This is a genomic window from Photobacterium satsumensis, assembly GCF_050336935.1.
In the GTDB taxonomy this organism is placed as follows: domain Bacteria; phylum Pseudomonadota; class Gammaproteobacteria; order Enterobacterales; family Vibrionaceae; genus Photobacterium; species Photobacterium satsumensis.
On record NZ_JAKJSK010000007.1, the window covers coordinates 749,729 to 807,170 of the forward strand.

The window sequence follows — 57,442 nt, forward strand, 5'->3', positions numbered from 1 at the left end:
ATAAATACATATAGATGAAAGCGTCAGTTGTCTTGACTTTATTGATTGATCTATCTGTAAAACAATGTTGTTTTCAGCAGGAATAGGAATTTAAAAGTTGTCAGTTTGGTTTTAGATCATGCGAAAGAGCATATTTAGAAAATGTAATTATAAATGATGGCAAATTTAAGTGGTTTATGTGTTTTTTGGGGTGAAAAGATTGCAGTCATCCGCGGCTGTATAAAGGACACATTCTGTTTTTGCTATCGCGCAGTTTATCTATGGGATGTGGCTTTGCAGAAGGGGCTGCGAGAAGGACAATTGGATAAGGGGGAAGGATTCCCCCTATAAAGATGAAGTGCGAAAAATGGCTTATGGAAATCTGCGGGTGGCGATATCGCTATTTCCCACTCCAGACTTGCTGGCCACTACGACTGAAGTTATAGCCACCTAGCTGATCGCCTTTACCTTGGATATGACTATCGCCTAAGGCATGTAATAGCTTTTGTTGGAGATCCCTGAAGTAGATATTTTTTGGGATCACCAGTTCGAACGCTTCGGTACACAGAGGAATGAAACCGAGGCCGAATTCACCTGCGGTACTTTGGCTCGCACACCCGACATCGGCATCTCCACGGGCAATATAGGATGCAAGCTCACGTTCGCTATTACAGGTATCAACGCTGGTTAGCATGTCGATAGTAAAGGCGTGGGTATGAAGCCACTCCGACAGCGCACGCATACTGCCTGCACCTTCTTGCCTCAACGCCCACCGCCAACGTGAGGACAGTAACTCTTGAGGCTGAATTGAACGGTTATTGACGCAGTCAGCAATTTCCTGCGAGACGACCAGCCCCTGCTGGCGTTCAAAAGCATGGATCAGAACCCAGTTACGATGGCCACTGTACTGTTGCAGTAACGCAGGATGACGAAGGGCCGCTTCTTCCGCATGTCCCCAATGGATTGCGCACATATCGACATGTCCCTTGCTTAACATCGCAAGACCCTGGCGGGTGCCGGTGGAGGTATAACCAATAAGGGCGGTACTCCCCAGTTTGTTTGCCATGTCACCCACAATCATTTGCAATAATGGGTCATCGGAGCCGGCAATTAACAGTCGGTCGCTCAGAACACCGTTATGGCAGGACTCCAGTAGCCACTTATCTAGTAACGCCTTAGGGAATAACCATTTGCCGGTTACTTTTGTTGCAGGAAGAAGCCCATCATTGGCCAATGCATAGACTTTCTTTTCATTTAAATCGAGATACTCAGCAACTTGCTTGGCATTCATAAACTCCGGGTAAGCGCTCTCCATTATTTATCACCCTTGATATCAAGAATGAGGTTCTCCATCCCGTTATACACTTGGAAGCGGTGTCCCTTGGCGCGGGCAATCATGGTAATACCGAGTTTCTGGGCAAGTTCATAACCCATCTGGGTAGCTCCGGAGCGGGAAAGTAGGACAGGGATCCCCATTTGCGCGACTTTGATCACCATCTCGGAGGTTAGTCGGCCTGTGGTATAGAAAATCTTATCGGCACCGATTTCGCCTTTGAGCCACATTTCACCAGCAAGGGTATCGACTGCGTTATGCCGACCGACATCTTCCACAAATGAAAGGATCTCGGTGTCTTTACATACCGCACAACCGTGAACCGCGCCTGCTGCTTTGTATGTTTCGTTATGGTGAGTAAGCGCCTCAAGCAATTCGTATAGTTTGGATTGGGGGATAGTCGGTGTTGGCAGCTGTATACCTTCGAGCTTTTTCATCACATTGCCGAACATGGTGCCTTGGCCGCAACCGGAGGTGACAGTTTTCTTTCCTAATTTCTTTTCGAGCCCGTCGGTGCTTTCTTTGGTGATAACGGCTGCAGAATTGGTTTCCCAGTCAATGATCAACGATTCGATAGCATCGATATCTTCAATAAAGCCTTGGTTTTTGAGGTAACCCAACACTAGCGCAGAAGGGCGTTCACCCAGGGTCATCAGGGTTACAATTTCAACCCAGTTCAAATACACGGTAAGCGGATGTTCGCAGGCAATTTCTTTTTCCATCATATCGCCATATTCGTCCATTACCTGAACGGTCATCGTCTGATTAACCGATGAATTTGTTTTAATTATTTTTGGCAATTGGCTCATCAAATTATCCTGCTGTTGATGTGGATGTGTTCATGTATACGCAACACTGTCTGAAGCGTCTACTTTTAAAACATAGATTAAGTCGTTGTCAGATGTGTAAGCAAACATCATTCCAACTTATTTGTATCGGGAAATTTCATTGCTTTGGGATACCGTTATTAAAGTTGGTCTGATACTTGCTTTATTAGGGGGGATAGACCTCAAAGGTTAATCATATCCAATAAGCCATAACAATTAGCTAGGGAGCGAATGTGCCGGAACAATATAAGAATGAGTCATTGTGGCCTATAGCGTTTCGCTTGGTGTCTCAAGAAAAGCAAATAGGGCGTTGGACAACACTTTCTTGGTCTATTGAGGACGTTTGTTTGTACAACGATGACGACAAGGCGTCATTGGCCAGTGAGCAAGATGGTTATTTGATGCCACTGGAGTTACACCGCCATGAACGCTCAGATTACCGTTTTAATCTGAGTTCTCGTGACCCTCACTTATTTATTGTTTGTGAAGAAGAAAACGAACAACTATCTCCTTTATTGATCACTGCCGCCCAAGGGCTCGCAAGTAGTTATATGGATGGTGATTATCAAATTCTTCATATTAAAGCACCTTTGCAGATCCAAGCGTGGATGGAGGCCTTCATAGGCCGTCATGGCGAGCAAATCGAATACCGACGCAAACGCTGTAAGAACAAAGAACAGAAAGGGCGTTCTAGTGGCAACTAACTTCTTCCAGCGTTGGTCTCAGCGCAAATTAAAGACGAGGGATGAAGACGCCGTTGAATTAGATCAGGACGTTACGGTTTCATCGTCGGACGCTGTTGATCCAATGCTTGATGTTGGTACTCAACCTACTCAAGAGCATGAAATTGATCCGTCATTGAATACGCAAGTCATTGATGAACAGGCGCCAGCTGTTACGGAAACAGCAGAACCTCACTCAACACATGCAGATTTAAAACTACCTGATCTGACTTTGGCTGATGCTGCCAAGGTGACTTTTGATTCTGGCGTATCGACCTTTATGAAAGAAGGTGTTGAAAAATCAGTGAAAAAAGCGGCACTGCGTAAGCTGTTTCATTCTGATGAGTTCAACTATGTCAGTGACATGGATGATCATACCGAGGACTTTTCCAATATCCCTGTACTTGATACCAAAGTGACTCAGCAACTTCGCCAATGGGTAAACCAGGTCGCTGAGACCGCAGAAGATGTGATCAAAGCGTCCACTTCTGATGGTTCAGTCGCATCTGTGGAGAGTGCTCAAGCGCCAGAAGGTCTAATTAAAGACGAAGAGGCCAACACTGAGGGCTATGTGCAAGAGGGGCATGTTGAAGAAACTGCTCAAGAGGGTGATCTTCAGGCAAGTATTGAAACCACTCAAACAGAATCAAACACGATTCATAAGGATAACAGCGACTTGCTAAAGGGCTAGGAATACTTTGCCCTTGTCACTCGAAGAGCGACAACAAACGAACTGGGACAAAAAGGGATTAATACCCTTAAAAAAGATCGGGACATTTTGGCGCAACAGTCGTCAAGGGGTGGGACAAATTGTCGCTTTCTGGTTTGGTCAATCTGTCCTTAAGAGATTTTGGCTCCCTATAAGTCATTTTATTCCGTGAAAAGTTGGATCGGTTATTGCTCTAGTAATGAGTATGAAGCGAAGCGTTCAGAAAATCCTTTTCTAAACAAAGCGTTTCAATCGCCACTGACTAACGGTGACGAGTAGACAGGAATAATAATGTTAAATAGTACACTTGAAGCACTTTCTGCGTTCGATGAGCAAAATGGTAAAGCAAGGCTGGCGGCGATAAATGGTACCGTTGAGCTTTCTAACCTTATTCCACCAACGGTTTCTTATGAAAGCCGTGGGAATGTTTTGCTGGTGGGTGCAGAAGACGTTATCACAACGCTTGAAGCACAGTTTACTTCGCTGAATTCGGTAACCCTACTTGCCACAGCGAAAGCGCAATCCCTAGAGGACGCCAAGAACCGTGCTAAGCGTAACAACCTTTACTATGCGAGTAAGGCAACCCTGAAAGGTTACCTCGGCGCATTTGAAGTGTCTTGTGAAGTTGAGAATATGCTGACAACAGTGAATCTGGCAAAAGTGGCTATTGGTCATGATTGCTTTGATTTAGTTGTTGATATGACGGACAACGGTTTATCAGAGGTTGAGATTTCTGCTCCTGGCTATTATGCGGTTGGGGCAGGGAAAGCGAAATTGGCGAATGTGATTGAAGATCTTCCTGCGATGATCGGCACATTTGATAAACCAAAATATTTCCGTTTGGATCCCGACCTTTGCGCTCACTCATCTCGGGGAGTAACAGGCTGTGATCGCTGTGTTGATGCGTGTCCTGCTGGTGCACTGTCAAGTACGGGCGATCATATAGAAATTAATCCATACCTTTGCCAAGGCGTGGGAACCTGTGCGACGGCGTGTCCAACAGAAGCGATTTCATATGCGTTACCCGATCCCGCCAATACGCAAAACTTTGTTTATCGATTGCTAGAGAACTACAAAAAAGCGGGCGGTGAAACACCAACACTGCTTTTTTATGGTAATCGGGATGAAGCCAGCGTTAATGCGATTCTTGCTGATCTTCCTGAAACAGTCATTCCTGTTGCGTTGGAAGAGCTGGCAACAGTCGGTATTGATACTTGGTTTAGTGCTTTGGCATACGGTGCACATCAAGTGCTTTTGGCAACAAATACCTCTTATATTCCTGACACTATCGATCGTGTACTTCGTGATGAGTTAGCGACTGCTCAGTCCTTTTTGGCTGAAATGGGTTATGACATTGAACGTATTGCGCTGTTTGATTTTGCACAAGCCAAGTCTTTTACAGGCTTTGATTCTGCATTATTGACTATTGCTGACCCTGTTGAAGGGACGAAACGTGAAAAGTTATTTGCTGTTCTTGATGCTCTGTATGCGCAGGCACCAGTTAAACCTGAACGTTCAATTGTTGCGGCAAAAGCTCCTTATGGTTCAGTAGATTGTCGAACAGAGGATTGCACCTTGTGTATGGGATGTGTGTCTGTGTGTCCAACACGGGCATTGCATGCTATTGGCGATCGTCCAGGCTTGCTATTTATTGAGCAAGATTGTGTGCAATGTGGCATGTGTGAAAAAGCGTGTCCTGAAAAAGTGATCTCTCTTAATCCGGGAGTGACTTGGGATGCGCAAGCCCGTCAAGCAGCCCATGTACTTCATGAAGAAGAAGCAGCGTGTTGTACCAGTTGCGGTAAAGCTTTTGCACCGGCTTCCATGGTGAAAATGCTGACTGAAAAGTTACAAAACCATTCACAGTTTCAGGGAGAGGCCATTCGACGTCTGAATATGTGTGAAGACTGTCGTGTTCGCGATATTTTCTCGACGATCGTCGATGATCCTGAAAGTCAGCTAAAGGTGTAGGAATAGCAAATGGAATCAGTACTTCAAACCTCTCAAGAAGAAAGTGCACTGCGTGTTGAAATTTATGGCTTGTTAGCTCATCTGTTTCGTAAGGCACCGGATCAAACCGTTCTAGATTGGCTTTCCTCACTTGATGTTGAGGCGAATCAAAATGTGTCTAACACCATGGCAGCATCTTGGCCTGTTCTAAAGTTGGCAGCTCAAACAACATCGGTTTTGGCTGTTGAGGAAGAGTATCAAGATTTGTTCATTGGGATCGGCCGCGGAGAAATTGTTCCTTTTGGATCATGGTATTTGACCGGTTCACTAATGGAAATGCCGCTTGCGCACCTTCGTCGTGATCTTATGCAGCTGGGTTTTCAGCGTGACGAGAGTGTGAAAGAGCCGGAAGACCATATTGCTGCCTTATTGGAAGTGATGGCGATGCTGGTGGAAGGCGGAGATAGGCATCTCCAGCAAGTCTTCTTTAATCGCCATATCGCAACCTGGTTCGAGCGACTATGCAATGATCTCAAAGCGGCAAACAGTGCTGTGTTTTATAGCGCAGTGGCTGAATTGGCGTTGCAGTTCTTGCTGGTCGAAAAAACACGATTGGTAGAGGTGAACTAGACTTTACCTAATTTTTGATTTTGTGACGACGTAACCGCTACCAAGCTATGTCATGAGGGTGCTCAGGATATTGCCGAGAAATAGTCGAAAGTCGTTATTTATTTTACGAAAAACTTAGCAGAAAAATTGATTTCCGAAGCGAGTGACTCGGATTCGGAAACACGATAAAGGAGCAAGCTTTTATGAGTGAGCAAAACAAAGCTAGTAAAGATGAAGCGATTCATAATGAAACTAGTCAAAGCCGCCGCCAGTTATTGAAAAATATTGGTTTGAGTGTGGCTGTTGGTGCGGTTGCCGCAGGAGCAGCTACCGCCGCTCAGGCGAAGGTCGAGCAGCCTAAAGGCGATATCAAAAACCAAGATGACAATACAACTGGCTATCGCGAAACTCAGCATGTTCGCGATTACTACGAAACCTTGTAAGGCGGAGCCATAAATGAAACTGACAAAACGTTCCGACAACGTAAGCAAGGACGAAAACCAGCTCGGTATTTCGCGTCGTTCCTTTATTCGTAACTCATCACTAGCGGCTGCTGGTGGTATGGCTGGTGCAAGTTTGTTTGCTCCGGGCATGATGAAAAAAGCCGAAGCTAAAGAGGTTGATCCTAAAGCGCCGGTAGAAGTGAAACGTACCATTTGTTCACACTGTTCAGTAGGTTGCGGTATCTACGCTGAAGTTCAGGAAGGGGTGTGGACTGGTCAGGAGCCTGCTTTTGACCACCCATTTAACGCGGGTGGCCACTGTGCCAAAGGTGCAGCATTGCGTGAGCACGGCCATGGTGAGCGCCGTATTAAATACCCAATGAAGCTGGTCGATGGCAAGTGGAAAAAACTGAGCTGGGAGCAAGCGCTGGATGAAGTTAGCCAGCAAGTGAAGAAGATCCGCGAAGAGTCTGGCCCAGATTCGGTTTACTGGCTAGGTTCAGCAAAACATAACAACGAACAGGCGTACCTGTTCCGTAAAATGGTCTCTCTATGGGGCTCTAACAACGTCGACCACCAGGCACGTATCTGTCACTCAACAACGGTTGCCGGTGTAGCAAATACCTGGGGTTACGGGGCGATGACTAACTCGCTCAATGACATGCACAACTGTAAGTCGATTCTATTTATCGGCTCTAACCCTGCAGAAGCGCACCCAGTTGCAATGCAGCACATCTTGATCGCCAAAGAGCGTAATAGCTGTAAGATTGTGGTGGCCGATCCTCGTCGTACTCGTACGGCAGCAAAATCGGATCACTATGTTTCTCTTCGTCCGGGCTCAGATGTTGCCTTCGTCTGGGGTGTGCTTTACCACATCTTCAAAAACGGCTGGGAAGATAAAGAGTTTATTCGCCAGCGTGTTTGGGGAATGGATGAAGTGCAAGCAGAAGTGGCTAAATGGACACCCGCAGAGGTGGAGCGCGTTAGTGGTGTACCTGAAGCTGATGTGTACCAAACGGCTAAGCTACTGTCTGAAAACCGTCCAGGCTGTGTAGTTTGGTGTATGGGTGGTACCCAGCATACAACTGGTAATAACAACACCCGTGCTTACTGTATCCTTGAGCTAGCCCTTGGCAATATGGGTAAATCAGGTGGCGGTGCTAATATTTTCCGTGGTCACGATAACGTACAGGGTGCGACCGACTTCGGCGTACTGTCTGACAACCTACCTGGTTACTACGGCCTATCAGAAGGTGCTTGGAAGCACTGGGCGAAAGTATGGGATGTGGATTACGAATGGCTGAAAGGCCGATTTGACCAGAATGAATACCGTGGCAAGAAGCCAATGAACAATGCCGGTATTCCTGTATCACGCTGGATTGATGGTGTGCTTGAAGACAAGGCAAACATCGAGCAGAACGATAACATCCGTGCCATGTTCTACTGGGGCCATGCGGTAAACTCGCAAACCCGTGGTACTGAAATGCGCAAGGCGATGGAAAAACTGGACATGATGGTGATTGTCGACCCATATCCAGGCGTTGCTGCGGTTATGAACAACCGCAAAGACAATGTTTACCTGCTTCCAGCAACCACGCAGTTTGAAACCACTGGTTCTGTGACAGCGACGAACCGTTCCATTCAATGGCGCGATCAGGTTATTGAGCCGCTATTCGAGTCGAAGCCTGACCACGAAATTATGTACCTGCTTTCTCAGAAGTTAGGCCTTTCCGAGCAGCTGTTCAAACACATCCGTGTTGAGAACAACCAGCCAGTGATTGAAGACATCACCCGCGAATACAACAAGGGTATGTGGACTATCGGTTACACCGGCCAGAGCCCTGAACGCCTGAAAGAGCACCAGCAGAACTGGCATACGTTCCACAAAACCTCTTTGGAAGCGGAAGGTGGACCTGCCAATGGTGAAACCTACGGTCTGCCTTGGCCTTGTTGGGGTACACCTGAGATGAAACACCCGGGTACCCATATTCTGTACGATACATCGAAAACCGTAGCCCAAGGTGGCGGTAACTTCCGTGCACGTTTCGGGGTAGAACGTAACGGTGAAAGCCTATTAGCAGATGACAGCTTCTCGCTAGGCTGTGAACTGGAAGATGGTTACCCAGAATTTACCGACAAGATGCTTAAGCAGCTTGGTTGGTGGAATGACCTAACCGCAGAAGAGAAAGCGCAAGCCGAAGGAAAAAACTGGAAAACTGACCTGTCTGGCGGTATCCAGCGTGTTGCCATCAAGCATGGCTGTATCCCGTTTGGTAATGCCAAAGCTCGTGCCGTGGTATGGACTTTCCCTGATGCTGTTCCACTTCACCGTGAGCCGCTATATACACCTCGCCGTGATTTGGTTACTGATTATCCAACATGGGATGACAGCGAAGCGATGTTCCGACTACCGACGCTGTACAAATCTATTCAGGACAAAGACATGTCTGGTGAATACCCAATCGTACTGACCTCTGGTCGTCTGGTTGAGTATGAGGGAGGCGGTGATGAAACCCGTTCTAACCCGTGGCTAGCAGAATTGCAGCAAGAGATGTTTGTTGAGGTTAACCCGAAAGATGCCAATGACATTGGCTTCAGAGACGGTGACATGGTGTGGGTAGAGGGTGCTGAGAAAGGCCGCATTCACGTTAAAGCGATGGTAACACCACGAGTGAAACCGGGACTGGCATTTATTCCGTTCCACTTCGGCGGTAAGTTCCAGGGTGAAGACCTTCGTGACCGTTACCCTGATGGCAGTGCACCGTTTGTTTCTGGCGAAGCGGCCAACACGGCAACGACATACGGTTATGACCCTGTGACTCAGATGCAGGAAACCAAAGTCACCCTTTGTAAAATCTCTAAAGCGTAAGGAGTCATTCTGATGGCACGTATGAAATTTCTTTGTGACTCTAAGCGTTGTATCGAGTGCAACGGTTGTGTGACAGCTTGTAAAAACGAAAACGATGATGCGCTTGAGTGGGGTATTCAGCGCCGCCGTGTCGTTACCCTTAATGACGGCCTGCCGAATGAGAACTCTATTTCGGTTGCATGTATGCATTGTAGCGATGCACCTTGTATGGCGGTATGTCCGGCTGACTGCTTTGTCCAGACAGAAGATGGCATCGTTCTGCATGACAAAGATCTCTGCATTGGTTGTGGTTACTGCTTGTTTGCCTGTCCGTTTGGTGCGCCGCAGTTCCCACAACAAACGGCCTTTGCCGAGCGTGGCAAGATGGACAAATGTACTTTCTGTGCGGGTGGTCCGAATGTCGAGACTGGGTCGATTGAAGAGAAGCAGAAGTACGGTGCTAACCGTATTGCTGAAGGTAAGCTACCTATGTGTGCTTCTTTGTGCTCGACCAAGGCTCTGTTGGCCGGTGACGCAGCGAAAATCTCAGATATTTACCGCGAGCGTGTTGTCGCCCGAGGTGCCAAAGAAGCGGGTTGGGCAAGCACTGATGATCTTGCTTATGATGCCTCTGAGGTCCGCAAGGCTTAAAACGAGCTAATGAATAAGTGGCGATCACGTCGTGGTGTTCTTTTATAACAACGCTTGCTGATGTGATTGCCTCTGAGTAAAAGTTTGAACATAACTGTTGAATGAACAGTCGGGAGTAATATGACTAAGCGAATTCAACACTGGTTTTTCTTGCTGACAACTGCCTTGGTATTGATGTTTTCATTATCAGCGGCCGCAAGCAATGAATCCGGTGCTAACTCTGAATCTGAGCGCTTGGGCGAGTCTGTTGTAAGGCATGAAGTCATTGGTTTTGCCGGAGCTGACTATTGGCGAGCGGTTAAGGATGGCCAAGAAGGCTACACCACGTCACGGTCGCCTGAGCATGGGGTGCTGATCAGTGTTCCAGGGCAAACCTGGTTCATCATGAAAGAAAAGTGGATGTCACCACTGGGTGCCCTGGCTATTTTTGGTAGCTTGGTAATGGTAGCGCTGGCGTATGTCGTCGTCGGTCCGCTTAAACTGAGTAAACCGAAGACGGGGCGTAAAATTAAACGCTGGAGCCGTCTTGATAGGGCGCTGCATTGGAGTTTGGCTTTCACCTTCTTGACGTTGGCATTCAGTGGCCTGACGTTGGTTTATGGTAAGCACTTTATCAAGCCAATTGTGCCAACAGAGTTGTGGGGTTGGGTGGTTTACGCGGCTAAGCAATATCACAACTACATTGGTCCGTTGTTTGCAATATTCTTGATTGCTGTACTCGTGAAGTGGTGGCGCAAGAGTATTTTCAACAAAGTTGATATACAGTGGTTCATGAAAATGGGCGGCATGATTGGCAAGCACAAAGGCAGCCATCCATCGGCTGGGTTCTCGAATGCTGGTGAGAAAGTCATCTTTTGGATGTTGATCTTCTTTGGTGCTTTCATTGTCATGAGTGGCTTTGTTCTCGATTTCCCAATTTTTGACCAAACCCGTCGTGATATGGAGTTGTCGCACCTTGTCCATATGCTATCGGCACTCGTATTGATCTGTGGCTTTATCTTCCATATCTATATCGGTTTGTTTGGGATGGAAGCGGGCCTTGATGGCATGATCACTGGTGAAGTCGATGAGACTTGGGCGAAAGAGCATCACGATCTCTGGTATGAAGAAGTCAAAGACTTGCCAGAAAATCAGCCTGGATATGACGATAAGGTCGAAGCGGATAAGAAAGGCAACGCTGCACAGGATAATACATAGTAACCGCCTTGGAAATGCTAAAACCGGTAGTTAATCCTACCGGTTTTTTTATGCCTGCATTTTCTGTTATGAATACCGTGCTGTAGATAATATATAAGTTAATTAATGACTTAAGAGTAAGTGTCAGTGATATAATGGCAGCTGATACTTGGCAGAGGTTGTAAATAAACATTGGAGGCCAAATAACGTTTCAAACGAAGCCATGAGAACTTGATACTATTCCTTTTACAACCTAATGCACTATAACTTTTTATTTGTTGTCTATAATTAGACTAATGTCGTAGACGTTTCACTTATAACCACATGAAAACAATGGTATAAAGCTTATAAGCGAACTGAAGGAAGGACACGGCTATGCTTTTCCCTTATCGAAATATTGTTGTACTAACCGGCGCGGGAATTTCTGCCGAATCAGGCATTCGAACGTTCCGTGACCAAGACGGACTGTGGGAGAACCATCGCATAGAGGATGTGGCAACACCTGAAGGGTATTTCCGTGATCCTGCATTGGTGCAGAACTTTTATAATTTACGCCGTCAGCAGCTAGAGAGCGGCACCGTTTTTCCCAATGAAGCACACCGTGCCCTGGCAAGGCTTGAGCAAGAACTCGAAGGTAAGGTCACGATAGTGACGCAGAATATCGATAATTTGCATGAAGCTGCGGGCAGCAAGAATGTTATTCATATGCACGGGGAGTTATTGAAAGCCCAATGCAGTGAAACAGGTCAATCGATCGACTGGAAAGGGGATATTTCCCTTGAAGATCATTGCCACTGCTGTCAAATGCCAGCTCCAATGCGACCTAATGTGGTTTGGTTTGGTGAAATGCCGATTGGTATGGATAGAATTCATGATGCATTGCTAGAAGCCGATCTGTTCATTTCGATAGGTACATCAGGAGCAGTGTATCCTGCCGCTGGCTTTGTTCACGAAGCTGCCATGCATGGTGCTCATACTATTGAACTCAACTTGGAGCCGAGTGAGGTTGAAAGCGAATTTGCCGAGAAGCGCTATGGCCCAGCTTCGATGCTCGTTCCTAATTTTGTCGATGAGATTCTTGGTTAGCTGACTTTAAATGAAAGCGTTTCTATCAAAAACGCCCGCAATCAGCGGGCGTTATTCTAATAAGGTTGTTTGTTAGAGCCTGTTACAGGGGCGCTTTTATGATGTGCTGACGGGCATCGCTGTCGGTTTAGTAAAAAACTTCGCTTTGGCGTGATCGTATGCCCAGTTATAGATAATCGCGTAAGCCAAAAAGAAGAGCACGATACCTATATCAAGAACAAGCACAGTCCAGAAATCCAACTGTAATACCCACATCAATACTGGGATAGTGACGAAAATAAGTCCACCTTCAAATCCTAAGCCGTGCAAAATACGTGTTTTAACCGTTCTGCTTAAACGGTCTTCACCTACGAACTTGTCGAATAACACGTTATAGATGTAGTTCCATGCCATCGCGATGAGTGACATCACAATACTGAGTCCCCCGACAACGGCAGGGTTATGCCTGGTAAACAGGGTCGCAGCTCCCATCAAAATTACAAGTGCAAACACTTCAAACAGCACTGTGTGCAAAATACGTTCTTTAATTGTCATCATTATATATCCGAGCTAATGGAAGTTGTTTTGTGCGTGCACTATATCTCTATTTATGATTCAATCTAGTTAGTTATCATCACTTTTACTGATAGTATGTACAATCTTGATCACCTTCAGATGTTTGTTACCGCAGCAAAGCTAGGTTCATTTTCGGCCTGTGCCAAACACTTGGGTAAAGTTCAGTCGGCAGTGAGTCAGGGCATTTCAAATCTTGAAATTGACTTAAATGTTGAGTTGTTTGATCGTTCAACCCGCAAACCAACCCTCACTGAGCAAGGGCAGCATTTGTTGCGATTTGCTGAAGCGACATTGCAGCAGAACTTTGAATTGCAAAGTGCAGCCAAAGCATTAAGTGATTTACAGGAAGCGGAAGTGACCGTGCTTATCGATGACAATTTGCTGCTCGATAAGCTGTGTGAAGTTGCCGGTGAGTTTGGACAACGCTTTCCATCAACGATCTTGAGTACCATGTTGGCCAGTAGCACTGACATCCCAAGCCTTTTGCTAAACGGAAAAGGGGATATGGGCGTTATGCTGTCTGATATGACGTATTTTAAAGAACTGGATGTTCGCTACATTGGTAGTGTTCAATTTGTACCGGTTGCCTGTCCTGATCACCCATTAACCCAGCTAGACAGTATAGCGCCCGCTGATCTGATCCCTCATCGGCAGTTGATGGTGAGAGGGGAAAGTGGTAAATCGATGGCTTATATGCCACCAATATCTTCAAGCCATTGGTGGACGAATGACCTCCATGTGCTGATTCAATATGTTGAAAAAGGCCTAGGTTGGACGTATCTGCCGAGCCATGAAGCAAAGCAAAGGGTAGAATTGGGTAAAATGAAAATACTGCCTGTGACCTTCGATCACAAGGAGTGGCAGGCACCGGTTGAATGCGTCGCTCCAAAGGGACGAGCAGTCGGTCCGGCAGTAAAGTGGCTGAATACTGCGTTCAATCGCTTGTTGGATGCTTCTTAATCATCTTTTCAAGAGATAAAAAAACTCGGGCTTCGGCCCGAGTTTTTCATGAAAGATAAAGAGTCGGGTGAGATTACTGACCCGCTTTTAGCTTCTGGTAGTACTCTTCGTAAAGAGTGTTTGCACCGTTTACACTGTCTTGCCATTCACCGGCATCCATCACTTCTTGAGGCGGGTAGATGCTTGGGTCGTTTACAAACTCAGCTGGAAGCTTGCTTTTCGCCGTTGCCACAGGTGTTGGGTAACCAATCTCTAGTGCAATCTTCGCTGCGTTCTCTGGGCGAAGTAGGAAATCGATCATCTTGTGAGCGGCATCGGTGTTCTTCGCATTGGCTGGGATAGAAATGCTATCCATCCAGAAAATTGCGCCTTCTTTTGGCCATACGATGTCGATAGGTGCGCCTTCTTGGCGAGCCATATAAGCAGAGCCGTTCCACAGCATACCTAGCGAGGTTTCGCCAGCCATGTAAGGGTTAGCAGGGTAATCAGAGTTGAATACCAATACGTTTGGCATTAGTTTCTTAAGCTCTTCGTACGCGGCTTTGATCTCTTCAGGATTTTTGGTGTTCGCAGAGTAGCCAAGTTTACGCAGGGCGATGTGGAAGAACTCACGGGCATCATCCATCATCATTAGTTGGCCTTCCCATTTAGGGTCCCATAGGTCAGCCCAGCTGCTGACTTCTTCTTTGTCCATCATATCAGTATTCACACCGATACCGGTCGCACCCCAAATGTATGGGATAGAGTAGTCATTTTCAGGGTCAAATGGCTTATGCAGGAAGTTAGGGTCGATCTCGTCAAAGTGGCTTAGCTTTGACTTGTCGATTTTTTGTAGCATATTTTCTTCACGCATTTTTGATACATAGTAGGTTGAAGGAACCACTAGATCATAGCCGTCACCGTGGGTTTTCAGCTTTGCGTACATGGTTTCATTCGACTCATAGGTCGAATAAATCACTTTAATGCCAGTCTCTTTCGTGAACTGTTCCAGAACTTCTGATGGGATGTATTCAGACCAGTTGTAGAAATAAAGCTCTTTGTCTGCGGCTGTTGCCATGTTCGAAAACATTGCCATAGCGCAAACACCACCGGCCATTAAAGAAGACCATTTTTTCATTGTTATATGCTCCAAACTAAATGGGATTTTGAGAGTGTTCTCTAGCGAATGTACTAATTATGGATGAAAATCATCTCGGTGAAGTACTAACCGCTTCTCCTGCAAAGTGTCGTTATGTCCAGCCCAAGAGCCAAACGTCGAATATTTACCCTTATACTTCGGGTAGTAAGGTTCATTAAAAAAGTACTGAGAATACAGCGCTTTTAAAAGCATATTATAACAGGGAATTGAATGGCTACGATATGGAATATCAGGCTCTAATAACTGTCTGAACTATTAATAGTCAAGTTTGTCTGTTTTCGATATAAAAAAGGCAGCCATTTGGCTGCCTTAAGCTAATTTATAGAGATTACTGACCAGCTTTTAGCTCGAGGAAGTAATTCTCGTAGCGGATATTCATATCGCCAACGGAATCCTGCCACTCACCACGATCAAGATCTTCTTGTGGTGGGAACAGAGTAGGGTTGTCTTTGTATTTAGCGTTTGAGGCTTCAACTGCGGTTAGGTAACCTGTCTCTTCTGAGATTTTTGCTGCTACATCTGGGCGCAACAAGAAATCAATCATCTTGTGTGCAGCTTCAACGTTCTTCGCATTTTTGGCAATTGCTAGGCTATCAACCCAGAAGATACCGCCTTCTTTTGGCCAAATAAGCTCAATCGGCAAGCCTTCTTTCTGAGCGGCAGCAGCAGAGCCATTCCAAAGCATACCCAAGCCAACTTCACCTGCTAGATATGGAGCGGCAGGGTTGTCTGAGTTAAACACCAATACGTTTGGCATCAATTTTTTCAGTTCTTCGTGGGCTTCATCGATCTGTTTTGGATCGGTGGTGTTACCAGAATAACCTAATTTACGAAGAGCAATGTGGAACACTTCGCGCGTGTCATCCATAAGCATGAGTTGGCCTTCAAGCTCAGGATTCCAAAGGTCCGCCCAGCTATCGAAATCAGCAGGATCATACATGTCAGTGTTAACTGCCAAGCCTGTCATTGCGATAACATGTGGGATCGAGTAGTCGTTGTTTGGGTCAAAAGGCTTATCCAGATAATTCTTATCAAGCTCTTTGAAGTTGGTTAGCTTTGATTTATCGATTTTCTGTAACATGCCTTCATCGCGCATTTTTGCAACGAAGTAAGTTGACGGCACAACCAGGTCGTAACCTTGAGGGTGGGCTTTTAACTTAGCGTACATAGTCTCGTTCGACTCGTAAGTCGAATAAATCACTTTAATACCAGTTTCTTTAGTGAACTGCTCACGAAGCTCCGTAGAAATGTACGGACCCCAGTTCATAAAGACTAATTCCTTGTCTGCGGCATTGGCAACGTTAGTAAACATCGCAGCAGCGCATGCAGTACCGGCTAGAAAAGCGGACCATTTTTTCATTAGATTATCATCTCCAAAACCCTTTTAGGGTGTTAATACAAAACAAGTGGCCCGAAGGCCACTTGCTCGTTCTTTGGCTAAAGCCAAATTTAAAGCGGTGTTACAAGCCTTATTTGATTTTCTCTCGCGCCAGTAGCTGAGAGGCGACAACCAGAATCAAAGATACAATCAGCATAATTGTAGCCAATGCATTCACTTCTGGTGAAATACCCACTTTTACCATGGAGTAAATCTTCAAAGGCAGAATTTCATAACTTGGGCCTGTCACGAATGAACTGACAATTACGTCATCCAAAGACAGGGTAAAGCTCAACAACCAGCCTGCGGCTACCGCAGGTTTGGCAAGCGGTAGGATAATTTGCTTTAGAATTACCCATTCGCTAGCACCTAAATCACGGGCAGCTTCCAGCATTTTCACATCAAAGCCTTTTAAGCGGCTGTATACCGTTACGACCACGAAGGGTAGACAGAATGTGATATGAGAAAGCAGCAAAGTTAGGAAACCCATCTCTGCGCCAACCAAAATAAACAACGCAAGAAGCGAGATTGCCATAACAATGTCTGGTGACATCATCACGACAAACAGCATACCGTTGACAAAATGCTTACCGCGGAATTGGTAGCGGAAGAGGGCAACGGCCGTCAAACTACCAATAATCGCTGCAGCGGTTGCTGAGAACACGGCAATGTTCAGCGAGTGCCATGCTGCCTGCATCAAGCTGTCGTTGTTTACCAACTGGTGATACCACTTGGTCGTGAATCCACCCCATTTCATGCCAAATTTGCTGGCATTAAATGAGTTCACAATAAGGATAATGATCGGTGTATATAGGAAGGCATACACCACAGTCATAAAACTGTATTTAAATACGCGTCCCATTATTCAAGCTCCACTTTACGGTTTAGCAGCTTGCCTGCGCGGTAGTAAGCGTACAGCATGACTGCCATTGCGATGGTCAATGCGATGCTGGTTGCCGCACCAAATGGCCAATCACGGGCGTTCAAGACCTGGCTCTTAATCACGTTACCAATAAGCAGGTTCTTCGCGCCGCCAAGTAGGTCAGACACATAGAACATGCCAAGGGCAGGCAACAGAACCAGTAGACAGCCAGCGATAATGCCAGGCATTGTCAGCGGAAAAATCACTTTCACGAACGTTTGGAACTTGTTCGCACCCAAATCACGCGCAGCTTCAATGTAGTTGTGGTCCAGCTTCTCAATGGCCGAGTACAGCGGTAGCACCATAAACGGCAGCAGAATATATACTAGGCCAATCATTACCGCGTATTCGGTGTACATGATCCGAATAGGCTTATCGATAATATCGAGATAAAGCAGGGCATTATTAAGAATACCGCGAGTACCCAGCATGATCTTAAGGCCGTAAGTACGGATCAGTGAATTGGTCCAGAACGGTACAATCACCAAAAACAGCATGAATGGACGCCACTTTTCAGGCATCTTTGCAATCGCATAAGCAAATGGATAGCCAATCACCAAGCAGAGCAGGGTGGCCACCAGCGCCATGTAAAACGAATGCATCATGACCTTTGCATACAGCGGGTCAAACAACCGGATATAGTTGTCCAACGTAAAGGTCATTTCAATCAGGTTTGCATCATCTCGGGTCAGGAAACTGGTTCCGATGATCATCAAGTTGGGTATAAAGACAAATAGCAATAGCCAACTAACAATGATGGTTATGATGATGTTTTGAAGATTAAGCTTCTTGTTCATCTGCCAGCACCACTTCCCAGCTTTCTACCCAAGTAACAGCAACTTTTTGATCCAAAGAGTGGTCAACATCAGGATCATCTTCGTTGAAGAATTCACTTACCATGACAGACGTGCCCGTCTCCAGTTCAACGACTGAGTCAAGCGTCATACCCTTGTAGGTACGCTCACGAATATAGCCAATGATGCCTTGTGCTTCGTCACCATTGTTGATTTCTTCAAGGCGAATATCTTCAGGTCGTAGCAATACCTTAACCTTGTCACCCGCGCTAACCGGTAGCTTGCAATGGATCATTGAAGGGCGGCCTTCAACATTTGCCAATACACGGGTTTCGTCTAGGCGTTCTTTGACAACGGCATCAAACACGTTGATTTCGCCAATGAAACGCGCAACAAATAGGTTTTCTGGCTCTTCGTAAATTTCACGAGGAGAGCCGTCTTGCTCAACGTTACCAGAGCGCATAACAATGATACGATCTGACATTGATAGGGCTTCTTCTTGATCGTGCGTAACGAAAATAAAAGTAATACCCAGTTTACGCTGCAGCTGCTTTAGCTCGATCTGCATCTGTTTGCGAAGTTTATAGTCCAGCGCCGACAGAGATTCATCCAACAACAATACTTTTGGCTTATTTACAACAGCACGTGCGATAGCAACACGCTGCTGCTGACCACCAGAAAGTTGGTGAGGCTTACGTGGGGCAAATTGTTCTAATTGCACCATACGCAGCGCGTCCATAACGCGCGGTTCAATCTCACGTTCAGCCACTTTCTGCATGCGCAGGCCAAAGGCAACATTTTCAAATACCGTCATGTGCGGGAAAAGCGCATAACTTTGAAAGACAGTATTTACATTTCGTTGTTCGGCTGGAATACCGGTTACGTCTTTACCAGCAATAACAACTTGCCCCGCATCGGCATTTTCAAAGCCGGCGATAAGTCGGAGTACTGTTGTTTTACCACAGCCAGAAGGGCCGAGAATGGTAAGGAATTCACCATCGTTCACATTCAAATCGAGACCAGTGATGATTTGCTTGCCATCGAAGCTCTTACTCAGCCCTTTAAGCTGAATCACCGGTGCTTTAGTTGTTTCTGCAGCGTTCAATTCTACGAGATCTCCACCTAGGGGTTTCATAGGTAATCCCCCCAACTATTAGGTTGAATTTAGGGGGCGCATAATAGTCCCCTAAACGCGTAATTCAAAGCGTTTTTTTCCAATTTTTTAGACTATTTTCATACTCGTATATCACTGTTTTCTGACAACCAAGATGTAAGGCCCACGCTTTGATATAATTACCTTTAAAATCAAAGCCAAAACTGTTACTTGCCGTAGGCATAACCTATTAATCATAGTGTATTGAGGCCGGCTGGCTAATTCGCCAGCAAAATCTGAACCTGAATAGAAAAACTGCTTTTTGTCTCAATGTTTCTCTATCGTGCTTAACTAGCGTACAATCACGGGCCAAGTGTGTAATAGTTAGTGAAATACAAATGAATAACAAAACAATCCAAGTTGGCGGTTCAATCGAAAGAGCATTGAAAGGTGAGAGTGAACTTCAATCACTTTCCGTGCTTCAAGAAGCCTGGAAAATCACAGCCAAGAATTTTCTGACTTTCTTGCCAGCGGTTATTGGTTTGTTTCTGGCGCAGGTTGCGCTGCTTTTAGTTGGCCTACAAGTACAACTGGGCAGTGCAATGGTGTTTTTTGATGCAGTGATTACTGGCGGCGAAATGGCAGCCTCTGTGATTGAAGCGGGATACATGGCTAACTTTTGGTCTGATGTATTAAGTGCGCCTTTATTGGCTGGCGTAAGCTTGATGGCACTCAATCATGCGGTTGGTCTACCGAGTAAGCCAAGTTATTTGGTGAAAGGTTTTCCTTTTGCTATTGCTTCTGTCATTACTGTCTTGCTGAGTGCTTCCCTGCAGGGTATTGCCAACGCGATATTCCCTATTCTGGGAATGCTACTTTCCATGGGATTTAGCCTTGCGATTATGCTGGTTTGTGAAAAACGTTTATCGCCATTAAAAGCAATACAGTTTTCACTTGTGGCAACTTTACGTAAACTACTGCCGATGACAGCGATTTTCATTGTCATCCTAACGATGTTTATTATTTCATTTGCCACTGCTGGTATTGGCTTAATTTGGACAATTCCATTCTTCTTCAATGTGAAAGCCATTATCTACCGTAACCTTTTTGGTGTTTCTCTACACGTTTCGACTGTTCAAAAAGGCCAGAATGATAACGACCAAGATCAGCAGGGGGACTCAAAGGTTTTTGACGCGTGATAAAAAATATAACTACCCGTAAAGTTGCCATTCTTGCGCTAGTCAGTGGATTGACAGCATGTGGTGAAATGCCTTCCCAAAGCGCTAACGATGAGGCCTTCCCGGCCTCACCTCAAAGCACCAAGCCAGACTTCTCTAAAATAACGGATGTTGGCCAGAAGAAAACGGCTTTCTTTGAATTTCTGCGCCCAGCCGTTGAACATGAAAACCAACGAGTTGAAAAAGAGCGCCAGTTCCTAGAATCAATTACACCTCTAGTTGATGCCGGAAAATCACTCTCAGCCGATCAAAAAACCTATGCTGAGAAGCTATCTGACGCTTACAAGGTACCGCTGAGTGATACTGGCGTGACATCAGAGTGGCTAGCGGCAATGCTGAATCGTGTTGATGTGATCCCAGAATCCCTAGTTCTGAGCCAAGCGGCTAATGAATCAGGGTGGGGAACATCACGCTTTGCTGTGGAAGGAAACAACTATTTTGGCCAATGGTGTTATCGTAAGGGTTGCGGTTTGGTCCCCAATGCACGAAATGATGACGCAAGCCATGAAGTGGCGGTTTTTGCATCACCTTATTTATCGGTGCAAGCCTACTTCATGAATGTGAATACTAACCGGGCTTATCAAGACTTACGTGATATCCGCTCTGCTCAACGTATGGCTGGTAACATCATTGAAGGTACCAAATTAGCAGAAGGACTAAGCCGTTACTCAGAACGTGGTCAGGCTTATGTTGATGAAATACAAGCAATGATCAGGCACAACAATCAATATTGGCGCCAAGGATAAAGGATGAAGTTGACCTATTGGCTATTAGCCGGCTTATTTGCCAGCAGTTCGCTCTATGCTCAGGATGCAGCAGCACAGAACATAGAAATGCGTTACAGCACACTTTATAGCAAGCTCAAGCAAAACGTTAAAGAGGGGCATGATGATGTAAAAATCGCCCTGTTTTTACTGAACCAGCAAGACGGCAGTGTCTGCAATATCCATAAAGGTTCAATGCGAAAAGACAAGCACTTTGAAGAGCTAGTGATTCCGGAAAACAATGAACTGAGTGTTCCGGTTGATAGCAACTTGCGTCAGGCTAATCCCGATGTGACTTTCGTGATTGATGATGGCATTACGTGTGATGTGTCTATGCAGGTCATTGCCAAGAAAGATTACGGCACGGCTATCAAGCAAACAGACGTTGCTGAATTGGTACCACAGATGAATCAATTACTGTCTGCTCTTGGCGGTATGTTCTCTGGTTGGTTTATGCCTGATGTTGAGGGGGTTGTCGTTCACTTCGGTAGTGGTGAAACACAGATCATTGAACTGTCATCATTGACTGAAGGGGAAGCTCTTCACTTTAACCAGCCCATGGTTAAGGTAACACCTTGGGTTCCGCGAGACTAATTTTAAATGATTGAAACCCGAGTTAATCTCAACTCGGGTTTTGCTGTATTGCCAGAGAGTTGGGCAAAGTCACTCTTTAGTGAGTTGCTTACTTAAGAGTGCAGTATTCCAAACTACACAGTTGATGTTTTTGTAAATCGCCATACGTTGACTTATCCCATTTATAGATATTTTCAAATTCAGCACTCTCTAGAGGTGGGATATAACCTAGGTCATATTGGCTTAAATAGTACTTTTTGAATAAATCCAACTTATAGTCTTTGTCATACCAATAAGATATTTTAGATATTGCATCATGCGGCAACCTTGCCTTGATCGAGTTTAACTCATCTTCAGCTTTATCAGGATTTGCGCCTGTATACGGCTGGTCCTCTCCAAAATAAATCTGACACTGGGCGTCATTACCTAAATCATGGGCTGCTTTCATAACGGCTTCACGAACAATGAAGTGATCAATATGTGAGCCGTTGGCAAGAAGAACAAATGCAGCACAATCTTGTTGTTTCAGAATTGGTGTAATATCAGCGGCTATTCTGTTGTATACGTCAATTTCTGCTTGTCTGAAATCGGCAAACGATCCAGCCGGCCCTCCACCAGCCGTCGGTGAACCCTCATATAGGCGCAAAGGTGCATCGTAGAAGCCAGCGGTTTTATAACGGAAATTATCCCAGCTACCAAACATTTCAGTGTGGGCGCTAAAGTCTTCGTTAAAGCGCATTTTCGTGATATCAAGTACGCGCTTATTGGTTAAAATATCTAGATGATTCGTCGAATAATTAGATAGGCTGAAAAATACTTCTGTCACATTTGTCTTGTGCTCAATACTTCCTTCATTGGCCAGTTTACTGATGAGACCGCCGAATGTAAGCAGTATGTCATCAGGGTGTGGACTCAGAAAATAAATATTCTGCTCTGGTATAGTTGAATAAGATTGTGCGCTGACAATACTTGGGGCAATAGCGAGTGTAAGTACAGCAGCAGCTGTTTTGATTGAGTTCATTCCTATCTCCATATGTCATATCTAAATTGATATCAAAAGGTTGAATCAAGTTTCTTTTTCCTAACACTACATTCAAATAATCTATTTCGTATTGTTTTGCTGACAACTCTAGCAATATATTTCCACTAATAAGTAATTTATGGTTGTTTGTTTGTAAGAGAACTCTTACAAACCGATAAAACAATACGTAGATCTAATTAATCAATAAATGCCTTGCCCTGTTTGTTGATTAAACATATAACTATTGCGCTAATGTTTTATAAGGTATCTTATGGAAAAGAAAAACATACTCGTCGTCGATGATAGTGAAGAAATTAGAGATGCGCTCAGCGAATATTTAACCCGTTCTGGGTTTAATGTTGTTACCGCTTCTGATGGCGAAGAAATGTGGCAACAAATGGCCATTCAGGAACCCCATCTTATTGTGTTAGACATAATGCTTCCTGGTGAAGATGGTTTTACACTTTGCAGTAAAATACGATTAAAATCACATGTCCCAATTATTATGTTGACCGCAGTATGTGAAGAAGTGGACCGCATTACAGGCTTAGAAGTTGGCGCTGATGATTATATAACAAAAACATTTAGCCCGAGAGAACTGCTGGCAAGAATAAAAGCCTTATTACGTCGCAGCGAATTCAATAGCAGCACCCTGTTTAGCAAAAGGGTTGGCTTTTTAAGTTGGACCTTTGATACGGTAAAAAGGCGTCTGGTGCATGCTGATGGCGAAACTATTCAGCTTTCTGGTGCTGACTTCTCCTTGTTGAGCTTGTTCGTTCAGAACCCCAATAAAATTTTCAGTAGAGACGAAATTGCACAATGGGTGTGGGGGCGGGAAGTCGAACCAATGGAAAGAGGGATTGATGTACAGATGAGTCGGCTTCGAAAACATCTGAACGATCATGACCGTTCAATAATCATAACGGTCAGAAACAAAGGCTATATGTTTGCTGTTGATACTTTCTTTGAATCGTAAATACTAATGACTAAAATTGATGCTTTTTTTAAGTCAATCACCTTTCGAGTTGGAGCGACGTTACTGGTTGTTATTATCCTGGCTGAGCTAATTGCTGGACTTATTTGGTATCAGGCCAATGAAGATGATAAGAAAGAAAACATAAAGCAGACAGCACTGAGTATCGCCGAAGGGGCGTTAGATACTTACAGTTATTTTCAGTCACTTCCGGTCAATTATCGCCATTTAATACTTAACCAATTGAGAGAGTCGGGGGGGACTCGATTCTTCATATCTATAAATGACAAGTTCATTCCTAATCATACGCTTTCCAGTTATCGTTACACACCGTGGTTGGTAGAACAACTCGAGCAAGAAATGTTACTTGAGCTGACTGACGTGGAAGATATTCGTGTTGCGATAACCAAAAGAGCCGATATTCGGGTTTTTAATTCAGGTATTCGATTGAACGAACTGCCGGAGATTTGGACAAAGTACAGCCTTGTTCTTGGTGAGCTAAACCTTCCGATTTTGGTTATGCAGATAAAAATGTCCGAGCAGGAGTGGTTTTACATAGCATCCGTCTTGCCAATGACATTTTCTAGCTTATCGACATCGTACATAGAGCAACGCCAGTTATTATTCCTAGGTATTACCTCTGTTCTTTTGATGCTATGCACAGCGTGGATCGTACAGAAAGAACTGCGTCCCATTAAATCATTAGCAAAAGCGGCAACTCTGATGGGCTCTCAACTCGTTGTTAAGGAAATTAAAGAGGAAGGCAGTACCGAGATGCAAGCAACGGTTCATGCATTCAACAAAATGAACAGGAGAGTGCGTTCCTATATTCGTGATCGCGAAATGTTGTTTAGTACAATATCCCATGATTTGAAAACACCGCTGGCATGCCTCAAACTTCGGACAGAAATGTTAGATGATGAGCAAACAAGGCTGCGTTTTGAAAAGTTATTAAATGAATTCGATCTCCTTCTTAAGGGGGCTTTGCAGTGTATCCGCGAAACCGATATTCATGAAGAGCCAGAGAGAGTCGATATCAATATGCTACTCATCCAATGCGCTGCATATTACAACCGAAACAAACCTACCGTGTCTTTTGCCCATAATACTGACGCTGACTATACCGGCAAGCCTGTGGCGATAAAGCGTTGTGTCTATAACTTAATTGACAATGCCGTTTTGTATGGCGGCAAAGTTGATGTCTCTATCTTAAATTCAGAGTCTTACCTTGTGATAACCATAAGAGACTACGGCCCCGGAATTGAGAATAAGCTGCTTGAAAAGGTTTTTGAACCTTATTTTAGGAGCGGTAAGCAGGATATTGATGGCTCCGGTCTTGGGTTGACGATCTCTAGAAGTATAGCGCGCTCTCATGGTGGGGACCTGATACTGAATAACCATCCAGAGCAGGGGTTGGTTGCGGAATTATTTTTATCGAGAGACGTATGAAAAAGCTTTTAATTGTTGGGTTCATCACGGCTATCTTTTCAGCCCACGCCGCTCAGGATGTGCAGTTTCTCCATTGGTGGACTTCCGAAGGTGAAGTCAATTCTGTTGAGGTCATAAAAGAAGAGTTAGTAAAAGCCGGTTTTAACCTCGTCAGCGTACCGGTTGAAGGCGGTGGAGGGAAGATTGCCAAATCGATACTCCAGGCACGTGCTATTGCGGGGAATCCACCGGATGTTGCGCAATTGGAAGGGCCCTCGATAAAGTCTTGGGCGGCACTTGGCTTTTTGCATAACATTAATGATACAGCCGAGCAGCACGACTGGGATAAGAACCTGTTCAAGGTGGCCAAGAAGATCCATCGCCACGACGGCGAATATGTGGCGGTTCCTGTAACCCTTCATCGTCTAAATTGGATGTGGGTAAACTATGAAGTATTGCAGCGATACCAGCTTGCTGTTCCAGAAACTTGGCAGCAGATGATTGAGGTCTTTGCCGAACTCCAACAGCGTGGTATTGCACCATTAGCTATAGGTAATGAGCCATGGCAGATTGTTCAGCTATTCGAAAATATTGCCTTTGGTTTGGGCGGGGCAAAATACTACAAAAAAGCCTATATTGACCTTGATCCTGAAGCACTTGCTAGCCAGACGACCTTGGAGGCTCTGCAACTGTTTCGGCAGATTAGTGCAATTGTTTTGCCCTATCTGACTAAGCAAACTTGGGATTCAGCAACCCAGCAACTGCTTGATGGTAGTCGAGCTTTTCAAATTACTGGAGATTGGGTGGCAGGAGATCTGATGGCATTTGATGGCGTATTTCCTGACAAGATAGGTTGTTATCCAACGCCTGCACATGAGCCAGGCTTTATCTACAATATGGACAGTCTCGTACTGTTCAAAAGTCCACATCTAGATGCTGAGTTGGCAAATAAAATAGCGAAATCACTGGCAGACCCTCGACTTATATCGGCATTTAACAAGCAGAAAGGGTCCGTCCCGCCGTATCGTAATATTGCTTTGTCTGGTTTTAATTCATGTACTATCGATGCATATCAGGACTTTCAGTTGGCTGAAAAGCAGGGCAACCTCGTGCCGAGTATGATTGATTCTATGGCTGTTAGCCCTGTCATTGAAAAAGCGGCAACCAACGAACTATTCCGCTTCTTCAATGATCCCTCCATACAGCCCGAGGATGTTATTTTGCATATGCAGAGTATGGGGGCGAGTAATATAAGCTTATGATGCAGATTTTGATAAAGCCCGGTTTTATACCGGGCTTTATCGTTTGATAGCAAAGCAGCTTGTTAAATGCTGGTTGTTATACTGTCTCAGTTTGGCATTAAATCACGATTAGTGGCTTTGATTCTGATACCTCCTTTCTGATGCTCGGTCACTTTAAGACCGTTAGGGGTTTCATAAGAGATATATAGCTTGGCGTTGTCATTGCACCATTTCGACACTTGAGAAGTTAAAAGAGAGTTGGGTAAGTAACGAGAGTGACAACATTGAGAAAAGTTAAGTTGCGCCTGGCGCTTGAACTCTGAAGCAATTCGAGGATAAAACAGATCGAGCTTTTCATTTCCGTCTTTATTACAAAAGTGTAAATTTGCTTTTAATTGGCCTTTTTTATACCTCAACTTTAATTTGGCGGGAATATTGTCATTAATGACGGGGATTTGAACATCCACAGTTTTTTCAATGGGTTCATGCGGTAAAAATAGATTAGTAAGCATAAGACCTCCTTGGTTTGAATTCATCTTATGCACTATTTAAGAAAAAATTTTCTACCAATGTCACACATACTGAATGGCAGCTAAATAAGATATGAGTTCTATAGTGGACGATCAACCTTTTACATTTTCACACACTTTATCTTCGGCTACGCCGAGGTAACTATCAGGCCTAAACGAAACATACATATACCTAAGTAACTTGGGTGTGAAATATGGCAACACAAAGTTAACCAATAAAGCAGATTTTTGCAGCGCACAAGCATGTCAATTATTGAGTTGTTAATCAAAAATGCTGTGTTTGATGTGATTCTCGTTAAAAAAATTGGTCAGCTCAGCAACCAATCTCCATTTAATGCACAAAAAACTGATTCATCGCAATTCATTTAACTGCTCCTATCGGGATACTTGCTCGGTGTATTAATCTAATTAAATGAAATGAGTGGGACATGGATAACTTAATTGAGCGTTTTCTACGATACGTGAGCTTTGAAACTCAATCTAACCCTGCCAATGCCCACTGCCCAAGTACTGAGGGGCAGCGTGTATTAGCTCAGCAACTGAAAGATGAACTGGTTGAACTTGGTCTCTCAGACGTCACTTTGGATGACAATGGCTATCTGACTGCTCGCCTGCCTGCCAATGTCAGCCATGAAGTACCAGCCATTGGTTTTATTGCCCATATGGATACGGCACCTGACGCTTCCGGTAAAGATGTAAAGCCACAGATCGTTGAAAATTATCAAGGTGGCGATATTGCACTAGGTATTGGCGATGAAGTGCTATCGCCAATTCACTACCCAGATCTTAACAAGCTTCATGGTCACAACCTGATCACCACCGATGGTACAACTTTGCTGGGTGCCGACAACAAAGCAGGTATTGCCGAAATCATTACTGCTGTCGCATACCTAAAAGCCAACCCTGAAATCAAGCATGGTGAAATTTGTATTGGCTTTACGCCGGATGAAGAAATTGGCCGAGGCGCAAACCTGTTTGATGTTGAGAACTTTGGTGCTAAATGGGCATACACGATTGATGGTGGCCCAGTTGGTGAATTGGAATATGAGAACTTCAATGCGACTTCTGCGGATGTTATCTGTCACGGTGTGAACGTTCACCCAGGTACAGCCAAGAACAAGATGGTTAATGCCATGAACATCGCGGCACAGTTCCAGTTGATGATGCCTGCAGACGAAACCCCAGAATGCACTGAAGGTTATGAAGGGTTCTATCATCTAAAATCCATGGAGCCTGCGGTTGCACGTACCGAACTTGGTTACATTATCAGAGACTTTGACCGTGAAGGTTTGGAGCGCCGTAAGGCCTTTATGCAGGCTAAAGTGGATGAACTTAATAGCCAATTGAAGAAAGGGCGTGTTGAGCTGGTATTAACTGACTGCTACAACAATATGCGTGAAATGGTTGAGCCTCATCCACACATTATCGAGATAGCGAAACAAGCGATGATTGAATGTGATGTAAAACCTGATATCAAACCAATCCGTGGTGGTACTGATGGTGCTCGTTTGTCATTCATGGGTCTACCGTGCCCGAATATCTTCACTGGCGGCTACAATTTTCATGGTATCCATGAATTCATTTCGATTGAAGGCATGGAGCAAGCCGTTAAAGTGATCGTGAAGATTGCTGAAAACACGGCAAAGAGTACTCAGAAGTAAGCTTTTAATGGTAAAAGCCTAATTCAGTATTTCACCAGATACCCAGCATTGGCTGGGTATTTTTTTGCCGCATATTTCCCGCGACCATTTATGGTTATTTTCAACCTAACGTGCTAACTTTGTCTATATATGTACAGGTGGAGTAGCAAGATGAATGCAGCCCAAGCCAATCAATCTCAACAACAGGCCCAGGCAGGAAATACCGTATTGCCTGTGATCTTCAATATCCTTGATAAATGGTCATGCAGCCAGAGCCAGCAAATGGCGCTGCTTGGCTTGAGTAGCCGCTCGACGCTTAACAAGTACCGCTCTCATCCTGAGTCGGCCAAGGTCTCGAAAGATCTTTTGGAAAGAATGAGTTACATTCTGAATATCCATAAGTGCCTGCGTATTATGTTCACTGCAGATGAGAGTGTTTATAACTGGGTACAAAAGCCAAACAGCCATCCTTTTTTCGCTGGCCGCTCGGCGATGGATATTATGTGTGAGGGCAAAGTGGTTGATTTATATCAAGTCGCGACTCGACTCAATGCATGGCGCGGCGGGCAATCATAAATGGACGTAAAACTAGAGAGCCTGAGCATTGCGTCTTTTTCTGAACAGCTTTGTTATCGATTGATCCCTTCCAAATATCCGCCAATCAACTTATATGAAGATGTGGCGGAGCCAGACCAACTTGAAGCGATCTTCGCCATTGAGGCGATCACAAACCCGAGATTGGCTGAGGAAACCGGTGACTTTGGTCGTATTCCACCTGAAGAAAGGTTAGTCGGCATCCCTCACTGCAGTTATGTAATGGCAGCGTTTACCCACGTGAACCCTGATGGGGCGAGGTTCAACCCTTCAGATTTCGGTGGCTATTATGCTTCGCCTGAAGTGAATACCGCAATCAAAGAGACTGTACATCATATTGAGCGGGTAATGGGCTATACCAATGAACCTGCACAAGATATCCAGATGCGGTGTATTGATGCCTGGTTCAATGCCGAGTTGGTCGATTTACGCGAGCAGCATCTACTCGATTCTACGCTGTATCACCCGACCAATTATACTCACTCACAAGCACTGGCGGCTGATGTCAAAATGGCAAAAGGGGATGGCATTGTTTACCAGTCCGTTCGCCATCAGGGCCATGACTGTTATGTATTATACAAGCCTGTGTCGGTGAGTAAGGTTTGTCAAAGCCGCCATTTCACCTATAAATGGAATGGCGATTCAATCAACTCAGTGCTGGAACTGAATTTGGTGTAATACCTTCTAGGCACTGGAGTATTACCAGTGCCTATATGGAATCTTGCCGTATTGAGTGCTATAGCTTGGGCTGATTTTTTACTTCAGGGTGTTTGTCTATTTCATCGACCATCCAGTCATTAAGGTGCTTCAAGATCGCCATTACGGCATGATCTTTGGTGCCTTTTTCATTTTCAGCGACTTCCAGTTGTTGCTTGGCATGCAGACCTGTTTGGTCTTCTGCAATGTGAAGCCAATCTGGATGCCAATAAAAGCTCTTACCTTGCTCGGTGATCCAATTGTGGACACCAGACTCTTCGCCTTTGTAATTCAAATCTCCAGCGGTGTATTTCATGATATGCCTCCGCAACTGATAATGCTTTGAGTATATACCCAAGCCACTGGAAGAATATACCCAAGTTACGTCAAGGCGAAGGTTTGCAGGAGTGGCGGAAAATGGTAAATGGTGTTTTTTTGTACTGTTAACCTATGGCCATCAGTTAGCGATGAGAAATAGTTATGTACATTATGAGTAGCATGTCAGCAGCATCATCGAGCGGTATACACGGTACTTTGCAGCACCTTAAACTGGAGGCTAACGAGTGGAAACTGCAAGTTGAAGAATTAAGAGTATGCTTGAAAGTGGCAGAGTATAAGATCGTTAAGAGTACTTCACTTTATCGTGAGGCCAAGTCGCTTGATAGGTTGCAAGGAATAAAGCACGCCAAGATTGAATCCGATAGGCTAGAAGCGCGATTGAAGTACGCATTATCGCAGCTTACTACTACAAGAGCCCAAATTACATTTTTGAAGAAAGCCGCTAATATTTAGCGGCTTTCTTGCTTTAAGGCTGAAATTACTTCAAATAGCGCTGTTCAAGGTGCTGCTTAAAGAACTGGGCATTAAGCCTTTCGCCAGTGGCATCGATCAATAGCTGATCGGTGGATACCGTTGAAGCGCGCTTCCAAACATGACGATCTAACCAGTTGAAAATAGGCTGTAAGTTACGCTCACGGACTAGGTTATCAACGTTCATTTCTTTATTTATCGCCGCCATAAACTGGGCTGCATACATTGCACCTAAGGTGTAGGATGGGAAATAACCAAAGGCACCGAAGGTCCAGTGAATGTCCTGCATGCAACCATCGGTGAAGTTCCCTTTGGTTGATATACCCAAGTACTCAGACATTTTCTTGTCCCATAACTCAGGGATATCTTCGACTTCAATTTTGCCCTCAACCAAATCCCGTTCGATTTCATAACGCAGAATAACGTGTGCTGGATACGTTGCTTCATCGGCATCGACACGAATATGTCCTGGTTTAACTCGGGTATTTAGCAAAGTAAGGTTTTCAGCCGATAAGGCAGGGTCATCACTACGCTGGAATGTTTCCGCTGCAAGCGGTGCCAATATATCGATGAACAATTCGTTTCTTGATAGCTGCATTTCAAAAAACAGGCTTTGTGATTCGTGGATGCCCATTGAACGCGCTTTACCTACAGGTAATCCCGCCCATTTTTCTGGTAAGCTCTGCTCATAACGAGCATGGCCAGTCTCATGGATCACCCCCATTAATGCCGATGTAAAGTCAGCTTCATCGTAGCGAGTGGTTATGCGCACGTCAGTCGGCACACCGCCACAAAAAGGGTGTACGCTCTTATCAAGTCGGCCGTGGTTGAAATCAAATCCAAGCTTAGTCATTAATTCACGACTTAAATCTTGCTGTTGCTCTACGGGAAACGGACCGACAGGCTGGATGGTAATATCCTGACTTTGGCGATCCATGATCTGATGAATCAGCTCAGGCAACCAGCTTTTGACATCACTGAATAATTCATCAAGCTCACGGGTTGTCATTCCTGGCTCGTACAAATCAAGCAAGGCGTCATAGCGGCTTAAACCTGTTGCTTCTGCACGGATTTTCGCTTCTTTCCTCGTTAGCTCAACCACTTCTTTTAGATTTTGGCTAAACCCTTGCCAGTCGTTTTTATCACGCTGCGTTCGCCAGGCGTGCTCACATTTAGAGCACGCCAGGGACTTTTTCTCTACGAGTTCAGCGGGTACAACATTGGCTTGTTGCCAGCTGCGTTTCATTTCATGAAGGCTTGTCATATCCTCAGCGTCTAACTGTTCGTCGTCCGCCTGCTCAAACCAATCAGAAAGGAACGGGGCAGTTGATAGTTCATGCTTAATAACGGCAAGTTCGGCCAGAGCTTCTGAACGGGCAGTGTTACCGCCTTCTGGCATCACTGCTGCCTGATCCCAACCACAAATAGCTTCAAGGTGTTCAAGCCGAGAAATCTTTTTATGATGGTGTACTAATTTTTGATAGAAAGTCATTATCATTCCTTTACGTTGACTCGTCTCTGCCTGAGAAAATGTTATTTTACTTTATCTTAACGGCATTTTTATACATCCGCTATGCATTGATACGGGAATACAGTGGTGAGGAGAAGCGATCAGCATCGAAATACGAGACGTTGAGCAGGAAATGTTGCTTGAAATTTTATATCTTGGGTTAAAAATACACCAACTTAAATACCCAGTTGTAACGGATTTTACAATAACGTAAGACTTCGTAAAGCTTACAAGATTTCATTCTTGGGTTAGATATACTGCCCCCAACAACACCATCGATGGCGAGAAAAATGACTATACAACTGAAACACACTTTTCGCACTTTAGCTGCAGGAACACTTTGTCTTTCGGCCTCTGCCTTTGCTGCACCTACAGTTATCCCCGACGCACCGGTTCTTGGTGCCAATGGTTATGTCTTGATGGATTACCATACAGGTCAAATTCTGGTTGAGAAAAATGCTCACGAGCAACTCAACCCTGCAAGTTTAACGAAATTGATGACCAGTTATGTTGCCGGCCAAGAAATGAAAAGTGGCAACATCAGCGAAGATGATCTTGTGGTGATCAGTCGAAATGCTTGGGCCCGTAATTTTCCTGATTCATCAAAAATGTTCATTGAGGTGAATACCGAAGTGAACATGATGGATTTGTACCGGGGCTTGATTGTTCAATCAGGTAACGATGCCAGTGTGGCGATTGCAGAGCATGTTGCAGGTTCAGAAGGGGCGTTTGTTAGCCTTATGAACTCATGGGCTAAAAAGCTTAATATGAACAACAGCTCGTTCTCTAATCCTCATGGCCTAGATAGTGATCAACTCTACTCGACGCCTTACGATATCGCGCTGTTAGGTCGTGCGTTAATTAAAGATTTACCGAACATCTATTCCCTTTACAGCGAGCGTTCGTTTACCTACAACAACATCACACAGCGAAACCGTAATGGTCTGCTTGCAGATCGCAGCATTAACGTTGACGGCATGAAAACCGGCTATACAAGTGGTGCAGGGTATAGCTTGGCAAGCTCTGCAACAGAAGGCGATATGCGCTTGATCTCAGTTGTTATGGGGTCAAGTAGTCCTAAAGCCCGTGAGGCAGAAAGCAAGCAACTGCTGAATTACGGTTTCAGGTTTTTCCAAACCGTATCACCACATAAACAAGGTGATGAACTGATTAACGAAAAAGTATGGATGGGTAACATCGATACCATTTCACTGGGTACTTTGGAAGATACTTATGTGACCCTGTCACGCGGTGATGTGAGTAAGATGAAAGCGACGGTAGAGTTAACGTCTGAGCTAACAGCGCCGATTAACGAAGGTGAGATTGTTGGTAAAATTTTCTATCAGGTAGATGGTAAGGATGTCTCTGAAGTACCACTTGTTGCGTTAGAGTCAGTTGAAGAAGGTGGTTTATTTAGCCGCTTGATTGACTACATTAAACTGTTCTTTATAGGTTTATTTAAGTAATTGAATATCTTAAGAACGGAAAGCTAAGCAGAGAAAGCCGCATCATTTGGTGTGGCTTTCTTTTGTCAGAGAGAAATATTTCAACTGGCTTAAAAAATCCGTATAATCCTCGCCTTACGAAAATCCAATCAGGAAATCAACAGTCGATACTATCGGCAGTGTGAGAAATCGCAATGAATCAAACAGATACTAGAAAAGAAACACTTGAATTCAACAAACTTCATAAGCGCCTTAGAAGGAATGTTGGTAATGCCATTATCGATTACAACATGATTGAAGAAAATGATGTTGTGATGGCATGTATAAGTGGTGGCAAAGATTCATTTGCGATGTTAGATATCCTATTGAATCTTCAAAAAGCAGCGCCAATCAAGTTTGATGTTGTCGCTGTTAACCTTGATCAGAAACAACCTGGCTTCCCAGATCATATCCTGCCGGATTACTTTGAGACACTCAATATCCCTTACTACATCGTAGATAAAGATACTTATTCTGTCGTTAAAGAGAAGATCCCAGAAGGCAAAACGACTTGCGGCCTATGTTCTCGCTTGCGTCGTGGTACGTTGTACTCTTTTGCTGAAAAAATTGGCGCGACTAAACTAGCTCTTGGCCATCACATGGATGACATCGTTGAGACAATGTTCTTGAACATGTTCCATGGTTCACGCTTAAAGGCAATGCCACCAAAACTGCGTTCTGATGATGGTCGTAATGTTGTTATTCGTCCACTGACTTACTGTCGTGAAAAAGATCTGATCAAATACGCAGAGCACAAAGAGTTCCCAATCATTCCTTGTAACCTATGTGGTTCACAAGAGAACTTACAGCGTCAAAGTATCAAGGCAATGCTGGTTGATTGGGATAAGAAGGCGCCAGGCCGAGTTGAAAGCATTTTCAAATCAATTCAAAATATTAGCCCAAGTCAACTGGCCGATAAAAACCTGTTTGATTTCGTTAATCTTCCACTGGATCGTGAAGGCGAAAGGGAAGAATACGCGTTTAGTGAGGCAACAGTTTCATCAAGTAATATCGATGAATCAATGTTTATCGATGTGACTAACGTTTAACGTTGCTCATAAAATATTTATAAAAAAGGCGACCAATTGGTCGCCTTTTTTGAATTCATTTTCAAGCTTAAAAAGCTATCTCATTATATAAAGTAGATAATTCATGCGCGTTTAATGATGTAGAAAAGTATTCATCAAAGGAAATGGCTTCATCAATTGATTGGAAGTTTTTTGACTCTAACTGCGATAAAATTTCGATGATTTTCAGAATCTCTCGCCAGTTAGGATCTATCCAATTGATGTCTTGGCAATTGCTTTCTGTACAAACTTCAACCATGTGTCTTACGCTAGCATTAATATATAAATAATTGCTATTTAGTGGATTGTTACTTAACAGCTTTATATTTGCATCTAAATTATCCAAATCAAAATCAGATGAGATAATCAGAGCATTTATATCTTGGGATGTACCATTTTCTTTTGATAAGCCAACCGTGTAAAAGGCATCGTCAAAATCAGAGATTAAAAACGGCGCATCGTAGACGAGGGTAGCTTCACCATCATCTGATTCTATTTTATTAAAAACATACTTATTATAGTTATCACAATACTCATCAGCTAGGGGCAAGTTCTCTCTATGATAGTCAGACTTTATTTTATCTATTTTGTATTGATTATCAGATAGCTTAACAGAAGCACAATATCTCTCGTTAGCTTGAGGATCGACATCATCACTGTTACAACCACTTAATGCAAAAATGGCCATACCTAAAAATATTGCTTTTTTCATTACTCACCTAAAGTCACACATTTGATGCATGATAAATTTTATGTATATTTACAAAACGCTGTATTTTAATCGGGATATAGTGATTTTTGAACAAAGAACGCAGGTTTTTCTATCAACTTTCAGCTTAGGTTTAGATTTGTCTCGCTGAAAAAGAAGACAATCAGTAAGAATATACATACCGCTTAGTATAAATTAAGCTGAAGTTATGATTTATACCCAAGTATGTTGCGCTAAAAACATTCTGGAAGTCAGAGGATTAGTGAGTAGGGTGCAAAAAATGAGGGGTGACTATTATTAATATTCTCAAGCTAGACTTAAATTTACTCAAAGTGCTCGTTGTTCTATTAGAGGAACCTAATACTCATCGAGCTGCTGACAAGTTAGATACCAGCCAGCCAGCTGTTAGCCGCTCATTAGCAAAGCTGCGTGAAGCACTGGATGACCAGTTGTTTGTTCGTAGTAATCGTGGCTTGAAGCTAACCCCTAGAGCAGAAGAACTGGCAGGGATACTCCCGCACCTTTTCAGCGATCTGCAAACGACACTTGATAGGAAACAATTTATTCCAGCTGAGATGGAAGGGCGGTTTCGTATTGCACTTAACGGCTTTTTAATTGAGAGCTATGGTACTGAAATCTATCGTTTGTTCAATCGTGCCTGCCCGAATGTAGAGTTAGAGCTATACAGTTTTGGCGCAAGTACGGTATCGCAATTGGAAGATGGCCGCTGTGATTTAGCCATTACTTATCAGCCACTTTCGACACCGAAAGCTATTTATCAGAAGAATATAGCCAAAAGCCAATTTGGCTTTATCTGCCGTCGCGGTTTACTGGATGAGCAGAAAACTATCTCTATTGAGGATCTGGATAATTATCGCTGGGCCGGCATGGTGGTCCCTGGCTTTAATGAGCAAATGGAGTTGGTGAAGAAGTATGTTCATCTGAATGCTAAGCCTGCATTCCGTAGCCAGCACGCTATACCGATCCTTCAAGCCCTTAGAAGTGAAGACATGCTGTTCATAGCGCCACGTGAGCTCTACCAAATTATTGATCATAATAAATTTCAATTTGTCGAAATGGATGAGGAAGGGAGCACAATTCGACGTGATGTTATGGATATTGTTATTGCCTACAATCAGCGGCACTGGAACACTGATAAGTATCGATGGCTCGAACAAGAGATAAAGCAACTTAAGATTTCTCGGCTAAACGACTAATGATGAAATAGCAAATTTGCATTAAGCATTCATTCAGAGATACGTTTTTGGTATTACTTAAATCCACTTCTGCCATGGGTTTTAGGCATTCATAATCTTACAATGTGTACATCAAGTGAGGGAGCTCAAACCTTACTGAAATTTTTCTCAACACTCTCAAGGACCGAGGGTACTGGTAATACACATAGAGGTAGATTATGAAAAAATCAGCTTTCGTTATCATCGGCGCTTTGGTTCTGTCTTCACAGGTAATGGCAAACGATGTTTTGGATTACCACTTGTCTACTACAGGTGAGCGTACGGCACCAACAGCCCATTTAATTCAGCAGGCAAATACACCAACAATGAGTGTGCTTGAGGCCCAGTTAACCACTTCAGGTGATGCTTCCATGCCAGCAGGACACATTGGTGATGCCAGAGTGAATGATTCAAGCAATTCAGTGTTTGAATACCACTACAATACTGCTGACTAAGTTCAAAAATCGAATCCTTTAAGGGCTGATAGTGCTAATCAGCCCTTTTTACGTTCTGTGATTAATGTTGTGTATCGAGCTCACAGTTAATTATTGAGAAACTCTGAGGCTGAATTTAGATTGGATGTAAGTGGTAATCAGTTATAATGGCGAAAGACAACAAATCATTATAAATCAATATTATGCTTATACCTTCCATGATTCGCCGTTCCAAGCCGCTAAAAACAGCGCTTATTGCACTTTGCTTATCAACCTTGGCAGGCTGCTCATCTTCGCAATCACAGCAGTTAGGTATGCGTAGTAGTGCAGTCACCAAAACGCCGCAGCAAATGAGCAACCTCGAAATCTGTGAAACTTACGCCTTTGGGCGAAGAGCGACCCATACACGTGTTGCCATTGCCAGTGAATGGAACCGTCGCAATATTAGCCATGATTATTGCAATAAGATTCGCAACGAACTCTACCTAACCGCATTTCTTAAAAAACTGGCTGATGCAGAAGAAAAGCCTGGAAGTAACCAGGTACAACCGGTTCAGCCTATCGAATTACGCTAAGAATCCATTCCAAAAAAAAGCCTCGAAAGAGGCTTTTTTTTGTTGGAGCCCGTTAAATGTTTGGGCTTAGCGGGCTGACATAGCCATCAGGCTTCAAAGCCAGTAAATCACAGTTCAGGCTATCTATTGTGTGCTCTGCCGTATTGCCAATGAATACCGCGGATAACCCTGTACGGCCCGTAGTACCCAAGATAACTAACTCCGCATCGATATCTTCGGCAACCTGGGGAATGATATCCTCCGGTAACCCTTCAAGCACATGAGTTTGCTCTTCAGGTAAGCCATGCTTATGACGCAGTGCTTTCATTGATTTCAAGTGATGACCCCTTACCGCATCCGTATATGAAGCAGGGTCGAACTCCGGAAGCTCAATCGTAATATTGACTGGTGTAGCAGGATAGGCATTAACGAGGTTAACTTCTGCGCCGAGCAAATCGGCAACGGATTTTGCTTCATCAACAATGGAATCGTTTAGTTGCTCGTGAGTCTCGTCATCTGCGGCAAGATTAACACTCGCGAGTACTTTTCCGTTTTCAGGCCAGCTATGATCTTTCACCATCAATACCGGACAAGGGCATTTACGCAGCAAGTGCCAGTCGGTCGGTGTGAAGATCACAGAGCCGATTTTATCGTGATCATGTGTTGCCTTGATCAGCAAATCGTGATGATTACTGAAGACTTCTGCAATGATGGCTTCATAAGGTCGGTTATGCCATACAACAGTGAGCTGGATATTAAATCCATCGTCGGTATATGGCCGGATAAGATCTTTGAGCCATTCTTCACGTTGCATAACCACGCCACGTCGCATGGCTTGCCGCTCATCAGCAGAGAGCATCGAAGTCATCTCGTAGGAGAAGTCATAGATAGCGAGGAAAAGGGTAATTTTTACATCGTCGGAACGACGAGCAAGGTGTATAGCGCGAGACAATGCTGGTTGATGATCCTGCGCAGGATCGGCAACAACGAGGATATTACTGTACTTGGTCATAACTGCCCCCTTACACAAACCGTGTTGGCGTCTAAACCAGTCTCTGTTCCCTCAAAGGAATGATATCAATCTGTCACTTTTGGGCAGAGAAACATTCAGAGTAAATTTACCAAAATCAGTTGCTTGTTATGAAAATGTCACAGAAAGCATTTTTGGTTACTAATAACTGTAACGTAAAGGGGAGAAATAGGGGAGTGGTGGTAGAAAATAAATATAAAAAAAGTGATACGGCTCGCGTATCACTTTTTATAATCATCGACTTAGGCGATTCTCTTAGGCAATAGTGTTTTTATTTACACCAGCCAGTTTTGCAAGTTCTTCGTGGTTGAGGATAGTAATGTACTTACCCTTAACGCTTAGCATTTCAGATTTCTGGAAACGCCCTAGCAAGCGGCTGATGGTTTCAACCGTTAGTCCTAAGTAGTTACCAATATCACCACGTGTCATTGTCAGGCGGAACTCACGCGGGGAGAACCCTCGTTGTGAGAAGCGCAGAGACAAGTTGTATAGGAAGGCAGCCAAGCGCTCTTCCGCATTCTTTTTGGAGAGCAGCAAAATCATTTCCTGATCCCCTTTAATTTCATTACTCATCAGACGCATAATTTGCTGACGAAGTTTTGGCATTTTCCCTGACAGATCATCTAGAATTTCAAATGGGATTTCACACACCATCGATGTTTCCAAAGATTGAGCAAAACTCGGGTGCATCATTTCATTGATAGCGTCAAAACCTACTAGATCACCGGCTAGGTGGAATGCAGTAATCTGCTCATCGCCTTGCTCAGTAATGGTGTAGCTCTTGATAGTGCCCGAACGAATTGCGTATAGCGACTTTAGCTCATCACCGGCTTTGAATAGCTCTTGGCCTTTCTGGATGGGCTTCTTGCGTTCGATAATTTGATCTAGCTGATCTAGCTCAGACTCATTCAACGTAAATGGAATACACAACTGACTGATGCTGCAATCCTGACAATGGATCGCACATCCGCCTGATTGGATACGTTTGGTTGTTAGTTTGTCTGAAATCATAAGCCTGTCTAACCAATTTGATGTAGGTCAATATTTTAACATAATATGAATCATTATGACGAGTATTAAAAAAGCCTACATTATTTGTTTGATTGCGATATAACCAGTATGAACCCCGTAGGCCAATAACAGCAAGGCACTCGCTCTTTTAAAGTAGAGGTTCTTTAGCCACTTCTGTAACTGGTTTGCCATTGAGCCCACTGCAAACATGGCGGGTAGCGTGCCCAAACCGAATGCAAGCATCACACTTGCACCAGAGGTAGCACTACCTGCAACCGCCGCCCAACTCAAAGTGGAATACACTAAACCACAAGGAAGCCACCCCCAGATTACTCCGAAGGGAATTGCGGCAAAAGGGCTACGTAAAGGTAACAGCTTTTTGGCTGCCGGTGATAGGTAACGCCATAAGCCTTTACCAATGACTTCAATTTTACTGACACCATGCCACCATTGACCAATGTATAATGCGAGTAAAATCATCATCGTAGCAGCAAGTAACCGTAAAGCTGCCAATGCTGTTACTTGTCCGCCATAACTTGCTAGATTTGCAAAAGCGCCGCCTATAATCGCGCCGGCAATCATGTACGATGCGATTCGACCTAGATTATATAACACTAAATACGGCCAGCGGGAAGACTGTTGATTACCTTGTATACCAAGAGTGATAGCGGCAGAAACGCCTCCACACATCCCTAAACAGTGACCAGCCCCCATCAAACCTATGACGAAGGCAGCATAGAAGTCAGCGCTCATCATGGCGGCCACTTATTTCACTTGCAGGCTTCTCTGTCTTGCTTTCGGTCGGCTTTGACTCATTCTCATCAAAAAGAATATCGTAGCCTTGGCGTTCAAGATCTTCGAACTGCTCACTACGAACAGCCCAGAGGAAAATTCCGATTGCGATACATACAAATATAATCGCAATAGGTATTAACAAGTAAAGACTAGCCATTTTCTTTTAATAACCTTAAAGAATTTGAAACAACGATGATAGAACTGCCTGACATCCCCACAACAGCAATGTAAGGGGCAACAAAACCGGCTACAGCCAGCGGCAGGATGATCAAGTTGTACCCAAGAGCCCAAGCCAGATTCTCTCGGATAATTTTACGTGTTTTCTGGGCCAGCTTTCTGGCACGTAAAATACGAGAGAGTTGATCACCCAGTAATACCATATCAGCCGATGACTTGGCTATATCTGTACCGCCCCCCATCGCAACAGAAAGGTGCGCACCAGCCAATACGGGGGCATCGTTAACGCCATCACCAATCATCAAGGCAACTTTGTCTTTCCCTAAGCTTCTAAGGTAGTCCAGTTTGCCTTCAGGGGAGACACCGGCTTTAAGGTTATCAACGCCCAGTTTATCGGCAACGACCTGCGCTGATGCTGAATGATCGCCGGTTAACATAGTGACTTGAATACCTTCAGCTTGGAACTGTTTGATAAGCTCAGGGCTGTCCTCTCGGATAGGGTCATCCAATTTAAAACTCGCCGCAAGTTCACCATTACAACTGAGCCATACTTGATAATGGATATCACATGAAGCTAGCAGTTGTTCTCTTTCGGGGTTTTGTTCCAACACAAAGTCTGCTTTACCAATTCGCCATTCTTGGCCATCAATGGAACCTTTCAAGCCGCTGCCAATAACATTTTCTACGTCATCAAACCGTGGTGTTTCATCACGGTAAACTGAAAATGCCCTAGCGATGGGGTGGTTAGCAAACCGTTCCAATTCTGCTGCCATTACCAAAGCTTGTTCTTCAGAGCAGTTATTGAAGGTTTGCGTTTTAACGAGTCGAATATTGCCCTCTGTCAGCGTTCCCGTTTTATCAATGACAAGTTGGTTTACATTACACAGCGTTTCCAATACATGGCCACGGCGCAGCAAAATCCCCAAGCGTCCGAGGCTTGAGGTGGAACAGGTTAATGCTGTTGGGGTAGCAAGAGACAAGGCACATGGGCAAGTTGCTACCAACACCGCCAGAGTGATCCACAGTGCATCTTCAGGGCGGTGCTGATACCAGTAGAGCCAGGTGCCCGCTGAAATGATCAAAATTGCCGCAACAAAGTATCGCGCAACAATATCCGCAATCTCTGCCACCTTGGGCTTGGAGCTTTGTGCTTCATCTTGTAAGCGAACAATGTTTGAGATGAGTGAATTCTGGCGGTCTTTGGTTACCTTAAGGGTAATATGGCTATCACCATTGATTGTGCCCGCAAAAACCGTATCACCTACGATTCTTGGTACAGGCATCGATTCACCCGTCACCATGGATTCATCGATGGCCGTTTGGCCTTTTAGAATTTCACCGTCTGCAGGCAGACTTTCGCCCGGCAATACCGTGACAACGTCACCCACTTTCAATGTCTTGGCTGCGACCTGCGAGCCGTCTTCCAATGTTGCCATGGCCGGGACCAATTTTAGTAAGTTGGCACTGGCGGCTGCAGCATGGCGTCTTGCGCGCATTTCAAGAAATCGACCAAGTAATAAAAAGAAAGCGAACATCGAAATCGATTCGAAGAACACTTCGCCTTTTTCCATTACGGTTGCATAAAGGCTTGCCACATAGGCAAATAACATGGCAATAGACACTGGGACATCCATCCCTAATGTTTTTGCCCGCAGGTTACGCCAAGCATTGAGGTAGAATGGCAGTGCTGAGTAGAGCATGACTGGAGTTGCGAAAATCAAACTGACCCAGCGGAGGTAATTTTTGAATTCGGCATCTAGGTCACCGAAGATTTCGAAATACAGTGCTACCGCCAGCATCATAACTTGCATGGTCGCAATCCCCGCGATGCCAAGGCGATATAAGTAGCCTTTCATGGTGCGGTGGTATTGCTGTTCTTGCGCATCAGCTTCAAAAGGGGCGGCTTTGTAGCCTAAACGGTGGATGACACTTAAAAGGTGACTGAGCTTGACGCGGTCGGGATCCCATGCGAGGAGAGCTCGGTGAGTGGTCGTATTGACTCTGATAGAAACCACACCAGGCTCGCGCATAACTTGCTTTTCGATTAACCAGGCACAGGCCGCGCAAGAAACCCCATCAAGTGACAGTGAGGCTTCTTTGCTGTTTTCATTATCCCGTACGAATTCCTGCTGAATTTCATCATGGTCATAAAGCAGGAGTGATTGTAGCTGTTGGGGCACCAAGTCGGCTTTTTCTGCCGGGGCCGTGCGGTACTCATAATAAGAGGTGAGTCCGCTATCAACGATGGTTTGCGCTACCGCTTCACAGCCAGGGCAACACATCTCCCGGATTTTGCCCAGTATTTCTACATGGTGCTGGCAATCCTGTGGAACAGGATCACCGCAATGGTAACAGTCTTTCGTCATTCCTTAATCTGCCCGTACAGCGAAATCGGGTCGGATGTTGGAAGGTTTACACGGCCTTGCAACATCCAGTCACCATCAAACGGTTCTAACTCGACAAACCATGGACCATCTAAAACCTGTGAAGATTCGAAGCGATAAGTCCCAGATAAATCGGCGCTCACCATTTGAGTAAAATCTTTATTAGCTAGAGTACGGTGTGTAAATGTCACACGCAAATTAGGATAGTTAGCTAGATCACCCTTATTGAAAAAAACATTGATGTCATTGTCATTAACGGCGACTTGCGCTTTCAAATTTAAGGCATCAGCGACTCGTAGGCGGGATAGGTCGAGGTTAATCGCCTTACCTTTCTTATAATAGTCCTCAGCTACAAGGTCGACTTTATTCTGAGAAAAGATATAGACAGCGGTCAGGCTATAGACAATTGAAGTAGCAGGAATGGCAAAAACGAACCATGGCCAGAACTGCTTATACCAAGGTTTACCCATATTGAATACCTATGTTACTTAGAGGGATTTAGCCCCTGAAGATAACAGGGGCTAGTCGTTAAGTCTCAGATATTTGTACAAAAAAGATGAACAAATTGTAACCGAGTGTTGTTTGAGTTGTTACTTTGATGTGTCGTTACTTAGGTTCCAGACATACGCTGAGATAACCTGAACTTTTTCTTCACCCAGAATATCTTTCCACGCTGGCATCACGCCTTGGCGACCGTGTGCAATCGTTGCTTCTACAGCACGACGAGAGCCACCGTATAGCCATGTATTGTCCGTCAGATCCGGTGCACCAAATGCTGGGTTACCTTTACCGTCCGTACCATGACATGCCGCACAGACAACAAACTTCTGTTTACCCGCGGCGGCTTCCTTAGCATTTACACTTCGGCCTGATAGGCTAAGTACGTAGCTAGCTACCTCAGTGACGCCGTCTTTACCCAATGTTTCATTCCAACCAGGCATGACACCCTGGCGGCCTTCCATAATAGTTGTCTTGATTGTTTCAGCTTCACCGCCGTATAACCAAGCACCATCTGTTAGGCTAGGGTAGCCAAGCTGACCACGGGCGTCTGACCCATGGCACTGTGCACAGTTCTGCAAGAACAAGCGTTGACCGACTTTGATAGCTTCTTCACTTTCAGCGATCTGAGTGATTGGAAGCAGAGTGTTACCAGATTCATCATACGCGAGAGTTTTGAATGTCTCGCCAAAGCGCGCTTGGGCATCATCCAACTCTTTTGCATATTGGTCCAAACGTTGTTCTTTCTGGGAATTGGCAATCGCCAACTTGGATTCCTCGATAGAACGAACGGTTTGATCTGAACTCTGCCAACCCAGAAGGCCTTTGAAGTTACCCAAACCTGGGAAAAGGATTAGGTAAAGTAGGCCGAAAATAATGGTGCCCCAGAACATGTAGGACCACCATTTTGGCAGTGGGTTATTGAGTTCACGAATACCATCGTATTCGTGCCCCATATCCTCACCTTCTTCAACCCCCATTTTGTCCTTGCTACACCAAACAAGCAGAGCAGAGACGCCGACAAAGGTACCAATGGTGATGATTGTTATCCATAGACTCCAAAACGTAGTCATGCTTCCTTGCTCCTGTCGTTCTCACGGGTTGCCACATCATTTTCTTCGTCAGCAAAAACGAGGTTTGCTGCTTCATCAAAACGTGACTTCTGACGCTTGCTGTATGCCCAAAGGACGATACCGATAAAACTAGTGAACAGTACAACAGTCCAAATGCTATGAACGGTTCCAATATCCATGGTATCTCCTTATTTCATTGCGTGACCGAGAGACTGAAGGTACGCAATAACCGCATCCATTTCAGTCTTACCTTTTACTTCTTCACCAGCATTGGCGACTTGCTCATCGGTGTATGGAACACCGAAGTTATCTTTGAAGATTGCAAGTTTCTTAGAAGTTAACTTACCGTCAAGTACGTTTTCTTCTAACCATGGGAAGCCAGGCATATTTGATTCAGGTACAACAGCACGAGGATCACGCAGGTGAACACGGTGCCAATCATCAGAATAACGTCCGCCAACACGAGCTAGGTCAGGACCAGTACGTTTTGAACCCCATAGGAATGGGTGTTCCCAAACACTTTCACCAGCCAATGAATAGTGACCGTAACGCTCGGTTTCAGAGCGGAATGGACGAATCATTTGGCTATGACAGACATTACAGCCTTCGCGGATATAAATATCACGACCTTCCATTTCTAAGGCGGTATACGGACGGAGGTTGTCTACCGGCTCAGTTGTTTGGTCTTGATACAACAGCGGGGTAATTTCAACCAATGCACCGAAGCTAATAGCGATAACAATTAGGATCGCTAGAAGGCCGACATTTTTTTCTACAATCTCATGACGATTATTTGCCATTGTCGGTACTCCTTATGCTGGTTGCTCTGCGGCTTTCAGGCTTTCTTTCGGCGAGGTAATGGTCTTATAAGTGTTATAAGCAAGTAAGAACATACCAGACAGGAAGATTAAACCACCGACAAAGCGAACAAAGTAGAATGGGTAAGATGCTTGTAGCGATTCAACAAAGCTATAAGTCAACGTACCGTCGGTATTTACCGCACGCCACATCAGACCTTGCATCACACCTGAAATCCACATAGCAACGATATATAGAACAGTACCAATCGTCGCTAGCCAGAAGTGAACGTTAATCAACTTAATTGAGTACATACGCTCTTGGCCGAACAGTTTTGGAATTAGGTGATATACCGCACCGATAGAAACCATTGCAACCCAGCCTAACGCACCAGAATGTACGTGACCGATAGTCCAGTCAGTATAATGAGATAGGGCATTTACAGTCTTAATTGCCATCATTGGGCCTTCGAAGGTAGACATACCGTAGAAAGACAATGAAACCACTAAGAAACGAAGGATTGGGTCATAACGAAGCTTATGCCACGCACCTGATAGCGTCATGATACCGTTTATCATACCACCCCAAGATGGTGCGAATAGGATCAATGACATCACCATACCTAGTGACTGTGTCCAATCAGGTAGTGCTGTATAGTGAAGGTGGTGCGGACCCGCCCAAATGTATAGAGATATCAACGCCCAGAAGTGGACGATTGATAGACGGTAAGAATAAACAGGTCGACCTGCTTGCTTAGGTACGAAGTAGTACATCATCCCTAAGAAGCCGGCAGTAAGGAGGAAACCTACCGCATTGTGCCCATACCACCACTGAACCATTGCATCGACTGCACCAGAGTAAATCGAATATGACTTACTCATAGAAACCGGGATCGCAAGGTTATTGACAATATGAAGTACTGCTACCGTTAGAATGAAGGCACCAAAGAACCAGTTAGCCACATAAATATGTGACGTGTTTCTTTTTATCATGGTACCGAAGAAGACTATGGCATAGGCAACCCAGACAACAGCAATGGCAATACCAATTGGCCATTCCAGTTCTGCGTATTCTTTACCTGTGGTCCAACCCATTGGCAATGTAATTGCCGCGGATAAAATGATGGCTTGCCAACCCCAGAAGGTGAACGATGCTAACTTCCCACCGAAAAGTCTTGTTTGACAAGTACGCTGTACTACGTAGTAAGACGTAGCAAATAGTGCACTGGTACCGAATGCGAAAATCACTGCGTTTGTATGCAGTGGACGCAAGCGGCTGTATGTCAACCAAGGGGTATCAAAGTTTAACGCCGGCCACACCAACTGAGCGGCAATCAATACACCAACGCCCATTCCGACAATTCCCCAAAGTATGGTAGTTAAGGTAAATTGACGAACGACCGTATAGTTGTAGTTTTGTTCAAGCTGCTTTACTTGGCTCATGTTGCATGCTTCCAATTTTAATTGTTCAACTACACTCTTTTCCTTGTGCGAACAACAAGTTGTCGCAATGCCACCCAAAGCTTCAAAAATCACAGTGTTGCTTTTTTAAACACCCCAGTAATTAAATTGCTATTTTGTTGTAAAAGTGGCATTTTCAGTGCCTTATACTACTTTAGATAACTAATGATTGACAGGGTCAAGCCCACACAATGTTTACGGTTAAGCAACATTTATGTGAAAACTTTGACCTCTGTAACATGGGAAGCACGTAAAATCATGGCTGCAGAAAAACTTACCAAAGGCAGATTTATCCAAATTCTCTTTCTAATGGCTGTATTGATTACCGCATTTGTATGGAGAACAGTTACCTATGATAACAGCGAGGGTAAAAATATAAGTGCAGTAACTTGCGAGTTAACAGCAGAAAAGTGTACCAATGATCAAAGCAATAAATCGTTAAATATCTCTTTATCACCTTATCCCGCATCGTCGAACCAAGAACTGACTATACAAGTTCATAACACAGATGTTAAACCTGAAGCGTCAGTTGAAGGGGTAGACATGTATATGGGCGTTATCCCTGTAACGTTTGAAGAAACATCAGAAGGTTGGCAAGGGAAGTTTACGGTGCCTGAGTGCATGCACAACGAAATGCAGTGGGCAATAACAATCATCCAAGGCGATGAAAAGATAATTGCTGGTTTCAAGGTAAAAAAGTCAGAAAAATAAATAGCTTAATCAGTAATATTTTCAATTGTAGGGTTTAGTGCATTAAACCCTACAATTTATAGTTAATTAACAAGTATGCTGATATTTGTAAGCCGCATACAAAGAGTCGTTCTATTCGCTGTAAACCATTTTTTTGGTCATACCGCCATCAATGACAATGTTTTGACCTGTAATAAATCCTGCTTCATCTGAAATCAAAAATGCCACCATTGAAGCAATATCTGTAACGTTACCGACACGGCCGGCAAGGTGTTGTGTGTGATCAGTTTCGCTTAATTGTTCCTGAGAGGTATGTATCCACCCCGGAGAGATACAGTTCACTCGAACATCGGGGCTAAGGCTCGTCGCTAAGGAATGTGTCAATGCAACAACACCGCCTTTAGTCGCACTGTAAGCTTCTGTATTTGACTCGGACTGTAATGCACGGGTAGAAGCAATATTTATAATGCACCCATTTGTATCCTTAAGTAATAGCGAAGTGTGCTTTGCCATCAGCATAGGAGCCGTTAAATTCACGGTTAATGCTTTATTCCAATCGTTAATATCTAGTTCATGCAAAGGGGCATTATAAGGGTTTGCAATAGCAGCATTATTAATAACTGCATCAAGCCTTCCGTGCTGCGATGTTATCTCGTCAATTAAAGAAACAATTTGCTGCTCATTGGTGACATCAAGCAGCCTAAAGCGAATGAGAGGGTTTTCGGAAACCAGTTGGAACCCAGCGTTCTCATCAATATCAATGGCTATTACCAACATATTTTTAGACAGATAATTCGCAATTCCTTTACCAATCCCGTTTGCGCCGCCAGTCACCAACACTACTTTCTTTTCCATCGTTCCCTCATCATTCTACTGCTACAAATGCTATCCCTAACAAAGCTAGGTATATACTTATCATTAACGGACATTACATCCAGATCTTTAATTTATTACAATAAAAAAGCAGACACTACATGTGATGCATGTAAGAATATGCCTACGTAACTTCAATGTGTTTGTATTCCACTCAGCTTTACTTAAAGTTACTTGGGTATCGTTACAAATCAAAATAATCTATAGATAATTTCCCCATGGATATCGCAACAAGCTTTTCTTCACAGGCAATAGCATCTGATGCCATTCAAGAGGCCATCGAACAATTACAAGCAAAGCTTGCCAACCCCAAATTGATCCTTGTTTACTTTTCAGAAAAATATGACGTTGTCACTTTTCAGGAAGCATTGGTCGTCGCCTTCCCAAATGCACAAGTTCTGGGGTGTACATCTTGTCAGGGAGTAATGACAGAAGGCGGATATCATCACGGTCGAGGTGTTGCTCTCTGGGCAATATCCGATTTTCATGGAGCTTACGGAACTGCCATTGTTTCTACCAATAACTCAAAATATGAAATGGCAAGGCAAGCCTTATTAAAAGCTATTGCCAATAGTGGCCGATCCGGAGAATTACCTGCGCTAATCGTACTACATGCCAGTCCGGGCCATGAAGAAGAAGTCATTCAGGGAATCGAAGATGAACTTTGCACGTCAGTTCCAATCATCGGAGGGAGTGCGGCTGATGATCATATTAAGGGCAACTGGTCCATTTTTACGCAAGAACAGTACACACAAGAAGGTGTAGGGATCAGTGTCATCTACCCATCTTGTCATATCAGTTACTCGTTCCACTCTGGTTATGCCAGTACCGGTCAATCTGCCAAAGCCACCAAAGTCGAGGGCAGGGAGCTGATTGAACTTGATGGAAAGCCGGCGATAGAGGTTTATCAAGATTGGATGAATCAATCTTTAGGCGAGTCAGAAAGCATCATTAATAACAGTAGCTTAAACCCGTTAGGGCGGGTTGCCGGTGTTGTTCATGAACTGCCATATTTCAAATTGGCTCACCCCTTGAATACCACTGAGCGCGGAGGGATAACCTTATTTGCCAAAGTGGAAGTAGGAGAGACCCTGTACTTCATGCAAGGTACAGAGGAGCGCTTAATTACCCGTGCCGGACGGGTCGTGAATGCGGCAAGTAACATTTATGCCAATGAGGCAAACCTCAACCCGATCGGTGGTATTACTATTTACTGCGCAGGTTGTATGCTCCGCGTACAACACCGTATGGAAGAAGTGGCCCAGTATGTCAAAAGTGCGATGCAAACCGCACCTTTTGTTGCTCCATTTACCTTTGGCGAACAGGGGCAATTTGTAGGTGGCGAAAATGCCCACGGTAACTTGATGATTTCAGCTGTTTTGTTTCACAAGGATTAAGCAATGGCAAACTATGAATCTGAAAAGCTCCAAGAAACATTGCTTGATTTATTGCGAACTCGAGAACGGGAAAAGCAATTACGCGATGAGAATACGGCGATTTTAGCGGGTATTGCCGCAATGGCGGGTGCCAACAATAAACGTCAGGTGTTCAATAGTTTATTGTCGGTATTACGTAAATACATCGGTTTTGAGCATGCACTTGTATTAACTCGTGAAGACGAAACTGCACCATTGCAGGAGTTGGTAACGACCTGTCGTTTCTTTGAATCAAGTATTTGGCCTATTGGTAATACCTTTATCCGTTCAATGAATGGCGACAGTATTGCACTTTACGACCCTAGCCAAGTGTATGAGTTTAAAGAACTATCGCCAGAGATGGTGCCATTTTGTCAGTCTGTATTGCTCACTGGTGTAAAGGTAAGCTCAGGCGATGCGCTTTTGCTCTTTTTCCATACTGAAAAAGGGCAGTTTACGCCAAATTGCCGCAGGGTACTTGAGCGATTCAGGCCTCTACTGGAGCGCGCTATCATAGATATTGACTATCGAGAGCGTTTGCAGTCATTAGTCACTGCCCGTACCCAGGAGTTAACACATAGCCAGCAGCGTTTTAAAGACTTTGCAAAAACAGTCGGTGACTGGTTTTGGGAAGTCGACCCAGAGTACCGTTTTACTTATATTTCCTCTCCAAATCTGACAAACCATACCGTCGATAGTAATTGTATCCTCGACATATTTGGTGACGCTGACAAGTATCGTGAGCGGCTTAAGGCGATTTTTGAAAATCAAATCTCATTTGAAGATCTTGAGTGGCAGCTGCCTGATGATGAAGGTGGCCTTTGGATCAGCTTAAGCGGTACCCCTTACTTTAATAAGCAAGGACAGTTATTGGGTTACCGAGGAACAGCAAAAGATATAACCAGCCGGAAGCAACAAATCGAAGAAATAAAGCAGGCCAGGCGCCAAGCTGAGGATGCCAACAAGGCAAAATCAGAATTCCTTGCGATGATGAGTCACGAAATTCGCACGCCATTAAATGCAGTTTTAGGCTTGTTAGATATGCTCGGTGATTCCGGATTGGATATAAAGCAGCAAGGCTGGATAAACCAGATGGATCAATCCGCGCAGTTACTGCTGACAATCATCAATGACATACTGGACTTGTCGCGGATTGAATCAACAAGCTTTGAGCTATTTAATAGCAGGCTATGCTTATCCGACTGCATCGATTTGGTCATTACTCAGTTGCGAGATCAAGCACAAAAGAAAGGGATCAAGCTTAACAGCAGTATCAACGATGAAGTTCCGGCGCAAATTATCGGTGATAAAAACCGAATCTCTCAGGTGTTGTTTAACCTTGTTGGAAACGCGATCAAGTTTACGAATGAAGGTTCGGTATCTGTTGATGTAACTCAAAGCCATAACAAGCTATACCTTAAAATATCTGATACGGGGATTGGCATTTCACCCGAAGCACAGAAGCAACTGTTTAAACCTTTTAAACAGGCCGACGGCAGTATTACCCGAAAATATGGTGGTACCGGTTTGGGCTTAGCAATTAGCCAGCATTTGATAAAAAAAATGCAAGGTGAAATCAAACTACAAAGCCAGTTGGGTACAGGCAGTTGCTTCACAGTAATTTTGCCATTAGACATTCTCGAAGCTGAAGACTCTGAAGCAGAAATACCGGTTGTTGAAGTTGAGCATTTACCAAAGCTCAATATATTGGTGGCAGAAGATAGCCCAACGAACCAGTTAGTCGCAAAATTGATGCTAGAAAAACGTGGCCACAAAGTAATGATTGCTAACAATGGTCAAGAAGTATTGGATATCGATGATAGTGCCATGAACGATCTCGATATTATTTTGATGGATATCTCGATGCCAATACTGGATGGAATCAGCGCGACGAAAGCCTTGCGTGGCAAAGGCACTGATATTCCAATCATTGCTTTAACGGCCAACGTCATGAAATCTGATCAAGAGGCTTACTCTGAAGCTGGGATGAATGACTTTATCGCCAAACCGATCATTGCCAACGAGCTTGATAAGATATTGGCAAAGTATCAGTTAATAGTTGCCAATAAACAATTACTCTAGACATGAACTAAAACGCCGAGCTTGTATGAGCTCGGCGTTTTTTCTTTAGGCTTGATAAAATCAAGCCTAGTAATTAGCACCTTGTTTTGAAGTACCAGGCAAACTGACCATTTGCAGCAGTACTTAAAAATAGGTGCTAATTACCTATTTTATGGTAAATTGCCAATACTGTTAAATTGTACAGTACTTCGAACATTGGGGACGAGCTAGAGAAAAGGAGGGGAAACCAGTCGTTAGCTATACCTGTCTTTATATACCTTTATAGATACCCTATTTAACATAAGGTACATAATGCGCACTGAGGGATATAAATTTAACAATGTCTGTAAGGTTCTTGTGGCTTATGGGTCAAGCCAGAAACGTCTACTTTTGGAGGCTTAAAATGTCTTGGAAACAGTTAGTTAAATTACAATGCGTACCTTTTTATATCTCACATGATCGCTTAGCGTCTTCTCCTTACAAACGTCGGCTTATGTCCGGTAATTTGTTGTTGGCTAACGTTATCGGTGTTGTCTATCAATCCACGTTTGATTAATCGAAAAGAACTTTTAATAAACGATAAATTTGCGAGGCACATCATGCTGCATCAATCCTTCGTCAAGCTGTTCTGGCGTCATTTCGACAACATTGCTCAAGCTTCTGCTTGGTTTCACGTTCGTCCTATCACCGTCAAACGTTGGTTAACCGGAGAAATCGACGTTAATCCAATGGCTGAAAAATTACTGATCATTCGTGCCCGTGGCTATCTTCCCGATGATACCCGCTGGCGAGGATTTAGAATTGATGAGCAATACTGTGTCATCATCACTCCAGATGGTCGCCGTTTTAGTCCCAAAGAACTGATGTCTTGGTCACTTCGTTATGATGAATACCACGCGTTAAAACGACTCTACGAATTAGACTATGTGCCCGTTCGTTCAAATGTCGTTACACCGTTGCCGTTCCGTGGCGGCCGCCGACTCCAACAGCCGATGCATGAGACTGTCAGCAAAGACAAAAAGAAAAAGTATCGCAATGTTCAAACCAAGCACGCAGCTAAGAAGTAAGCTCCCTAGCCTTTACAATTTGATCCGTTAACTGACTCTAATCAAAATACTTTTTGGGTTTCCAAGCTGCGCTTCATTTGCATACTTGGAAACCTAACCACCAACTCAAGGATGATCTGATGCAAAAAATATTTGTACTGTTGTTAACTGTCTTACTCACAGCCTGCGGCGGAGGTTCTGGTTCAAGCTCTTCTGGTGAAGGAAATTCCGCTGGTTCAGAGACCGGTACCCAGTTTGATGGCCTGTTTCAATCTGGCGAAGCTGTCATGCTGGTTGATAAAGCTAATGCAGGAAAAGTACTTATCTCAGATGGCTCGGCCATTTTGTACTTTGACCGAATCTATACGTTAGCTAATGAACTGAGATTAACTGGCGTAGCTGCCATTGCTGATGGCTTCTATTTCTCAGACCCCGATCAAATCGTTAATATTTACTATGACGGTGATACTGCAACAGTTTCTACCACCATTAACAACGAGCCGTTTGTTTACTCGTTCGATCGTCAAAGCAATACGCTTGAATCACTAGATAGCCTTGTTGGTACTTTCACTGATCCTATGACGGGCGAATCTTGGTCATTGGATAGCGATGCGAACCTCACCATCAATGCTGACTGCACACTCTCCGGTAAGTTAGTTAGTGAAGTTTCTTTCTATCACACGGTTGATGTTGATGCGTCGGGCTGCTTTGATTCAGGGTTTGACGGCAGTTATGAAGGAATGGCGTTTAATGTGACGGTCGATAGCACTAAATACCTAGCCGGATTTATCTATAACGAGGCCAAAGAAGCCTATATGTGGGGCTCGGTTCCGCTTAACTAACCAAAATACAGAGCCCGCTTGATTGCGGGCTTTAACTCATCAAACTCACCGTTGTTCGTCATTCTGCCATTCCAGCTTCAAGATACGTTTTTCATGATGCGTTATCATTTTTTTTAGTTCGGTTAATACAGCCTCATGGGCCTTAACTGATCGGAATAACAGATAGCAGATGATTAACGTGGGCGGATTAACACCAATCTCGGTAAACAGTTTAAGCAGCTCTCCCACATAAACCCCCTAGCCTTTTTCCCTGCGAACCGTGTCAAACAGGCCAATAAACATAGCGGCAATGGCCGGAATTGTGCCGCCCAATTGCGCACCAGATTCACCGATTGTCACGGTTACTAAATCGCTATTACCTGTTATTAAACCTACGGCAGCACTGCCGAGTAGCATCAAGCCAGTTTTGGTACTGGACTGTTTTAAATCAATCATAACCATCCTTTTTTACGTAGAAATTTGAGTGCATAAGCGCCGATGATCACACCTGTAACGCTGAGTGCTACCGAAGTAGCTGCAGTCTTTGTCGTCATGCCAATGCGACTCCTTCCATTACGTCATTGATTGGATACTGGCGGCCGACTTCCATCCGGGCCATGGCCTGAATCAGTACGGCGGCGGTATTATCATTGGTTGCATCCAATGCCTGGTACTTGTCGTAACCCGTCCAATTCGCCACCATATTGGCGTAATGATCACTGTCATTTTCATGGCTTGGTGCGAACGTATGAATGATCTCGTTAATGGTGGTGATCCCGCGTTTCTGATAACTACGCAAGATACGCGCCGCAGCACGGAAGCCCCATTTATTCTCTTCGAAAATAACAAATCGGCCATCACTGGACACTTGGCCGCGCCAGTTGTTGTGCTTGCTGTACTCGATATTCAGTGGGTTGTTATTACGGATACCCCGTGGCATTCCGGTGGTCATATCTTCATTCATCCCTGTGTTGTTCGTTGGTTGGCGTGGCTGGCTACTTGCGGTAACCAGCCCTTTGCGGCTATTGAGCCATAACAGCACCATGGCTAGTGCTATTAGCCATTTCATAAGCGGTATCCACTATGCGTATGGTGATTGATAATCAACCAAGGTATCGAATGCGCTGGTACCGTCAGGGTTAAAGAACCCAACTTTTTGCGGGTACGATGTCAGCTTGGCGCAAAGTGCATACGTCAAACTTCCAGATGCATCAGCCATGGTCATTGTGGTTTGGTTACCGTCGATAATTTCACTCACAGCATTGGTAGTGCCTTTGTAGGTGTTGTCCCACGTATCAAGCCAACAAACTCGGAGCGTGGCATGGTTAGGACGATTGTCTGTTATCCCCGTAAAGCGATCAGTGTTCGTCGCATAACCCGCTTGTAGTTCTGTTTGGCTCACCGTATCTAACACATGAAATTCATCGTGATGACTAGAGGGCCAAACTGTCGGCAGTAACTCGGGATTTTGCTCGTCATTGAAGAAAGCAGCAGCCCAGCCAATCACCAAACCGTCAGCACCATTCCCGTAGTCTTGCTGGATGTCATAAAACGCTAATGCATAGCTTTTGTTGTTATTAAGGAGCAGCCCGTCTTTACGCAAGGTAAAATGATTTGCTTCATATCCGTTGAAGGATTCACAAAATACGACATCTTCAATGTCACCCGTTGATGGGTTCAACTCGACTAAGCCCCATTTACAAATACTGCCTAAGCGAACCGATGCAGCCACCGTGACGTATTCATTGCGCACGCCGTATTTCATATCGATGGTGGTTTTTCGTTGAGGGGTAAAGTGAGCTAATGCAACGGCTTGGTATGCGAAACCATGAAAGACCATGGCAGCTTTCACGCCTTCAGGTTCACCGACCGTCACATAGTCACGATTGAATACATTAGCTCCGCGGTGATCAACACGTACCCCGAATGAGGAGCTGTAGTTGTTGTCATAACCAACCGCTTCACCGCCCCAGCCAGCCGGAAACATGGCAGCATTAGATGCCGCCTCGTTGAATGCCGAACTATCAAATGCATTCGCTTTAGGCGCAAAGATTGCGGTAGTGTTGAACGCTGGGTAAATCGTTGGGGCAAGAAAATCACCGTTATGAATGAGGTTCACAACCGGTTCGCCGCCTAATGATTTTTCCAAAGCTGACAGCCTATCAACACCTTGTTGTAATTCATCGGCTAAGAACTCCACTTTGTTTCGTGGATTACCAACAGGCAAACGCTCTCGCACTGTTTTGTCTGTCATCGTATTACCTCGATAATTTGGATTGTGTCACCGTCTGCGCCTGAAAAGCTCAAGGCGGCGGTGGTTTCAAGTTTGAGTTGTTCACCTGCGGCCAACGCCCAACCCTCGTTAATGACTATCGGTTTAGTGTTTGCTAAGTCTGCTTTTATTAAAATGTGACAACGTGACGCACTGGCATTTATTGATGAAATACCACCCTCAATGATTAGTTTATGGGCTGAAATGCTGTCGCCACCCACGGGTTTAGTTAAAAGTGGCGTAGTTGCATAGACTCTAACCGCCTGACCACTCTCAAATTTCACCCTTGGTAGCTCTGTAACGGCAACCTGCTGTCCTTCTGATAAAGATACTGCCGGAAGTTGTGACACCGTCACTGGCTGGTTGGGCTCAAGCTGAATCTTAGGCAATTGCGATACCACTACCGCCTGCCCATCGACTAACGCCACCTGTGGCAACTGGCCGATGTTTACCTGCTGATTAGGTGACAGGGTCACCGCTGGCATTTGAGTAACAGACACTTGCTGACCGTCTGTCGGCGGGATATATCGACCAAATCCACAGATAATGGTGACTGCCCCAGCCTCACCCATATTCTCAACCGTAACGCGACCTGTTAGCTGCGGGTCGATAATCTGGGCGCCCTGCTTTAAACGATAATCTCCACGTTCAGTAGTAATCGACACCGATTCAGTACACGTCTCGACATAAAGAAACTCGCCCACGGCTTGGAATTGTGAACGCTGGCGAGGCTGCATAATTTGGTGAAAATTCATCGCTTACCCCCAAGCATCATGATCGCCATAAATGTCACCACCAAACCAACAACAATGGTCATCTGGCGGCTTGTTGCTACTTGGCCGCCATCAGAGTTCATTGATGCCAGTTCCGTTAATGCTTCTAGGTTCTCAGTGTTTTGTGCGGCTTGGCTTCCGGCTAAACCTGCGACCATTTGTAGGTTTTCATGGTGGGCTTGGCTCACTTCATCAATAGCCTTATTGCTCACCTCAGCATTAAGCTGCATGGCATCACTACCAAATTCAAGCGCACCATTTACAGCATCCCGGCCAAAATCCATGGCCTCGCTAACTGAATGAGCTCCCATATCTAACGCCGCTTTGCTCACTGCGGTATTGCTCGATAACGCAAGCTCCCCCAATTCTGCAGCTCGTTCCATAGCACCATGGTCGGTCATGGTGACATTGATATTGGAGTCGTTGACACCTGACAGCATCAAGCCGTTGTTATCACCACTCGCTGCTGCCGAACCACTGACGTTGTTGGTGTTATTGGTGGTGTTAGTTGTGGTGGTAGTCTTGTTACTACTCTTGCTCTTCCCGCCCATAATCTGCCTTAATCATCAAATATCCCTCCCCGTCCTTGCC

General features: G+C 44.5%; 59 protein-coding genes (1 of these 59 only partly in view). 29 read left to right on the top strand and 30 right to left on the bottom strand.

Going from position 1 to position 57,442, the window contains the following annotated elements:
* Positions 1-379: 379 nt before the first annotated feature.
* Positions 380-1,294 carry a substrate-binding domain-containing protein gene (locus L4D79_RS14915; protein WP_428652347.1) on the bottom strand — a complete coding sequence of 305 codons (915 nt, stop codon included), beginning with the start codon at positions 1,292-1,294 and terminating at the stop codon, positions 380-382.
* Positions 1,294-2,121, bottom strand: coding sequence for a formate dehydrogenase accessory sulfurtransferase FdhD (gene fdhD / locus L4D79_RS14920; protein WP_428652348.1), 828 nt, complete (start codon positions 2,119-2,121; stop codon positions 1,294-1,296). Before fdhD ends, L4D79_RS14915 begins: the two co-directional genes overlap by 1 nt.
* Positions 2,122-2,372: 251 nt before the next feature.
* On the opposite strand from fdhD, the gene L4D79_RS14925 reads away from it, so the two are divergent.
* The 9 genes from L4D79_RS14925 (at position 2,373) to cobB (ending at position 12,333) form a co-directional block, all read left to right on the top strand.
* Positions 2,373-2,843, top strand: a complete 471-nt coding sequence (locus L4D79_RS14925) for a DUF3305 domain-containing protein (protein WP_428652349.1) — start codon at positions 2,373-2,375, stop codon at positions 2,841-2,843.
* Positions 2,833-3,552 carry a DUF3306 domain-containing protein gene (locus L4D79_RS14930; protein ID WP_428652350.1) on the top strand — a complete coding sequence of 240 codons (720 nt, stop codon included), beginning with the start codon at positions 2,833-2,835 and terminating at the stop codon, positions 3,550-3,552. Before L4D79_RS14925 ends, L4D79_RS14930 begins: the two co-directional genes overlap by 11 nt.
* Before the next feature lie 309 nt (positions 3,553-3,861).
* Positions 3,862-5,541, top strand: coding sequence for a 4Fe-4S binding protein (locus L4D79_RS14935; RefSeq protein ID WP_428652351.1), 1,680 nt, complete (start codon positions 3,862-3,864; stop codon positions 5,539-5,541).
* Positions 5,542-5,550: 9 nt separating this feature from the next.
* The gene (locus tag L4D79_RS14940; protein WP_428652352.1) at positions 5,551-6,150 is read left to right on the top strand and encodes a TorD/DmsD family molecular chaperone; all 600 of its coding nucleotides are present in this window, start codon (positions 5,551-5,553) and stop codon (positions 6,148-6,150) included.
* Positions 6,151-6,332: 182 nt separating this feature from the next.
* Complete coding sequence (locus L4D79_RS14945) at positions 6,333-6,572, top strand: formate dehydrogenase subunit or accessory protein (protein WP_428652353.1); 240 nt, start codon at positions 6,333-6,335, stop codon at positions 6,570-6,572.
* Between the two features lie 13 nt (positions 6,573-6,585).
* Entirely contained in the window at positions 6,586-9,441 is a 2,856-nt protein-coding gene (locus L4D79_RS14950) for a formate dehydrogenase subunit alpha (protein WP_428652354.1), read from the top strand.
* 12 nt (positions 9,442-9,453) lie between these two features.
* The gene (gene fdh3B / locus L4D79_RS14955; RefSeq protein WP_428652355.1) at positions 9,454-10,071 is read left to right on the top strand and encodes a formate dehydrogenase FDH3 subunit beta; all 618 of its coding nucleotides are present in this window, start codon (positions 9,454-9,456) and stop codon (positions 10,069-10,071) included.
* Between the two features lie 120 nt (positions 10,072-10,191).
* Positions 10,192-11,268: a formate dehydrogenase subunit gamma gene (locus tag L4D79_RS14960; RefSeq protein ID WP_428652356.1), complete on the top strand. Its 1,077-nt coding sequence runs from the start codon at positions 10,192-10,194 to the stop codon at positions 11,266-11,268.
* Between the two features lie 354 nt (positions 11,269-11,622).
* A complete protein-coding gene (gene cobB / locus L4D79_RS14965) occupies positions 11,623-12,333 on the top strand; it encodes a Sir2 family NAD+-dependent deacetylase (protein ID WP_428652357.1) in 711 nt (236 codons plus the stop codon).
* Positions 12,334-12,429: 96 nt separating this feature from the next.
* Here the strand turns inward: cobB and L4D79_RS14970 are convergent, their stop codons facing one another.
* Complete coding sequence (locus tag L4D79_RS14970) at positions 12,430-12,867, bottom strand: PACE efflux transporter (protein WP_428652606.1); 438 nt, start codon at positions 12,865-12,867, stop codon at positions 12,430-12,432.
* A 96-nt stretch (positions 12,868-12,963) separates the two neighbouring features.
* Here L4D79_RS14970 and L4D79_RS14975 point away from each other — a divergent pair, with 96 nt between their 5' ends.
* Positions 12,964-13,848, top strand: coding sequence for a LysR family transcriptional regulator (locus L4D79_RS14975; RefSeq protein ID WP_428652358.1), 885 nt, complete (start codon positions 12,964-12,966; stop codon positions 13,846-13,848).
* Between the two features lie 73 nt (positions 13,849-13,921).
* Here L4D79_RS14975 and L4D79_RS14980 read toward each other — a convergent pair whose 3' ends face one another.
* The 5 genes from L4D79_RS14980 to potA all read right to left on the bottom strand — a co-directional run bounded on the left by L4D79_RS14980 (position 13,922) and on the right by potA (position 19,185).
* A complete protein-coding gene (locus tag L4D79_RS14980; RefSeq protein WP_428652359.1) occupies positions 13,922-14,965 on the bottom strand; it encodes an extracellular solute-binding protein in 1,044 nt (347 codons plus the stop codon).
* A gap of 349 nt (positions 14,966-15,314) precedes the next feature.
* A complete protein-coding gene (locus tag L4D79_RS14985) occupies positions 15,315-16,346 on the bottom strand; it encodes an extracellular solute-binding protein (RefSeq protein WP_428652360.1) in 1,032 nt (343 codons plus the stop codon).
* Between the two features lie 109 nt (positions 16,347-16,455).
* Positions 16,456-17,226, bottom strand: coding sequence for a spermidine/putrescine ABC transporter permease PotC (potC, locus tag L4D79_RS14990; protein WP_428652361.1), 771 nt, complete (start codon positions 17,224-17,226; stop codon positions 16,456-16,458).
* Complete coding sequence (gene potB, locus L4D79_RS14995) at positions 17,226-18,083, bottom strand: spermidine/putrescine ABC transporter permease PotB (RefSeq protein ID WP_428652362.1); 858 nt, start codon at positions 18,081-18,083, stop codon at positions 17,226-17,228. Before potB ends, potC begins: the two co-directional genes overlap by 1 nt.
* On the bottom strand, positions 18,067-19,185 hold the full coding sequence (potA, locus tag L4D79_RS15000) for a spermidine/putrescine ABC transporter ATP-binding protein PotA (RefSeq protein ID WP_428652607.1): 1,119 nt from the start codon (positions 19,183-19,185) through the stop codon (positions 18,067-18,069). Before potA ends, potB begins: the two co-directional genes overlap by 17 nt.
* 386 nt (positions 19,186-19,571) lie before the next feature.
* Between potA and L4D79_RS15005 the strand changes: the two genes are divergently transcribed.
* The 3 genes from L4D79_RS15005 (at position 19,572) to L4D79_RS15015 (ending at position 21,769) form a co-directional block, all read left to right on the top strand.
* A complete protein-coding gene (locus L4D79_RS15005; RefSeq protein WP_428652363.1) occupies positions 19,572-20,372 on the top strand; it encodes a hypothetical protein in 801 nt (266 codons plus the stop codon).
* A 68-nt stretch (positions 20,373-20,440) separates the two neighbouring features.
* Positions 20,441-21,157 carry a glucosaminidase domain-containing protein gene (locus tag L4D79_RS15010; protein WP_428652608.1) on the top strand — a complete coding sequence of 239 codons (717 nt, stop codon included), beginning with the start codon at positions 20,441-20,443 and terminating at the stop codon, positions 21,155-21,157.
* 3 nt (positions 21,158-21,160) lie between these two features.
* Positions 21,161-21,769, top strand: coding sequence for a DUF2987 domain-containing protein (locus L4D79_RS15015; RefSeq protein ID WP_428652364.1), 609 nt, complete (start codon positions 21,161-21,163; stop codon positions 21,767-21,769).
* 88 nt (positions 21,770-21,857) lie between these two features.
* Here L4D79_RS15015 and L4D79_RS15020 read toward each other — a convergent pair whose 3' ends face one another.
* The gene (locus L4D79_RS15020) at positions 21,858-22,769 is read right to left on the bottom strand and encodes a PIG-L family deacetylase (RefSeq protein ID WP_428652365.1); all 912 of its coding nucleotides are present in this window, start codon (positions 22,767-22,769) and stop codon (positions 21,858-21,860) included.
* Between the two features lie 271 nt (positions 22,770-23,040).
* On the opposite strand from L4D79_RS15020, the gene L4D79_RS15025 reads away from it, so the two are divergent.
* From L4D79_RS15025 to L4D79_RS15035, 3 genes are read left to right on the top strand one after another with little or no spacing between them, the layout of a single operon-like run.
* Complete coding sequence (locus L4D79_RS15025; protein ID WP_428652366.1) at positions 23,041-23,745, top strand: response regulator transcription factor; 705 nt, start codon at positions 23,041-23,043, stop codon at positions 23,743-23,745.
* Between the two features lie 6 nt (positions 23,746-23,751).
* On the top strand, positions 23,752-25,191 hold the full coding sequence (locus L4D79_RS15030) for an ATP-binding protein (RefSeq protein ID WP_428652367.1): 1,440 nt from the start codon (positions 23,752-23,754) through the stop codon (positions 25,189-25,191).
* Positions 25,188-26,432, top strand: a complete 1,245-nt coding sequence (locus L4D79_RS15035) for an ABC transporter substrate-binding protein (RefSeq protein WP_428652368.1) — start codon at positions 25,188-25,190, stop codon at positions 26,430-26,432. Before L4D79_RS15030 ends, L4D79_RS15035 begins: the two co-directional genes overlap by 4 nt.
* Before the next feature lie 86 nt (positions 26,433-26,518).
* Here L4D79_RS15035 and L4D79_RS15040 read toward each other — a convergent pair whose 3' ends face one another.
* Positions 26,519-26,923: a hypothetical protein gene (locus tag L4D79_RS15040; protein WP_428652369.1), complete on the bottom strand. Its 405-nt coding sequence runs from the start codon at positions 26,921-26,923 to the stop codon at positions 26,519-26,521.
* A gap of 446 nt (positions 26,924-27,369) precedes the next feature.
* On the opposite strand from L4D79_RS15040, the gene pepT reads away from it, so the two are divergent.
* From pepT to L4D79_RS15055, 3 genes are all read left to right on the top strand, one after another.
* Positions 27,370-28,602, top strand: coding sequence for a peptidase T (pepT, locus tag L4D79_RS15045; RefSeq protein WP_428652370.1), 1,233 nt, complete (start codon positions 27,370-27,372; stop codon positions 28,600-28,602).
* Positions 28,603-28,752: 150 nt separating this feature from the next.
* Entirely contained in the window at positions 28,753-29,157 is a 405-nt protein-coding gene (locus tag L4D79_RS15050; protein WP_428652371.1) for an MbcA/ParS/Xre antitoxin family protein, read from the top strand.
* Entirely contained in the window at positions 29,158-29,853 is a 696-nt protein-coding gene (locus L4D79_RS15055; RefSeq protein WP_428652372.1) for an RES family NAD+ phosphorylase, read from the top strand.
* Between the two features lie 58 nt (positions 29,854-29,911).
* On the opposite strand, the gene L4D79_RS15060 is transcribed toward L4D79_RS15055, so the two are convergent.
* A complete protein-coding gene (locus L4D79_RS15060) occupies positions 29,912-30,190 on the bottom strand; it encodes a hypothetical protein (RefSeq protein WP_428652609.1) in 279 nt (92 codons plus the stop codon).
* A gap of 498 nt (positions 30,191-30,688) precedes the next feature.
* Entirely contained in the window at positions 30,689-32,173 is a 1,485-nt protein-coding gene (locus L4D79_RS15065; RefSeq protein ID WP_428652373.1) for a carboxypeptidase M32, read from the bottom strand.
* Positions 32,174-32,481: 308 nt separating this feature from the next.
* Here L4D79_RS15065 and L4D79_RS15070 point away from each other — a divergent pair, with 308 nt between their 5' ends.
* Both L4D79_RS15070 and ttcA read left to right on the top strand, forming a co-directional pair.
* Entirely contained in the window at positions 32,482-33,657 is a 1,176-nt protein-coding gene (locus tag L4D79_RS15070; RefSeq protein ID WP_428652374.1) for a serine hydrolase, read from the top strand.
* Positions 33,658-33,830: 173 nt separating this feature from the next.
* Positions 33,831-34,724, top strand: coding sequence for a tRNA 2-thiocytidine(32) synthetase TtcA (gene ttcA / locus L4D79_RS15075; RefSeq protein ID WP_428652375.1), 894 nt, complete (start codon positions 33,831-33,833; stop codon positions 34,722-34,724).
* 67 nt (positions 34,725-34,791) lie between these two features.
* On the opposite strand, the gene L4D79_RS15080 is transcribed toward ttcA, so the two are convergent.
* On the bottom strand, positions 34,792-35,454 hold the full coding sequence (locus tag L4D79_RS15080) for a hypothetical protein (protein ID WP_428652376.1): 663 nt from the start codon (positions 35,452-35,454) through the stop codon (positions 34,792-34,794).
* Between the two features lie 284 nt (positions 35,455-35,738).
* Between L4D79_RS15080 and L4D79_RS15085 the strand changes: the two genes are divergently transcribed.
* The 3 genes from L4D79_RS15085 (at position 35,739) to L4D79_RS15095 (ending at position 37,695) form a co-directional block, all read left to right on the top strand.
* A complete protein-coding gene (locus tag L4D79_RS15085) occupies positions 35,739-36,668 on the top strand; it encodes a LysR family transcriptional regulator (protein ID WP_428652377.1) in 930 nt (309 codons plus the stop codon).
* A 197-nt stretch (positions 36,669-36,865) separates the two neighbouring features.
* A complete protein-coding gene (locus L4D79_RS15090; RefSeq protein WP_428652378.1) occupies positions 36,866-37,141 on the top strand; it encodes a hypothetical protein in 276 nt (91 codons plus the stop codon).
* Between the two features lie 293 nt (positions 37,142-37,434).
* A complete protein-coding gene (locus L4D79_RS15095; protein ID WP_428652379.1) occupies positions 37,435-37,695 on the top strand; it encodes a hypothetical protein in 261 nt (86 codons plus the stop codon).
* 52 nt (positions 37,696-37,747) lie between these two features.
* On the opposite strand, the gene uspE is transcribed toward L4D79_RS15095, so the two are convergent.
* From uspE to ccoN, 10 genes are all read right to left on the bottom strand, one after another.
* Positions 37,748-38,686, bottom strand: a complete 939-nt coding sequence (uspE, locus tag L4D79_RS15100) for a universal stress protein UspE (RefSeq protein ID WP_428652380.1) — start codon at positions 38,684-38,686, stop codon at positions 37,748-37,750.
* A 273-nt stretch (positions 38,687-38,959) separates the two neighbouring features.
* A complete protein-coding gene (gene fnr / locus L4D79_RS15105; protein WP_039461230.1) occupies positions 38,960-39,715 on the bottom strand; it encodes a fumarate/nitrate reduction transcriptional regulator Fnr in 756 nt (251 codons plus the stop codon).
* A 75-nt stretch (positions 39,716-39,790) separates the two neighbouring features.
* A complete protein-coding gene (locus tag L4D79_RS15110) occupies positions 39,791-40,468 on the bottom strand; it encodes a sulfite exporter TauE/SafE family protein (RefSeq protein ID WP_428652610.1) in 678 nt (225 codons plus the stop codon).
* Positions 40,458-40,667 (bottom strand): cbb3-type cytochrome oxidase assembly protein CcoS, encoded by a 210-nt coding sequence (gene ccoS / locus L4D79_RS15115; protein ID WP_428652381.1) that lies wholly within the window; start codon positions 40,665-40,667, stop codon positions 40,458-40,460. Before ccoS ends, L4D79_RS15110 begins: the two co-directional genes overlap by 11 nt.
* Positions 40,660-43,053, bottom strand: coding sequence for a heavy metal translocating P-type ATPase (locus L4D79_RS15120; protein ID WP_428652382.1), 2,394 nt, complete (start codon positions 43,051-43,053; stop codon positions 40,660-40,662). The genes ccoS and L4D79_RS15120 overlap by 8 nt, the downstream gene beginning before the upstream one ends.
* The gene (locus L4D79_RS15125) at positions 43,050-43,541 is read right to left on the bottom strand and encodes a FixH family protein (protein ID WP_428652383.1); all 492 of its coding nucleotides are present in this window, start codon (positions 43,539-43,541) and stop codon (positions 43,050-43,052) included. The genes L4D79_RS15120 and L4D79_RS15125 overlap by 4 nt, the downstream gene beginning before the upstream one ends.
* A gap of 120 nt (positions 43,542-43,661) precedes the next feature.
* Positions 43,662-44,642: a cytochrome-c oxidase, cbb3-type subunit III gene (ccoP, locus tag L4D79_RS15130; protein WP_428652384.1), complete on the bottom strand. Its 981-nt coding sequence runs from the start codon at positions 44,640-44,642 to the stop codon at positions 43,662-43,664.
* A complete protein-coding gene (locus L4D79_RS15135) occupies positions 44,639-44,821 on the bottom strand; it encodes a cbb3-type cytochrome oxidase subunit 3 (protein ID WP_428652385.1) in 183 nt (60 codons plus the stop codon). Before L4D79_RS15135 ends, ccoP begins: the two co-directional genes overlap by 4 nt.
* 9 nt (positions 44,822-44,830) lie before the next feature.
* On the bottom strand, positions 44,831-45,442 hold the full coding sequence (ccoO, locus tag L4D79_RS15140; protein WP_428652386.1) for a cytochrome-c oxidase, cbb3-type subunit II: 612 nt from the start codon (positions 45,440-45,442) through the stop codon (positions 44,831-44,833).
* A 12-nt stretch (positions 45,443-45,454) separates the two neighbouring features.
* Positions 45,455-46,882 carry a cytochrome-c oxidase, cbb3-type subunit I gene (ccoN, locus tag L4D79_RS15145; protein ID WP_428652387.1) on the bottom strand — a complete coding sequence of 476 codons (1,428 nt, stop codon included), beginning with the start codon at positions 46,880-46,882 and terminating at the stop codon, positions 45,455-45,457.
* Positions 46,883-47,116: 234 nt separating this feature from the next.
* Here ccoN and L4D79_RS15150 point away from each other — a divergent pair, with 234 nt between their 5' ends.
* The gene (locus L4D79_RS15150) at positions 47,117-47,611 is read left to right on the top strand and encodes a hypothetical protein (protein ID WP_428652388.1); all 495 of its coding nucleotides are present in this window, start codon (positions 47,117-47,119) and stop codon (positions 47,609-47,611) included.
* A 111-nt stretch (positions 47,612-47,722) separates the two neighbouring features.
* Here the strand turns inward: L4D79_RS15150 and L4D79_RS15155 are convergent, their stop codons facing one another.
* Positions 47,723-48,445, bottom strand: coding sequence for an SDR family oxidoreductase (locus tag L4D79_RS15155; protein WP_428652389.1), 723 nt, complete (start codon positions 48,443-48,445; stop codon positions 47,723-47,725).
* 236 nt (positions 48,446-48,681) lie between these two features.
* On the opposite strand from L4D79_RS15155, the gene L4D79_RS15160 reads away from it, so the two are divergent.
* The 4 genes from L4D79_RS15160 (at position 48,682) to L4D79_RS15175 (ending at position 53,827) form a co-directional block, all read left to right on the top strand.
* Complete coding sequence (locus L4D79_RS15160; protein WP_428652390.1) at positions 48,682-49,860, top strand: FIST signal transduction protein; 1,179 nt, start codon at positions 48,682-48,684, stop codon at positions 49,858-49,860.
* A 3-nt stretch (positions 49,861-49,863) separates the two neighbouring features.
* On the top strand, positions 49,864-51,960 hold the full coding sequence (locus L4D79_RS15165; protein ID WP_428652391.1) for an ATP-binding protein: 2,097 nt from the start codon (positions 49,864-49,866) through the stop codon (positions 51,958-51,960).
* A 578-nt stretch (positions 51,961-52,538) separates the two neighbouring features.
* Positions 52,539-53,006 (top strand): phage protein, encoded by a 468-nt coding sequence (locus L4D79_RS15170; RefSeq protein ID WP_428652392.1) that lies wholly within the window; start codon positions 52,539-52,541, stop codon positions 53,004-53,006.
* Positions 53,007-53,125: 119 nt separating this feature from the next.
* Positions 53,126-53,827, top strand: coding sequence for a hypothetical protein (locus L4D79_RS15175; RefSeq protein ID WP_428652393.1), 702 nt, complete (start codon positions 53,126-53,128; stop codon positions 53,825-53,827).
* Between the two features lie 237 nt (positions 53,828-54,064).
* Here the strand turns inward: L4D79_RS15175 and L4D79_RS15180 are convergent, their stop codons facing one another.
* The 6 genes from L4D79_RS15180 to L4D79_RS15205 all read right to left on the bottom strand — a co-directional run.
* Entirely contained in the window at positions 54,065-54,262 is a 198-nt protein-coding gene (locus L4D79_RS15180) for a hypothetical protein (RefSeq protein WP_428652394.1), read from the bottom strand.
* A gap of 94 nt (positions 54,263-54,356) precedes the next feature.
* A complete protein-coding gene (locus L4D79_RS15185) occupies positions 54,357-54,875 on the bottom strand; it encodes a virion protein (protein ID WP_428652395.1) in 519 nt (172 codons plus the stop codon).
* A gap of 12 nt (positions 54,876-54,887) precedes the next feature.
* A complete protein-coding gene (locus L4D79_RS15190) occupies positions 54,888-56,060 on the bottom strand; it encodes a hypothetical protein (protein WP_428652396.1) in 1,173 nt (390 codons plus the stop codon).
* The gene (locus L4D79_RS15195) at positions 56,057-56,833 is read right to left on the bottom strand and encodes a hypothetical protein (RefSeq protein ID WP_428652397.1); all 777 of its coding nucleotides are present in this window, start codon (positions 56,831-56,833) and stop codon (positions 56,057-56,059) included. The genes L4D79_RS15190 and L4D79_RS15195 overlap by 4 nt, the downstream gene beginning before the upstream one ends.
* Positions 56,830-57,402, bottom strand: a complete 573-nt coding sequence (locus L4D79_RS15200; RefSeq protein WP_428652398.1) for a chemotaxis protein — start codon at positions 57,400-57,402, stop codon at positions 56,830-56,832. The genes L4D79_RS15195 and L4D79_RS15200 overlap by 4 nt, the downstream gene beginning before the upstream one ends.
* A protein-coding gene (locus tag L4D79_RS15205; RefSeq protein ID WP_428652399.1) for a hypothetical protein crosses the window boundary here: on the bottom strand, positions 57,380-57,442 show its 3' end. The gene runs 330 nt beyond the window's last position; the window shows 63 of its 393 coding nt (coding positions 331-393); the start codon falls outside the window, past its right edge — the gene reads right to left on this strand; it ends in the stop codon at positions 57,380-57,382. Before L4D79_RS15205 ends, L4D79_RS15200 begins: the two co-directional genes overlap by 23 nt.

What these genes read in the sequence shown, in the direction of transcription:
- L4D79_RS14915 (WP_428652347.1), bottom strand. Translation starts at nt 1,294, where the DNA reads ATGGAGAGCGCTTACCCGGAGTTTATGAATGCCAAGCAAGTTGCTGAG.
- fdhD (WP_428652348.1), bottom strand. Translation starts at nt 2,121, where the DNA reads ATGAGCCAATTGCCAAAAATAATTAAAACAAATTCATCGGTTAATCAG.
- L4D79_RS14935 (WP_428652351.1), top strand. Translation starts at nt 3,862, where the DNA reads ATGTTAAATAGTACACTTGAAGCACTTTCTGCGTTCGATGAGCAAAAT.
- L4D79_RS14940 (WP_428652352.1), top strand. Translation starts at nt 5,551, where the DNA reads ATGGAATCAGTACTTCAAACCTCTCAAGAAGAAAGTGCACTGCGTGTT.
- L4D79_RS14945 (WP_428652353.1), top strand. Translation starts at nt 6,333, where the DNA reads ATGAGTGAGCAAAACAAAGCTAGTAAAGATGAAGCGATTCATAATGAA.
- L4D79_RS14950 (WP_428652354.1), top strand. Translation starts at nt 6,586, where the DNA reads ATGAAACTGACAAAACGTTCCGACAACGTAAGCAAGGACGAAAACCAG.
- fdh3B (WP_428652355.1), top strand. Translation starts at nt 9,454, where the DNA reads ATGGCACGTATGAAATTTCTTTGTGACTCTAAGCGTTGTATCGAGTGC.
- L4D79_RS14960 (WP_428652356.1), top strand. Translation starts at nt 10,192, where the DNA reads ATGACTAAGCGAATTCAACACTGGTTTTTCTTGCTGACAACTGCCTTG.
- cobB (WP_428652357.1), top strand. Translation starts at nt 11,623, where the DNA reads ATGCTTTTCCCTTATCGAAATATTGTTGTACTAACCGGCGCGGGAATT.
- L4D79_RS14970 (WP_428652606.1), bottom strand. Translation starts at nt 12,867, where the DNA reads ATGACAATTAAAGAACGTATTTTGCACACAGTGCTGTTTGAAGTGTTT.
- L4D79_RS14975 (WP_428652358.1), top strand. Translation starts at nt 12,964, where the DNA reads ATGTACAATCTTGATCACCTTCAGATGTTTGTTACCGCAGCAAAGCTA.
- L4D79_RS14980 (WP_428652359.1), bottom strand. Translation starts at nt 14,965, where the DNA reads ATGAAAAAATGGTCTTCTTTAATGGCCGGTGGTGTTTGCGCTATGGCA.
- L4D79_RS14985 (WP_428652360.1), bottom strand. Translation starts at nt 16,346, where the DNA reads ATGAAAAAATGGTCCGCTTTTCTAGCCGGTACTGCATGCGCTGCTGCG.
- potC (WP_428652361.1), bottom strand. Translation starts at nt 17,226, where the DNA reads ATGGGACGCGTATTTAAATACAGTTTTATGACTGTGGTGTATGCCTTC.
- potB (WP_428652362.1), bottom strand. Translation starts at nt 18,083, where the DNA reads ATGAACAAGAAGCTTAATCTTCAAAACATCATCATAACCATCATTGTT.
- L4D79_RS15005 (WP_428652363.1), top strand. Translation starts at nt 19,572, where the DNA reads ATGAATAACAAAACAATCCAAGTTGGCGGTTCAATCGAAAGAGCATTG.
- L4D79_RS15010 (WP_428652608.1), top strand. Translation starts at nt 20,441, where the DNA reads ATGCCTTCCCAAAGCGCTAACGATGAGGCCTTCCCGGCCTCACCTCAA.
- L4D79_RS15015 (WP_428652364.1), top strand. Translation starts at nt 21,161, where the DNA reads ATGAAGTTGACCTATTGGCTATTAGCCGGCTTATTTGCCAGCAGTTCG.
- L4D79_RS15020 (WP_428652365.1), bottom strand. Translation starts at nt 22,769, where the DNA reads ATGAACTCAATCAAAACAGCTGCTGCTGTACTTACACTCGCTATTGCC.
- L4D79_RS15025 (WP_428652366.1), top strand. Translation starts at nt 23,041, where the DNA reads ATGGAAAAGAAAAACATACTCGTCGTCGATGATAGTGAAGAAATTAGA.
- L4D79_RS15030 (WP_428652367.1), top strand. Translation starts at nt 23,752, where the DNA reads ATGACTAAAATTGATGCTTTTTTTAAGTCAATCACCTTTCGAGTTGGA.
- L4D79_RS15035 (WP_428652368.1), top strand. Translation starts at nt 25,188, where the DNA reads ATGAAAAAGCTTTTAATTGTTGGGTTCATCACGGCTATCTTTTCAGCC.
- L4D79_RS15040 (WP_428652369.1), bottom strand. Translation starts at nt 26,923, where the DNA reads ATGCTTACTAATCTATTTTTACCGCATGAACCCATTGAAAAAACTGTG.
- pepT (WP_428652370.1), top strand. Translation starts at nt 27,370, where the DNA reads ATGGATAACTTAATTGAGCGTTTTCTACGATACGTGAGCTTTGAAACT.
- L4D79_RS15050 (WP_428652371.1), top strand. Translation starts at nt 28,753, where the DNA reads ATGAATGCAGCCCAAGCCAATCAATCTCAACAACAGGCCCAGGCAGGA.
- L4D79_RS15055 (WP_428652372.1), top strand. Translation starts at nt 29,158, where the DNA reads ATGGACGTAAAACTAGAGAGCCTGAGCATTGCGTCTTTTTCTGAACAG.
- L4D79_RS15065 (WP_428652373.1), bottom strand. Translation starts at nt 32,173, where the DNA reads ATGACTTTCTATCAAAAATTAGTACACCATCATAAAAAGATTTCTCGG.
- L4D79_RS15070 (WP_428652374.1), top strand. Translation starts at nt 32,482, where the DNA reads ATGACTATACAACTGAAACACACTTTTCGCACTTTAGCTGCAGGAACA.
- ttcA (WP_428652375.1), top strand. Translation starts at nt 33,831, where the DNA reads ATGAATCAAACAGATACTAGAAAAGAAACACTTGAATTCAACAAACTT.
- L4D79_RS15080 (WP_428652376.1), bottom strand. Translation starts at nt 35,454, where the DNA reads ATGAAAAAAGCAATATTTTTAGGTATGGCCATTTTTGCATTAAGTGGT.
- L4D79_RS15090 (WP_428652378.1), top strand. Translation starts at nt 36,866, where the DNA reads ATGAAAAAATCAGCTTTCGTTATCATCGGCGCTTTGGTTCTGTCTTCA.
- L4D79_RS15095 (WP_428652379.1), top strand. Translation starts at nt 37,435, where the DNA reads ATGCGTAGTAGTGCAGTCACCAAAACGCCGCAGCAAATGAGCAACCTC.
- uspE (WP_428652380.1), bottom strand. Translation starts at nt 38,686, where the DNA reads ATGACCAAGTACAGTAATATCCTCGTTGTTGCCGATCCTGCGCAGGAT.
- fnr (WP_039461230.1), bottom strand. Translation starts at nt 39,715, where the DNA reads ATGATTTCAGACAAACTAACAACCAAACGTATCCAATCAGGCGGATGT.
- L4D79_RS15110 (WP_428652610.1), bottom strand. Translation starts at nt 40,468, where the DNA reads ATGAGCGCTGACTTCTATGCTGCCTTCGTCATAGGTTTGATGGGGGCT.
- ccoS (WP_428652381.1), bottom strand. Translation starts at nt 40,667, where the DNA reads ATGGCTAGTCTTTACTTGTTAATACCTATTGCGATTATATTTGTATGT.
- L4D79_RS15120 (WP_428652382.1), bottom strand. Translation starts at nt 43,053, where the DNA reads ATGACGAAAGACTGTTACCATTGCGGTGATCCTGTTCCACAGGATTGC.
- L4D79_RS15125 (WP_428652383.1), bottom strand. Translation starts at nt 43,541, where the DNA reads ATGGGTAAACCTTGGTATAAGCAGTTCTGGCCATGGTTCGTTTTTGCC.
- ccoP (WP_428652384.1), bottom strand. Translation starts at nt 44,642, where the DNA reads ATGACTACGTTTTGGAGTCTATGGATAACAATCATCACCATTGGTACC.
- L4D79_RS15135 (WP_428652385.1), bottom strand. Translation starts at nt 44,821, where the DNA reads ATGGATATTGGAACCGTTCATAGCATTTGGACTGTTGTACTGTTCACT.
- ccoO (WP_428652386.1), bottom strand. Translation starts at nt 45,442, where the DNA reads ATGGCAAATAATCGTCATGAGATTGTAGAAAAAAATGTCGGCCTTCTA.
- ccoN (WP_428652387.1), bottom strand. Translation starts at nt 46,882, where the DNA reads ATGAGCCAAGTAAAGCAGCTTGAACAAAACTACAACTATACGGTCGTT.
- L4D79_RS15155 (WP_428652389.1), bottom strand. Translation starts at nt 48,445, where the DNA reads ATGGAAAAGAAAGTAGTGTTGGTGACTGGCGGCGCAAACGGGATTGGT.
- L4D79_RS15160 (WP_428652390.1), top strand. Translation starts at nt 48,682, where the DNA reads ATGGATATCGCAACAAGCTTTTCTTCACAGGCAATAGCATCTGATGCC.
- L4D79_RS15165 (WP_428652391.1), top strand. Translation starts at nt 49,864, where the DNA reads ATGGCAAACTATGAATCTGAAAAGCTCCAAGAAACATTGCTTGATTTA.
- L4D79_RS15170 (WP_428652392.1), top strand. Translation starts at nt 52,539, where the DNA reads ATGCTGCATCAATCCTTCGTCAAGCTGTTCTGGCGTCATTTCGACAAC.
- L4D79_RS15175 (WP_428652393.1), top strand. Translation starts at nt 53,126, where the DNA reads ATGCAAAAAATATTTGTACTGTTGTTAACTGTCTTACTCACAGCCTGC.
- L4D79_RS15180 (WP_428652394.1), bottom strand. Translation starts at nt 54,262, where the DNA reads ATGATTGATTTAAAACAGTCCAGTACCAAAACTGGCTTGATGCTACTC.
- L4D79_RS15185 (WP_428652395.1), bottom strand. Translation starts at nt 54,875, where the DNA reads ATGAAATGGCTAATAGCACTAGCCATGGTGCTGTTATGGCTCAATAGC.
- L4D79_RS15190 (WP_428652396.1), bottom strand. Translation starts at nt 56,060, where the DNA reads ATGACAGACAAAACAGTGCGAGAGCGTTTGCCTGTTGGTAATCCACGA.
- L4D79_RS15195 (WP_428652397.1), bottom strand. Translation starts at nt 56,833, where the DNA reads ATGAATTTTCACCAAATTATGCAGCCTCGCCAGCGTTCACAATTCCAA.
- L4D79_RS15200 (WP_428652398.1), bottom strand. Translation starts at nt 57,402, where the DNA reads ATGGGCGGGAAGAGCAAGAGTAGTAACAAGACTACCACCACAACTAAC.